Annotated in this window: 52 protein-coding genes (1 of these 52 cut by a window edge); 21 read left to right on the top strand and 31 right to left on the bottom strand. The window is 65.5% G+C overall.

From position 1 onward, the window contains the following. Positions 1 to 616, bottom strand: partial view of a DUF4197 domain-containing protein gene (locus tag VF716_RS01920; protein WP_017245808.1) — the 5' portion only. 56 nt of this gene lie to the left of the window's left edge; the window shows 616 of its 672 coding nt (coding positions 1-616); it begins with the start codon at positions 614 to 616; its stop codon lies off the left edge, out of view. 145 nt (positions 617 to 761) lie between these two features. Between VF716_RS01920 and VF716_RS01915 the strand changes: the two genes are divergently transcribed. Further along, complete coding sequence (locus tag VF716_RS01915; protein WP_020307120.1) at positions 762 to 1,223, top strand: N-acetyltransferase; 462 nt, start codon at positions 762 to 764, stop codon at positions 1,221 to 1,223. Here the strand turns inward: VF716_RS01915 and plsB are convergent. From plsB to VF716_RS01880, 7 genes are all read right to left on the bottom strand, one after another. After that, positions 1,184 to 3,682 carry a glycerol-3-phosphate 1-O-acyltransferase PlsB gene (plsB, locus tag VF716_RS01910; RefSeq protein WP_020307122.1) on the bottom strand — a complete coding sequence of 833 codons (2,499 nt, stop codon included), beginning with the start codon at positions 3,680 to 3,682 and terminating at the stop codon, positions 1,184 to 1,186. The two genes, VF716_RS01915 and plsB, sit on opposite strands and share 40 nt — an antisense overlap. A gap of 145 nt (positions 3,683 to 3,827) precedes the next feature. After that, positions 3,828 to 4,241: an ester cyclase gene (locus tag VF716_RS01905; protein WP_011913809.1), complete on the bottom strand. Its 414-nt coding sequence runs from the start codon at positions 4,239 to 4,241 to the stop codon at positions 3,828 to 3,830. Positions 4,242 to 4,313: 72 nt separating this feature from the next. Next, positions 4,314 to 4,682 carry a hypothetical protein gene (locus VF716_RS01900; RefSeq protein WP_045158789.1) on the bottom strand — a complete coding sequence of 123 codons (369 nt, stop codon included), beginning with the start codon at positions 4,680 to 4,682 and terminating at the stop codon, positions 4,314 to 4,316. Then, positions 4,648 to 5,352: a class I SAM-dependent methyltransferase gene (locus tag VF716_RS01895; RefSeq protein WP_440551482.1), complete on the bottom strand. Its 705-nt coding sequence runs from the start codon at positions 5,350 to 5,352 to the stop codon at positions 4,648 to 4,650. Before VF716_RS01895 ends, VF716_RS01900 begins: the two co-directional genes overlap by 35 nt. A 67-nt stretch (positions 5,353 to 5,419) precedes the next feature. Next, on the bottom strand, positions 5,420 to 6,190 hold the full coding sequence (blaOXA, locus tag VF716_RS01890; protein ID WP_419185007.1) for a class D beta-lactamase: 771 nt from the start codon (positions 6,188 to 6,190) through the stop codon (positions 5,420 to 5,422). Positions 6,191 to 6,244: 54 nt separating this feature from the next. Then, the gene (locus tag VF716_RS01885) at positions 6,245 to 6,814 is read right to left on the bottom strand and encodes a GNAT family N-acetyltransferase (protein WP_095460448.1); all 570 of its coding nucleotides are present in this window, start codon (positions 6,812 to 6,814) and stop codon (positions 6,245 to 6,247) included. A 76-nt stretch (positions 6,815 to 6,890) separates the two neighbouring features. Next, positions 6,891 to 7,316, bottom strand: coding sequence for a GNAT family N-acetyltransferase (locus tag VF716_RS01880; protein WP_125459821.1), 426 nt, complete (start codon positions 7,314 to 7,316; stop codon positions 6,891 to 6,893). Between the two features lie 303 nt (positions 7,317 to 7,619). Between VF716_RS01880 and VF716_RS01875 the strand changes: the two genes are divergently transcribed. The 4 genes from VF716_RS01875 to VF716_RS01860 all read left to right on the top strand — a co-directional run bounded on the left by VF716_RS01875 (position 7,620) and on the right by VF716_RS01860 (position 11,526). Continuing rightward, entirely contained in the window at positions 7,620 to 8,543 is a 924-nt protein-coding gene (locus tag VF716_RS01875; protein ID WP_013983312.1) for an ABC transporter ATP-binding protein, read from the top strand. Further along, a complete protein-coding gene (locus VF716_RS01870; RefSeq protein ID WP_013983311.1) occupies positions 8,540 to 9,271 on the top strand; it encodes an ABC transporter permease subunit in 732 nt (243 codons plus the stop codon). Before VF716_RS01875 ends, VF716_RS01870 begins: the two co-directional genes overlap by 4 nt. Before the next feature lie 9 nt (positions 9,272 to 9,280). Continuing rightward, a complete protein-coding gene (locus VF716_RS01865) occupies positions 9,281 to 11,116 on the top strand; it encodes a GldG family protein (protein ID WP_020307126.1) in 1,836 nt (611 codons plus the stop codon). 200 nt (positions 11,117 to 11,316) lie between these two features. After that, entirely contained in the window at positions 11,317 to 11,526 is a 210-nt protein-coding gene (locus VF716_RS01860; protein ID WP_014597146.1) for a cold-shock protein, read from the top strand. Between the two features lie 128 nt (positions 11,527 to 11,654). On the opposite strand, the gene VF716_RS01855 is transcribed toward VF716_RS01860, so the two are convergent. The 3 genes from VF716_RS01855 to dapE are packed head-to-tail and all read right to left on the bottom strand — an operon-like array spanning position 11,655 to position 14,034. Continuing rightward, a complete protein-coding gene (locus VF716_RS01855; protein ID WP_020307128.1) occupies positions 11,655 to 12,026 on the bottom strand; it encodes a hypothetical protein in 372 nt (123 codons plus the stop codon). A gap of 59 nt (positions 12,027 to 12,085) precedes the next feature. Then, positions 12,086 to 12,892, bottom strand: coding sequence for a putative RNA methyltransferase (locus tag VF716_RS01850; RefSeq protein WP_020307129.1), 807 nt, complete (start codon positions 12,890 to 12,892; stop codon positions 12,086 to 12,088). Beyond that, on the bottom strand, positions 12,886 to 14,034 hold the full coding sequence (gene dapE, locus VF716_RS01845; protein WP_020307130.1) for a succinyl-diaminopimelate desuccinylase: 1,149 nt from the start codon (positions 14,032 to 14,034) through the stop codon (positions 12,886 to 12,888). Before dapE ends, VF716_RS01850 begins: the two co-directional genes overlap by 7 nt. 128 nt (positions 14,035 to 14,162) lie before the next feature. On the opposite strand from dapE, the gene tcdA reads away from it, so the two are divergent. The 3 genes from tcdA (at position 14,163) to VF716_RS01830 (ending at position 17,661) form a co-directional block, all read left to right on the top strand. Then, a complete protein-coding gene (tcdA, locus tag VF716_RS01840; RefSeq protein ID WP_020307131.1) occupies positions 14,163 to 14,972 on the top strand; it encodes a tRNA cyclic N6-threonylcarbamoyladenosine(37) synthase TcdA in 810 nt (269 codons plus the stop codon). Positions 14,973 to 15,140: 168 nt separating this feature from the next. Next, entirely contained in the window at positions 15,141 to 16,445 is a 1,305-nt protein-coding gene (locus VF716_RS01835) for an OprO/OprP family phosphate-selective porin (protein ID WP_020307132.1), read from the top strand. 85 nt (positions 16,446 to 16,530) lie between these two features. Beyond that, on the top strand, positions 16,531 to 17,661 hold the full coding sequence (locus VF716_RS01830; protein WP_348834689.1) for a GNAT family N-acetyltransferase: 1,131 nt from the start codon (positions 16,531 to 16,533) through the stop codon (positions 17,659 to 17,661). 9 nt (positions 17,662 to 17,670) lie between these two features. Here the strand turns inward: VF716_RS01830 and VF716_RS01825 are convergent, their stop codons facing one another. The 3 genes from VF716_RS01825 to VF716_RS01815 all read right to left on the bottom strand — a co-directional run bounded on the left by VF716_RS01825 (position 17,671) and on the right by VF716_RS01815 (position 19,681). Beyond that, positions 17,671 to 18,093, bottom strand: coding sequence for a DUF6306 domain-containing protein (locus VF716_RS01825; RefSeq protein ID WP_014597140.1), 423 nt, complete (start codon positions 18,091 to 18,093; stop codon positions 17,671 to 17,673). Positions 18,094 to 18,190: 97 nt separating this feature from the next. Then, the gene (locus VF716_RS01820; protein WP_440551473.1) at positions 18,191 to 18,745 is read right to left on the bottom strand and encodes a peptidylprolyl isomerase; all 555 of its coding nucleotides are present in this window, start codon (positions 18,743 to 18,745) and stop codon (positions 18,191 to 18,193) included. Between the two features lie 27 nt (positions 18,746 to 18,772). Next, the gene (locus VF716_RS01815; protein ID WP_125459820.1) at positions 18,773 to 19,681 is read right to left on the bottom strand and encodes a LysR family transcriptional regulator; all 909 of its coding nucleotides are present in this window, start codon (positions 19,679 to 19,681) and stop codon (positions 18,773 to 18,775) included. Positions 19,682 to 19,742: 61 nt separating this feature from the next. Here VF716_RS01815 and VF716_RS01810 point away from each other — a divergent pair, with 61 nt between their 5' ends. After that, a complete protein-coding gene (locus VF716_RS01810; RefSeq protein ID WP_014597137.1) occupies positions 19,743 to 20,063 on the top strand; it encodes a hypothetical protein in 321 nt (106 codons plus the stop codon). Between the two features lie 30 nt (positions 20,064 to 20,093). Here VF716_RS01810 and VF716_RS01805 read toward each other — a convergent pair whose 3' ends face one another. Beyond that, positions 20,094 to 20,525: an anti-virulence regulator CigR family protein gene (locus tag VF716_RS01805; protein WP_125459819.1), complete on the bottom strand. Its 432-nt coding sequence runs from the start codon at positions 20,523 to 20,525 to the stop codon at positions 20,094 to 20,096. A 148-nt stretch (positions 20,526 to 20,673) separates the two neighbouring features. Here VF716_RS01805 and VF716_RS01800 point away from each other — a divergent pair, with 148 nt between their 5' ends. Then, positions 20,674 to 22,005, top strand: coding sequence for a DEAD/DEAH box helicase (locus VF716_RS01800; protein WP_125459818.1), 1,332 nt, complete (start codon positions 20,674 to 20,676; stop codon positions 22,003 to 22,005). A 16-nt stretch (positions 22,006 to 22,021) separates the two neighbouring features. On the opposite strand, the gene VF716_RS01795 is transcribed toward VF716_RS01800, so the two are convergent. Further along, on the bottom strand, positions 22,022 to 22,318 hold the full coding sequence (locus VF716_RS01795; protein WP_011913788.1) for a hypothetical protein: 297 nt from the start codon (positions 22,316 to 22,318) through the stop codon (positions 22,022 to 22,024). 142 nt (positions 22,319 to 22,460) lie between these two features. Here VF716_RS01795 and VF716_RS01790 point away from each other — a divergent pair, with 142 nt between their 5' ends. After that, entirely contained in the window at positions 22,461 to 22,841 is a 381-nt protein-coding gene (locus VF716_RS01790) for a hypothetical protein (protein ID WP_011913787.1), read from the top strand. Positions 22,842 to 22,846: 5 nt separating this feature from the next. On the opposite strand, the gene VF716_RS01785 is transcribed toward VF716_RS01790, so the two are convergent. Then, positions 22,847 to 23,701: a LysR substrate-binding domain-containing protein gene (locus VF716_RS01785; protein ID WP_108241980.1), complete on the bottom strand. Its 855-nt coding sequence runs from the start codon at positions 23,699 to 23,701 to the stop codon at positions 22,847 to 22,849. Positions 23,702 to 23,798: 97 nt separating this feature from the next. Between VF716_RS01785 and VF716_RS01780 the strand changes: the two genes are divergently transcribed. Continuing rightward, entirely contained in the window at positions 23,799 to 24,029 is a 231-nt protein-coding gene (locus VF716_RS01780; RefSeq protein WP_013983293.1) for a DUF1127 domain-containing protein, read from the top strand. Between the two features lie 8 nt (positions 24,030 to 24,037). Here VF716_RS01780 and VF716_RS01775 read toward each other — a convergent pair whose 3' ends face one another. From VF716_RS01775 to VF716_RS01755, 5 genes are all read right to left on the bottom strand, one after another. After that, the gene (locus tag VF716_RS01775; RefSeq protein ID WP_079329166.1) at positions 24,038 to 24,793 is read right to left on the bottom strand and encodes a sulfite exporter TauE/SafE family protein; all 756 of its coding nucleotides are present in this window, start codon (positions 24,791 to 24,793) and stop codon (positions 24,038 to 24,040) included. 168 nt (positions 24,794 to 24,961) lie between these two features. After that, complete coding sequence (locus tag VF716_RS01770; RefSeq protein WP_013983291.1) at positions 24,962 to 25,519, bottom strand: Tll0287-like domain-containing protein; 558 nt, start codon at positions 25,517 to 25,519, stop codon at positions 24,962 to 24,964. 103 nt (positions 25,520 to 25,622) lie between these two features. After that, on the bottom strand, positions 25,623 to 27,605 hold the full coding sequence (gene mnmC, locus VF716_RS01765) for a bifunctional tRNA (5-methylaminomethyl-2-thiouridine)(34)-methyltransferase MnmD/FAD-dependent 5-carboxymethylaminomethyl-2-thiouridine(34) oxidoreductase MnmC (protein ID WP_045157601.1): 1,983 nt from the start codon (positions 27,603 to 27,605) through the stop codon (positions 25,623 to 25,625). Positions 27,606 to 27,671: 66 nt separating this feature from the next. After that, a complete protein-coding gene (locus VF716_RS01760; protein ID WP_185750591.1) occupies positions 27,672 to 30,428 on the bottom strand; it encodes a response regulator in 2,757 nt (918 codons plus the stop codon). A gap of 96 nt (positions 30,429 to 30,524) precedes the next feature. Beyond that, positions 30,525 to 31,151, bottom strand: a complete 627-nt coding sequence (locus VF716_RS01755; protein ID WP_017246416.1) for a trimeric intracellular cation channel family protein — start codon at positions 31,149 to 31,151, stop codon at positions 30,525 to 30,527. Positions 31,152 to 31,288: 137 nt separating this feature from the next. Between VF716_RS01755 and VF716_RS01750 the strand changes: the two genes are divergently transcribed. From VF716_RS01750 to VF716_RS01720, 7 genes are all read left to right on the top strand, one after another. Beyond that, positions 31,289 to 32,182 (top strand): HTH-type transcriptional regulator ArgP, encoded by an 894-nt coding sequence (locus VF716_RS01750; RefSeq protein WP_011913779.1) that lies wholly within the window; start codon positions 31,289 to 31,291, stop codon positions 32,180 to 32,182. Positions 32,183 to 32,285: 103 nt separating this feature from the next. Next, positions 32,286 to 33,188, top strand: coding sequence for a cysteine synthase CysM (gene cysM / locus VF716_RS01745; protein ID WP_041755916.1), 903 nt, complete (start codon positions 32,286 to 32,288; stop codon positions 33,186 to 33,188). A 42-nt stretch (positions 33,189 to 33,230) separates the two neighbouring features. Continuing rightward, complete coding sequence (gene rlmD / locus VF716_RS01740; RefSeq protein WP_020307142.1) at positions 33,231 to 34,583, top strand: 23S rRNA (uracil(1939)-C(5))-methyltransferase RlmD; 1,353 nt, start codon at positions 33,231 to 33,233, stop codon at positions 34,581 to 34,583. A 105-nt stretch (positions 34,584 to 34,688) separates the two neighbouring features. After that, on the top strand, positions 34,689 to 36,932 hold the full coding sequence (relA, locus tag VF716_RS01735; RefSeq protein ID WP_011913776.1) for a GTP diphosphokinase: 2,244 nt from the start codon (positions 34,689 to 34,691) through the stop codon (positions 36,930 to 36,932). A gap of 167 nt (positions 36,933 to 37,099) precedes the next feature. Beyond that, positions 37,100 to 37,930, top strand: coding sequence for a nucleoside triphosphate pyrophosphohydrolase (mazG, locus tag VF716_RS01730; protein ID WP_125850108.1), 831 nt, complete (start codon positions 37,100 to 37,102; stop codon positions 37,928 to 37,930). A gap of 114 nt (positions 37,931 to 38,044) precedes the next feature. Continuing rightward, on the top strand, positions 38,045 to 38,584 hold the full coding sequence (locus VF716_RS01725) for a DUF2058 domain-containing protein (protein ID WP_011913774.1): 540 nt from the start codon (positions 38,045 to 38,047) through the stop codon (positions 38,582 to 38,584). A gap of 108 nt (positions 38,585 to 38,692) precedes the next feature. Beyond that, positions 38,693 to 38,854 carry a hypothetical protein gene (locus tag VF716_RS01720; RefSeq protein ID WP_162470521.1) on the top strand — a complete coding sequence of 54 codons (162 nt, stop codon included), beginning with the start codon at positions 38,693 to 38,695 and terminating at the stop codon, positions 38,852 to 38,854. 61 nt (positions 38,855 to 38,915) lie between these two features. Here the strand turns inward: VF716_RS01720 and VF716_RS01715 are convergent, their stop codons facing one another. Then, on the bottom strand, positions 38,916 to 40,250 hold the full coding sequence (locus VF716_RS01715; RefSeq protein ID WP_434757878.1) for an erythromycin esterase family protein: 1,335 nt from the start codon (positions 40,248 to 40,250) through the stop codon (positions 38,916 to 38,918). 201 nt (positions 40,251 to 40,451) lie between these two features. On the opposite strand from VF716_RS01715, the gene VF716_RS01710 reads away from it, so the two are divergent. Continuing rightward, entirely contained in the window at positions 40,452 to 40,685 is a 234-nt protein-coding gene (locus VF716_RS01710; RefSeq protein WP_011913772.1) for a hypothetical protein, read from the top strand. On the opposite strand, the gene pdeM is transcribed toward VF716_RS01710, so the two are convergent. From pdeM to mfd, 8 genes are all read right to left on the bottom strand, one after another. After that, entirely contained in the window at positions 40,663 to 41,352 is a 690-nt protein-coding gene (gene pdeM / locus VF716_RS01705; RefSeq protein WP_041755579.1) for a ligase-associated DNA damage response endonuclease PdeM, read from the bottom strand. The genes VF716_RS01710 and pdeM overlap by 23 nt on opposite strands. A 31-nt stretch (positions 41,353 to 41,383) precedes the next feature. Next, positions 41,384 to 44,005 (bottom strand): ligase-associated DNA damage response DEXH box helicase, encoded by a 2,622-nt coding sequence (locus tag VF716_RS01700; RefSeq protein WP_125850104.1) that lies wholly within the window; start codon positions 44,003 to 44,005, stop codon positions 41,384 to 41,386. Beyond that, a complete protein-coding gene (locus tag VF716_RS01695) occupies positions 44,002 to 45,708 on the bottom strand; it encodes an ATP-dependent DNA ligase (protein ID WP_017245705.1) in 1,707 nt (568 codons plus the stop codon). The genes VF716_RS01700 and VF716_RS01695 overlap by 4 nt, the downstream gene beginning before the upstream one ends. 55 nt (positions 45,709 to 45,763) lie before the next feature. Next, the gene (locus tag VF716_RS01690) at positions 45,764 to 46,780 is read right to left on the bottom strand and encodes a ligase-associated DNA damage response exonuclease (RefSeq protein ID WP_017245704.1); all 1,017 of its coding nucleotides are present in this window, start codon (positions 46,778 to 46,780) and stop codon (positions 45,764 to 45,766) included. A gap of 141 nt (positions 46,781 to 46,921) precedes the next feature. Beyond that, entirely contained in the window at positions 46,922 to 47,491 is a 570-nt protein-coding gene (locus VF716_RS01685) for a hypothetical protein (RefSeq protein WP_011913767.1), read from the bottom strand. Between the two features lie 133 nt (positions 47,492 to 47,624). Beyond that, a complete protein-coding gene (locus tag VF716_RS01680) occupies positions 47,625 to 49,946 on the bottom strand; it encodes a DEAD/DEAH box helicase (RefSeq protein ID WP_011913766.1) in 2,322 nt (773 codons plus the stop codon). Between the two features lie 59 nt (positions 49,947 to 50,005). Further along, a complete protein-coding gene (locus VF716_RS01675; protein WP_011913765.1) occupies positions 50,006 to 50,524 on the bottom strand; it encodes a peptidoglycan binding protein CsiV in 519 nt (172 codons plus the stop codon). After that, positions 50,525 to 53,971: a transcription-repair coupling factor gene (mfd, locus tag VF716_RS01670; protein WP_213918030.1), complete on the bottom strand. Its 3,447-nt coding sequence runs from the start codon at positions 53,969 to 53,971 to the stop codon at positions 50,525 to 50,527. It lies immediately after the preceding gene. Between the two features lie 159 nt (positions 53,972 to 54,130). On the opposite strand from mfd, the gene VF716_RS01665 reads away from it, so the two are divergent. Then, on the top strand, positions 54,131 to 55,582 hold the full coding sequence (locus tag VF716_RS01665) for a glyceraldehyde-3-phosphate dehydrogenase (RefSeq protein WP_440551454.1): 1,452 nt from the start codon (positions 54,131 to 54,133) through the stop codon (positions 55,580 to 55,582). Positions 55,583 to 55,843: the final 261 nt, after the last annotated feature.

Here is a 55,843-nt window from a genome sequence, read left to right as displayed (position 1 = left end):
TGCGAATGCTCGCTTCCTGCTCGGCGATCACCGTGAACAGGCCGTTCAGCGCCTGTTCGGTCACGTAGCTTTCGATATTGGCGTAGTTGCCGTTCAGGCCCGCCGGAACCTTGGCCGCCACCGCGTTGTACTGCTGCGCCAGGCCGACCTGGTCGGTGGCCTGCTTGACGATGGGCAGGAACCTGGCGCGGATCTGTTCGCGGCTGGACTTGTTCAGGTACTGGGTAGCCGAATCGTCACCGCCGGCGAGAATCGCCTTGGCGTCCTGGACGGTCATCTTGCGCACGGCATCGAGCAGCAATTGCTGAGCCTGCGGCACGGCCTTCTCGGCGGCCAGGTTCATGCTGTTTTCCAGCTGCTCGACCTGGGCCCCCATGCCGACCATCTTCAGCATCCGCGAGGCCTTGCCGATGTTGCCCGGCAGCTCGATGCGCACGTTCGGGTCGCTGCTGAAGCCGCCCGGGCGTCCGAGCTGCTGCACCGCGACCTTGGCGCCCTGACTGAGAGCATCCTTGAGGCCGGCGCTGGCATCGCGCTGGGTCAGGTCGGCGAGCGACAGGGCGAAGGCACTGGCGGAGAGGGCCAGGCCGGCGACGAGAGTGGTGATGCGATACATGGTGGTTACCTTGCTGGCAGATGGGGCGTGTCTGGCGTTAGAGCGCCGGTGGACACTGACGTTGATGCTAGTGTATTCCCGGCGGCGCGACATCCAGGCGACGATGCGCTACCGTCGTGCCCCCGCAGTTCTGGAGACGTTTCACATGATCCGCCCCTACCGCCCCGATGACCTGGAAACGCTGCTGAGCATCTGGCTCGAGGCATCCAGCCGGGCCCATGACTTCGTCGCGCGCAGTTTCTGGGAGGCGCGGCTGGATGACATGCGCAACCTCTATCTGCCCGCTGCGCAGACCTGGGTCTACGAGCGGGATGGCACGCTGGTCGGCTTCGTGTCGCTGCTCGATGACATCCTGGCGGCGATCTTCGTGGCACCAGCGGAGCAGGGCGCAGGCATCGGCTCGGCCCTGCTCGAGCACGCCAAGCGCCTGCGCGAGCAGCTGAGCCTGACCGTCTACGCCGCCAACAACGCCAGCATCGCCTTCTATCGTCGTCACGGTTTCCAGGTCGCAGGCGAGCAACTGGACGCACACACCGGCCACCCGGAACGCCTGATGACCTGGCAGCGTCAGGCGTCGGGCGGCGGCGTCGCCTCGCTGTCGTCGTGATGGCGCTCCAGTGCGACCTGCCGGATCGACAGCCGAATCTCCGCCGGCAGCACGCGCTTGGCGGCACCCTCGGCCAGCTCCTCGAGCTTTTCGTGGTAGCCCAGGCGGCCGTTGGCATCCGTGCTGACCACACCCTGTTCCTGCATGCTCTGAATGAAGTGGCGGAACAGCGTCTTGTCGAAGAACTCGGGCGCGTTGAGCCCGTGGAGTATCGACAGGCGTTGGGCCATGACCGTGCAGAGATTCTCCAGCTCCTCGGCGCTCAGGCTGTGCTGGCCGCTGTTGAGCAGCAGCGAGGTGGCCATGTAGAAGCGCTGCAGGGTCTGCATCACCACTCGCGCCAGCAGGGTGAGCAGGACGAACTGCCGCGAACTTGGCGCCGGGCGCACGTAGTGGTTGCCGTCCACCTTGAGCAGCCCGTGCTCGACGAAGGCCGCCAGCCACTGATCGACCACCGCTTCCAGCTCCTCGACCTCCCAGCGCATGAACAGCTCGGCACGCAGATAGGGGTACAGCGCCTCGGTGAAACGCTGGATCTGCTCGCGGCTGATGCGTGAGCTGCTCTGGAAGAAGCTCGCCAGCAGTGCGGGCAGGGCGAAGATATGCATCACGTTGTTGCGGTAGTAGGTCATCAGGACGGCGTTCTGCTCGTCCAGATAGAGGATGTTGCCCAGTGCGTCCTTCTGCTCGGCGAGCAGGTCGAGGCTCTTCACGTAGGCGATCAGTGCGTTGCCGTCTCCCTCCGGCAGCGTGGTGTGCGGCGAATAGGGCACTGCGCGCAACAGCGCCTGGTAGAGATCGAGGATGCGTGCCAGGGATTGCTGGTCCAGCGCCTGACGGCTGGTGGAGAGCATCGCCAGCGCCACCAGGTTGACCGGGTTGACGGCCGCCGCCTCGTTGAGGCGCTGGGCGATGCGCTCGGCCAGGTGGTTGGTGGCGTCGTTCAGCCACTGCGGGCGATAGTCCGGCGCATAGGCCTGCTGGCGCCAGCCGGGTTGCTCCTGCTCGAGGAATTCGTTGAGCTTGAGCGGCTCGCCGAAGTTTACCCAGACCTGCCCAAAGCGCTGCTTGAGGGCGCCGATGACCTTGAAGATGTCGAAGATCGACTCCTTCTTCTTCGCCGCGCCGCGCAATTCGCCGAGGTAGGTGCGGCCCTCCAGCACCCGCTCGTAGCCGATGTAGACCGGCACGAAGAGGATCGGCAGGCGCGACGAGCGCAGGTAGCTGCGCAGGGTCAGCGCCAGCATGCCGGTCTTGGGTTGCAGCATGCGGCCGGTGCGCGAACGCCCGCCTTCCACGAAGTACTCGACCGGGAAGCCGCGGGTGAACAGGTTGTGCAGGTATTCGTTGAACACCGAGGTGTACAGCGGGTTGCCCTTGAACGAGCGGCGCATGAAGAAGGCGCCGCCGCGGCGCAGCAGGCTGCCGATTACCGGCATGTTGAGGTTGATGCCGGCGGCGATGTGCGGCGGGGTCAGGCCGTTGCGAAACAGCAGGTAGGAGAGCAGCAGGTAATCGATGTGGCTACGGTGGCAGGGCACGTAGATCACTTCGTAGCCGCGGACGGCGTCCTGCAACGGCTCGATATGGTTGACGCGGATGCCGTCGTAGATCTTGTTCCAGAACCAGGACAGCACAACCTCGAGAAAGCGCACCGCCGTGTAGGCGTAGTCCGAGGCGATCTCGTTGCCATAGCGCAGCGCCTTGGCCTCGGCCCTCTCGATGGGGATCTTCTCGCGTTCGGCTACCTCGCGAATCGCCTGGCGGACCTGCGGTGCGTGCACCAGGCCCTTCACCAGATTGCGCCGGTGCGACAGGTCCGGCCCGATCACGGCGGTTTTCTGGTTGCGGAAGTGCACCCGCAGCATGCGATGGACCATGCGCAGTGTGCGCTCGTGCCCCTTGTTCTGGGCGATGAGTTCGTTGAGCTGGATCGGCGCGGAGAACTGCACGCGCGTCTTGCGCCCCAGCACCAGGATGCTGAGCAGCTTGCGCAGGCGCCCGGTGACCGCCCAGCTGTCGGCGAACAGCAGCTTCCAGGCGCTGGTCTCGCGATTCGGCGACTGCCCCCAGAACACGCTGACCGGAACGATCTGCGCGTTCTCTACCGCGTTGTGCTCCAGCGCGCCGACCAGCCGCACCAGCGCCGGTGGTGCGACCAGACGGGTACGCCGGCCGAACCAGCTGGGTGCCGGATTGAGGAAGAAGAAGGCGGCCGGCTCCACCAGTTCGCCCACCGCCACATCGGCCACCGGGCGTGGCAGTCCGGCCTTGCTGCACTCGGCATCGAGCACGGCGAGATCGCTCAGCGAGGGTTGCTGCAGTACATAGAACACCGGCTTGCTGCGATCCAGCTTGAGGGTGAAGGCGGACTGGTTGATGGTCTCCGAGCGCACCCAGGTGTACAGCACACGGCGCACCAGGGAGAAGATCAGACGGCGAACGGGGGAGCGGGTCATACGGCGGATTCGACTGTGGAAGGGGCGGAGCCCTCGAAGGCGGCAAGTGTGCCCCAAGCGAGGTGGCCGGGCAAAACCTGCGCTGCCCTGTCAGTGCCTGATCCACACCGGTGTATGGCTGCCGGCAGAACTCGAGCGAAATCGGTCAACGCCCGTGCGGTTGCCCTCGTGCCGACAGTTGAGCCTCGATGGCGGGCTTGTCGATCACCGAATGGACTTCGACGATCTTCCGGTCCCTGAATTCATAGAAGACGTTCTCGGCGAACGAGACCTTCCGCCCGTCGATGTCCAGGTCGAGAAAACGGCCCGCCGGCGAGCAGTTGAAGCGCAGCCGGCTCGCGACATGCGGTGGCTCGCTGACCAGCAGTTCGATCTCGAAATGCAGGTCGGGAATGGTGGCGTAATCATTTTCCAGCATCTGTCGATAGCCGGCCAGGCCGATACGGTTGCCGTTATGCCGGACCTGGTCATGCACGAAACGTCCGAGCTCGGGCCAGTCCCGGGCATTGAGGCAGGCGATATAGGCGCGGTAAATGCTGGCCAGTTCTGGCGGGGTCATTGAAAGCCTCCGTTGCGGGATTCCGGTGTCCCGTTCGACACGTGCTTTGCCCGGATGAGCCACTCCGGCGCGTCAACGGGCACGAAGGCGAGCGCCGGCACAGGCCCCGGCCGCAAACAGCAGCGACCAGAGCAGCAGAAACGCGAAGCCCACGGCGAGCAGCGGGCTGAGGGGCAGGAACAGGAGCAGGTACAGCACCTGGCCGACGACGACCCCCAGGTACAGTGCCCAGCGTGGTCGCGGCACGATGAAGCCGGCCAGCACGCCTGCTGTAAACAGCGCACCACTGTAGTACAGGCCGTCGCCGTCCCAGGGTTCGGCCTGACCACTGGCCCAGGGCGACAATGCCCAGATGAAAGCGCCGGCGATAGAGGCGATCAGCAGCGCCTGCACGACCGGCCGGGCGCTAGGGCGCATCGGCTCGCCGCGCGTACCACGCATGGATCAGCCCGGCCTGGTAAAACGGCACGGGGCAGGCAAAGCCGCCGGCCTCGATGATGGACGCGACCTGCTCCGGGGGCCGTATCGCCACGTCACGGTCATAGGCGGCACGCATCTGCTCAAGACCTGCCGCGGGAATGCCGGCGAGGGTCATCATGTTCAGCCAGGTTTCCAGCAGCGCCGCATACGCTGGCGTGGTGACTTCCGCTGCCAGGTCAGAGCTGGCCAATAGCGCTCCCGGGCCGAGTCGGGCGGCTATGTCACGAAAGAAGCCGATGCGTACGTCGCGCTCGAGAATGAACTGGGATACCAGCAGGGAGGTTGCCGCGTCGAAGGGGGCCTGCTCAGGCAGTGTCTCCAGGTAGCCCTCATGGAACTGGCAGCGCTGTTCGATTCCGGCTCGTGTTGCCTTGTCGCGAAGGACGTGCAGCATCGCGCCCGATGGCTCCACCGCGGTGAAGGTCCAACCGGGTCGGCACTGGGCCAGGTGCAGAATTTCCTCGCCGGTGCCGGCGCCGATGCACAGTACCCGCGCCTCGGCCGGCAGCGGTGCGAACACCGCCTCCAGAAGAAAATGCAGGGCGTTGCGAATGGGCGCGGTTCTGGCCCAGCGCTCGTCGTAGCTGGCGGCCTGTTGATCGAATACCGCTTTGATCTCGTCGCTGCGCATGGCGGCTCCGTTTGGTGTGGTGTGGAACGCGGCGTCGCCGGGTTGCTGCGGCGGACCATTGGAAGAATCACTGGGCCGGGAGTATGCCCTTCGCCCGCAGCGCATCCAGCGCGATCCGCTGGCGCAGGGGCAGATCGGTCGCATCGCGGGTGTCCAGATTCAGCGCGAACAGCCAGGTGTCGGCGCCGGCTTCAACATAGCCGATGTACCAGCCGATGCCAGGATTGTCGCGAGCCGCCCAACCGGTCTTGGCATACAGGCTATAAGCCGGCGTGCTGTCGACGCGCATGATGGTCCTGAGGGTGTCGTAGCTCCTCGCCCGGTACGGCAGGCTGCGCGCGACCACCTGGCGCAGCAGACCCACCTGTTGTTCGGCGCTGACGCGCAGCGAGCCATCGAGCCAGAACTCGGTGACGTTGACAGGTTCGTGCAGCTGCCCGTAATGCGCCTGGCGGATGTGGCGCAGATAGGCCGCCGCGCCAACTCGTCGGGCCAGCCTCTGGTAGCACCAGACGCAGCTGACCCTGAATGCGCTCTTCAAGGTCTGGTCGCGGTTCCAGTCCTCTATCTCGTAACGGGTGCCGTCCCAGGGGATGATCTCGTCCGCCCCGGCGATGGCGCCTTCCTCCAGTGCGATCAGAGTGTTCAGCACCTTGAACGTGGACGCTGCGGGAAAAGCCGTGCCGGCGCGTTCATCGTTGTGGACGAAGCGCTGGCCCGTGGCGACGGACTCGATGACCAGTGTCCCCTCGACCCCCGCGCGTTCGAACAGACGGGCAATTGCCCCGTCCTCCGCATGGGCGAAGCCGGGAGCAGCGAGCAGTAACAGGGAGAGCAACAGGACGGGCATGACCAGGACCAGGTTGTAGGTGGGAGCGTGTTCGGACGGGGCTCAGTCGCCTGCAATCCGCTGCGCCCGATAGTCCACCTGCGAAAGACGGTACAGGCAGTGTGCGCGAAGTGGATGACCGATGGGTATGCTCGGATGCTCGAAGCGGCTCGCCTCGCGCATGCCGATTCGTTGCATGACCGCGCGCGAACGCTGATTGCCGAGCGTGGTGAAAGAGACGATTTCCGCCAAATCCAGCCTGTCGAAGCCCACCTCGAGCGCACCGCGCGCGGCCTCCGTTGCCAAACCTCTGTGCCAGTGCTGGAAGGCCAGGCGCCAGCCGATCTCCACGCAGGGCGAAAAGGGCAGCTCGGCGATCGGTATATGCAGGCCGAGGAAGCCGATGAACTCGGCGGATCCCTTCAGCTCCACGGCCCAGAAGCCCCATCCTCGCTGCTCGATCAGCGCCTGGCAGCGATCAGCCAGCGCATCGCTCTCGTCGCGCTCGAGCGGGGCAGGGAAATACTCCATGACCCGCGGGTCTGCGTTCAGTTCGGCAAAGGGCGCCCGGTCGCTCGGGCGCCATTGCCGCATGAACAGGCGTTCGGTTTCGAACTCGATCGGGTTCGGCATTGCAGTGCTCTCGGATCAAAGGAGGAGGCTGTTGCTCGCAGCTCCGTTTGCAGCAAGGGCGGCGACTTGGCCGCGGCTAACCGGAATCACCTGAATAGCTGAGCGTTAGGCGCAGCATGTCCAGGTGGCGGATCCCGACCTCGATGATCGGCTCGGGGTAGTGGTCGACGAAGAAGTCTCGTTCTATTCGCGTTACGCGAAAGCCCTGGCGTTGATAGAACGCCAGTTGATAGCCGAACGACCCCGTGCCCACTTCGAGCCGGCCGGCGCCGAGCCTGCGGTAGTGCTCGATGATCCATTCCAGCAGTGCTGTGCCGTAGCCCGCTTTCTGCCGGGTGGGTCGTACCGCGATATTCATCAGCTCATGCGCGCCTTCGCCGATCGGCCGCACGACACCGATGCCGACGACCGTTCCGTCGAGCGATGCGGCGAAGCACGTCGAGTCCGCCAGATACGAGCGCACCTTGCTCGGCGAAGGATCGGCGAGCAGCAACAGCTCCATTGGCGCCAGTGAGGCAGGAATTTCTCCGAAGCGTAGGGACATGTGTCGGTAACCACCTTGAGAGGCGGCGTGATCAGGCAGATCGATCGCCGCTTTCCATGGATTCGAGAACGTACTTCAAGCGCTGTGCGGGGTCCATTGCATCGCTTGGAGGCTTGGCGGCAACGTCCGGCAAACGTTGCCGCCAAGCCGCGTGGTTGCATTCGTCCAGTAGCTGTTCTTATAGTTCCGCCGGCATTTTTGCAGGGCCTGGCTCGGGTCGCGCGGCGGCACGCCAGGCCTTGTGCGCACTGGTGAGAGCCCATGATCGAAATAAGCAACCTGACCAAGCGTTTTGCCCAGCACACCGCGGTCGACGACCTGTCGTTCCAGGTCCAGCGCGGAGAGGTGCTGGGGTTCCTCGGCCCCAATGGGGCCGGCAAGTCCACCACGATGAAGATGCTGACCGGCTTTCTCGCGCCGACATCCGGCACTGCCCGCATCCTCGGTCACGACATCCGCACCCAGACCCTCCAGGCCCAGCGGCTGATCGGCTATCTGCCCGAAGGCGCACCTTGCTATGGCGACATGACGGTGCGTGGCTTTCTCGAGTTCATCGCCGAAGTGCGTGGTTTTCGCGGTGCGGACAAGCGTCAGCGGGTCGATGCAGCTGTCGCCCAGGTGGAATTGCAGAAGGTGCTGGGGCAGAGCATCGAGACGCTGTCCAAGGGCTTCAAGCGGCGTGTCGGTCTGGCCCAGGCGATCCTGCACGACCCTGACGTGCTGATCCTCGACGAGCCCACCGACGGGCTCGATCCGAACCAGAAGCATCAGGTGCGCCAGCTGATCCAGGGGCTGGCGCAGGACAAGATCGTCATCATTTCCACCCATATTCTCGAAGAGGTGAGTGCGGTCTGCACCCGCGCGGTGGTGATCGCCAATGGCCGGCTGGTGGCCGATGGCACGCCGCTGGAGCTGGAAAGCCGCTCGAAGCATCACCAGGCGGTCACGCTGGTCAGTGATGCGCCGCTGGACGAAGTCGCCCTGGCGGCCTTGCCGGGTGTCGCCGGTGTCGAGCGAAACGAGCGCGAGCACAGCCTGACCGTACTGGCGCAGCCCGGGCACGTGATCTTCCCGCAGGTCAACGCGCTGATCGCCCAGCAGGGCTGGGCCGTCACCGAGCTGGACGTGGAGCGCGGCCGGCTGGATGAGGTGTTCCGTAACCTGACGCGAGGGGAAGCGCTATGAGCCAGTTGCCGGTCATCTTCAAGCGCGAGCTGGGCAGCTATTTCGCCACGCCGCTCGCCTATGTGTTCATCGTGATCTTCCTGGTGCTCTCCGGGGTATTCACCTTCTACCTGGGCGGTTTCTACGAGCGCGGCCAGGCGGACCTGACGCCCTTCTTCAGCTTTCATACCTGGCTCTACCTGTTCCTGGTACCCGCTATCGCCATGCGCTTGTGGGCTGAGGAGCGCAAGTCCGGTTCCATCGAGCTGCTGATGACGCTGCCGATCACCCGCTTCGAGGCGGTCGCCGGCAAGTTCCTCGCCGCCTGGGTTTTTGCCGGGATCGCGCTGCTGCTGACGTTCCCGATGGTCATCACAGTCAATTACCTGGGTGAGCCGGACAATGGCGTGATCGTCGCCGGCTATCTCGGCAGCTGGCTGCTGGCCGGCGCCTTCCTGGCCATCGGCTCGTGCATGTCGGCGCTGGCGAAAAACCAGGTGATCGCCTTCATCCTCTCGGTGGCGGTGTGCTTCCTGTTCATCGTCAGCGGTCTGCCGATGGTGCTCGACGCCCTCGCCTGGGCGCCGCAGTGGCTGATCGACGCGGTGGCTTCGCTGAGCTTCCTGATCCGTTTCGACTCCATCAGCAAGGGCGTGATCGACCTGCGTGACCTGCTGTATTTCGTCACGTTGATCGTCGCCTGGCTGGCGGCCACCGCCGTGGTCGTCGACCTGAAGAAAGCCGCCTGAGGAGTCACCATGAAACGAGTCATCTATTCCGGTGCCGGGCTGCTGCTGATCGCGCTGGCATTCCTGCTGTTCAACGGGCTGACCGGCACGCTGCTGACCAATGCCCGGCTGGACCTGACCGAGCAGAAGCTCTACACCATTTCCGAAGGTACCGAGCGCATCCTCGAGGGGCTGCAGTCACCCATCGAGCTGCATTTCTTCTATTCGGACGAGACCGCCAAGGACCTGGTCGCGCTGCGCAACTACGCGCGTCGGGTCGAGGAGATGCTGCGTGCCTATCAGCGCGCCTCTGGCGGCAAGCTCAAGCTGCACGTGATTGATCCGCAGCCGTTCTCCGAGGAAGAAGACCGCGCCGCCGAGTTCGGCCTGCAGGCGGTACCGCTCAACCAGGGCGGTGACAAGGTCTACTTCGGGCTGGCCGGCACCAATGCCGAGGGCAATACGCAGATCATCCCGTTCTTCCCGCTGGATCAGGAGGAGTTTCTCGAGTACGAGGTCAGCCGCCTGGTTCAGAGCCTGGCGACTGCCGAGCTGCCGGTGGTGGGTGTGCTTTCCGGCCTGCAGCTGACCGGGGGCTTCGACATGCGCACGCAGCAGGCGACGCCGCCGTGGATGGTGCTGGAGGAAGTCCGCCAGCTGTTCCATATCGAGAGCCTGCAGCGCGATGTCGATCTGATCCCCACCAATGTATCGGTGCTGCTGCTGATCCATCCGAAGGATCTGCCCGAGCAGACGCTGTTCGCCATCGACCAGTTCGTGCTGCGCGGTGGCAAGCTCCTGGTGTTCCTCGATCCGCATAGCGAGATCGATCCGGGCATGGGCATCGGCCCGGGCGAGTTCGGCGAGGAGCGTGTCTCTGACCTGGAACCGCTGTTCAAGGCCTGGGGCGTGCGCATGCTGCCGAAGAAGGCGCTGGCCGATGCCGCTTACGGCATGTCGGTGGGCATGGGCGCCGAGCGCCGGCCGGTTCGGCATGCCGGTTGGCTGAGCCTGCCGCGCGCCGCGCTGGACCAGGATGACGTGAGCATCGCCGCGCTGGAGAACATCACGCTTGGCAGTGCCGGCATTCTCGAGCCGCTGGAAGGGGCGACCACGCGTTTCACCCCGCTGATGCGCAGCTCCGAATACGCCATGCCGGTGGATGCCGAACGCTTCGCCACACTGGATAACCCGGAGACCCTGCTGCTCGGCTTCGAGCCCACCGGCGAGCGCTATACCCTGGCAGCGCGCATTCAGGGCCCGGCCAAGACGGCATTCCCCAATGGTATCGAAGGGCGCGAGAAGGGCATCCAGGAGAGCCAGAACATCAACGTCATCGCGGTGGCTGATACCGACATGCTGGCTGACCGCATGTGGGTGCAGGTGCAGGACTTTTTCGGTCAGCGCGTGCCCCAGCCCTGGGCCGACAACGGCGCCTTCGTGATCAATGCGCTGGACAACCTCTCCGGCACCGACGCGCTGATCAGCGTGCGCTCGCGCGGGCGCTTCACCCGGCCGTTCGTGGTGGTCGAAGCGCTGCAGCGTCAGGCCGAGAACCGCTTCCGCGAGAAGGAGGAGGTGCTGCAACAGCGCCTGGCCGATACCGAGCAGAAGCTGGCCGAGCTGCAGAGCCCGGACCCCGAACAGGCATTGGAGCTCTCCGGCGAGCAGGAGCAGGCGTTGCGCCAGTTCCTCCAGGAAAAGGTGCGCATCCGCAAAGAGCTGCGCGAGGTACGCTACCAGCTCAACGCCGATATCGAGGCGCTGGGACGTACGCTGAAGTTCGCCAATATCGCCCTGGTACCGCTGGTACTGACGCTGGGCGTGCTCGCGCTGTGGCTGTGGCGGCGCCGCCGTAGCGCCTGATGCTGGCCCTGCACGGCAGCCATGGCCGCCGTGCAGGGCAGACGACGCGAGGCGGAAAAGGGGCTGACAGCAGAAATCCTTGGCTTATACTCCGGCGACGGCTGCTTTCGAGTCGCATTCGCAAGCTGACGAATGCACGAGGGTCAGGCTGTGGAAACCCTCTTCCGAGGAATAACAAAAAGCGAGTTGGAGAAGTGGTAATGGCTGAGCGCGAAACCGGGACCGTCAAGTGGTTCAACGATGCAAAAGGCTATGGATTCATTCAGCGGGGTAATGGCGCCGACGTGTTCGTGCATTACCGCGCCATTCGTGGCGACGGCCATCGCTCGCTGGCCGAGGGGCAGCAGGTGGAATTCTCGGTGATCCAGGGCCAGAAAGGCCTGCAGGCCGAGGACGTCGCCGGCCTCTGACTCCGGTCGCAGAAGAACGAAGCCCGTCCTGATGACGGGCTTTGTTTTTTGAGCTGGCGACGCTCCGCTGCAGGCCACCAAGGGCCAATCTGCTGGTTCCTGGTGGGTGTTTCACGACCCAGGTGCAATCAACCCGTGCGCCAAACGATCTCTTCCTCGCCATCGCCACTGACGCGTATCCAGCGGTCGGCCTCTTCCTCGGCTTCCTCTTCCTGCCAGCCGCCCGGCGCGCAACGGATTTCCACACCCAGCGCCTGATGTGCCGCCCGGGCACAGGCCAGGTCATCGGCCCAGGGCGTGGCATCGCTTTCCAAGAGCAGGCAGTGCCATTTGCCGACCGCCTTGGGCAGCCAGGTCACTGGAATCCCGGCGGCGTTGCACTTGAAGGTCTGGCCTTTCTGCTGCCAGGCGGAGCAGGGGCCGATGGCCTCGGTCAGCCACTCGCCGACGGCTTCCTGGCTGGCATCCCTGAGGTAGATCTCGATATCGGGTTGACGCATGGGCGACTGCCTTCTGTGTTGTGCCTTGGCCTGCCTCGCATGCTATCGAGGCATTTGCCTTAGGAAATTCGTTCGATCCAGTCGTAGCGTATCGCAACCCGCACCGCCAGCGGCGTGTCGATGACGGCGGCGCGCCGCTCGGCGCTGGCGCGCCAGCCGTGCGGGGTCATCGCCAGGAGATCGGCGCGGGCCTGGGCGTTGTCCAGCTGCAGTTCATAGCTGAGGGTTTCGCTGTGGGTCAGGCGCATGCCGTCCGGAATGAGCGACAGGTGCTTCTCGTCGTCGTAGTCGCGTACCTCGTCGTAGAGCCGCGCGCGCAGCTCCCACAGGTGCTCGCGGGTCGGCCCCATGCGCAGCAGTCCGCCGCCGGGCGAGAGCAGGCGTCGCGCTTCCTGCCAGTCCAGCGGACTGAACACGCTGGCCAGCAGGTCGCAGCTGGCCTCGGCCAGCGGCACGCGGGCCATGCTCGCCACCAGCCACTCGAGTTGCGGCGCACGCTTGCAGGCGCGCTTGATCGCCTCGCGGGAGATGTCCAGTGCATAGCCCTCTGCATCAGGCAGCGCGGCGGCCAGTTGGGCGGTGTAGTAGCCCTCGCCACAGCCGATGTCCAGCCAGCGTTGCGGCGCGCGCTCGGCGGCCAGCTCGGCGAGGCGTCGGGCCAGCGGCGCATAGTGACCGCCATCGAGAAAGCGCCGGCGCGCCTCGACCATCGCCTGGTTGTCGCCCGGATCGCGGCTGTTCTTGTGCTGCACGGGGAGCAGGTTCAGGTAGCCCTGGCGCGCGCGGTCGAAACGGTGGTTGGTCGGGCAGGCCACGCCGTTTTCCACCGCGCTGAGCGGCGCCTGGCAGATCGGGCAGATCAGCATGCGAGCAGGTTCACCAGGGTCTGGTAGTAGATTTCGGTCAGCAGATCGAGGTCGCTGGCGAGGATGTGCTCGTCGACCTGATGAATCGTCGCATTGACCGGTCCCAGCTCGACCACCTGGGTACCCAGGGTGGCGATGAAGCGCCCGTCCGAGGTGCCGCCGCTGGTGGATGGTGTGGTCTCGCGGCCGGTGACGCTGCGGATCGCCTTGGCCACGCCGTCGAGCAGCGCGCCCGGCTCGGTGAGGAAGGGCAGGCCCGATAGCGCCCAGTCGACGCTCCAGTCCAGGCCGTGCTTGTCGAGGATCGCCGCGGTGCGTTGCTGCAAGCCTTCGACGGTCGACTCGGTGGAGAAGCGGAAGTTGAATACCGCTTCCAGCGTGCCGGGGATGACGTTGGTGGCGCCGGTGCCGGCGTTCAGGTTGGAGATCTGGAAGCTGGTCGGCGGGAAGAACGCATTGCCATCGTCCCAGTGTTCGGCGGCCAGTTCGGCCAGTGCCGGCGCGGCTAGATGAATCGGGTTGCGCGCCAGATGCGGATAGGCCACATGGCCCTGCTGGCCGCGCACGGTGAGCGTGCCGCCCAGCGAGCCGCGGCGGCCGTTCTTCACCACGTCGCCCACCAGGCTGGTGCTCGAGGGTTCGCCGACGATGCACCAGTCCAGGCGCTGGCCGCGCTCGCGCAGGCGCTCGACCACCGCCTTGGTGCCATGGTGCGCCGGGCCTTCTTCATCGCTGGTGATCAGGAAGGCGATCTGTCCCTTGTGGTCCGGATGGTCGGCGGTGAAGCGTTCCACTGCCACGACCATGGCGGCCAGGCTGCCTTTCATGTCTGCCGCGCCGCGGCCGTGGAGCATGCCCAGCTCGTCGATGCGCGCACTGAACGGCGGGTTCTGCCAAGCCTGCAGCGGGCCGGTGGGGACCACGTCGGTATGGCCGGCGAAGCACAGCACCGGGCCTTCGTTGCCGCGAATGGCCCAGAAGTTCTCCACGTCCTCGATGTGCATCGGCTCGATGGCGAAGCCGCAAGCCGCCAGGCGCTGGCTCATCAGCTGCTGGCAGCCTTCGTCCAGCGGCGTCACGGAGGGGCGGTTGATCAGCTCGCAGGCCAGTTCGAGGGTCGGGGAGAGGGCGGGGGCGGTCATCACAGCTCCGGTACGGCGGGGAAAGGGCGCCATATTAAAGCAAAGCCGGGGCTGCGGTGACGGCCGGATGCAGTGGTCGGCACGCGGCGAGGTCTTATAATCGCCAGGTTTTTCTCCGGGGAGTCGGCATGTCTATCGATGAACAGCGTTTCGGCGGCATTGCCCGTCTGTATGGCCGGCTCGGTCTGGAGCGGCTGGCGGCTGCCCATGTGGCGGTGGTCGGCATCGGCGGTGTAGGCTCCTGGGCGGCCGAGGCGCTGGCACGCAGCGGCGTCGGTGAGATCAGCCTGTTCGACCTGGACGATGTGTGCATCACCAATACCAACCGGCAGATCCATGCACTGGAGGGTGCGGTGGGCAAGCCGAAGGTGGACGAGATGGCCGCGCGCATCCGTTCCATCAACCCGGCGTGCCGGATTCATGCGGTGCCCGACTTCGTCACCCGCGAAACCATGGCCGAGTACATCACCGAAGACATCGACTGCGTCATCGACTGCATCGACAGCGTGCCGGCCAAGGCGGCGCTGATTGCCTGGTGCAAGCGCCGCAAGATCCAGATCATCGCGACCGGTGGCGCCGGTGGGCAGGTGGACCCGACACAGATTCAGGTCGCCGATCTGAACAAGACCTTCAACGATCCGCTGGCGGCCAAGGTGCGTTCGCTGCTGCGTCGCGAATACAACTTCTCGCGCACGCCGGGGCGCACCTACAGCGTGCCCTGCGTGTTCTCCACCGAACAGCTGCGCTACCCGAAGCCCGATGGCGGCGTGTGCCAGAGCAAGAGCTTCGTCGGCGAGGGCGTCAAGCTCGACTGCGCCGGTGGCTTCGGCGCGGTGACCATGGTCACCGCCACCTTCGGCATGGTCGCCGCCGCGAAGGCGGTCGACAAACTGGTCGCCGGAGCCCGGCGGCCTAGCGAGCGCAACGCCCGCAGCTGATGAAAACGTGCCGCAGCCGCTCTGCGATGCGGCTCCCCGGAAAGTTCCGCTGTCACAAAAGCTTTACATATCAGCCATTTGGCTGACATACGCCGTCGCCAAGATTGCCCCCAACACAAAGAGCCCATCTCGTGTGTTTCCGACGCTAAACATAAAGGGGAATTTTGGATGATCCGTAAGCACTTCGCCGGTTTCGCTGCCAGCGCCCTGGCTCTGGCCGTTTCCGCCCAGGCTTTCGCCGGTACCGTCACCACCGACGGCGCCGATCTCGTTATCAAGACCAAGGGCGGCCTGGAGGTCGGAACCACCGACAAGGAGTTCTCGTTCAAGATCAATGGCCGTCTGCAGGCCGATGCCGACAGCTTCGATGGTTTCTACACCCAGAACGGCGAGCGCGCAGACGAGACCTATTTCCGTCGTGCGCGTCTGGAGATTTCCGGTGTTGCCTTCACCGATTGGGGCTACACCTTCCACCGCAACTTTGGCAACGATTCCAGCGATTGGCAAGAGCTGGCCATCCACTACAACGGCTGGGAGCCGGTCCAGGTTTCGATTGGCCGTATCATTCCGACATTCGGCCTGGAGGAGGCGGTCAGCTCGAAGTGGATCACCGCCATCGAGCGCTCTGCGATCTATGACCTGGCGCCCTGGTTGAACAGCCACGAAGACGGCGAAGGCATCCGCGTGCGTACCACCGTCGGCATGTTCCACGGTGAAGCCGGTGCTTACCGTCAGGACGCCGACGCCGACGCCGACAACCCCGGTGCCGACATACTGGAAGATAAAGATGGCGCCAACAACACCAGCTTCGTGCTGCGTGGCGTGATCGCCCCGATCGTCGAGAAGGACCAGGTGCTGCACTTGGGCGCGAGCTTCGGTCAGCGTGACCTGGAAGAAGGTTACCTGGAACGCATTCGTCCGCGCCTGTCCGTGCGTGGCACCACCGAAGACAGTGCCAACGGCAACCGCGCCACCTTCGGCGGCACTCGCACCGACGGCACCGATCAGGCCTGGGGCCTGGAGGCGGCCTACATGATCGGCCCGTTCTCGGTGCAGGGCGAATACCTGACCCGTACCGTCGACGCCATGGAAGGTTTCGAAGACCTCGAAGCCACCGGCTACAACGTCCAGCTGGCGTACACCCTCACCGGTGAGTCGCGCTCCTACAAGCTCGATGGCGGCAAGTTCGACAAGATCAAGCCGGAGAACAAGCGGATCGGTGCCTGGGAAGTTTTCTACCGCTTCGACGACATCACCGTCGATGAAACCGGTGTTGCACCGAGCGGTTATGTCGGTGCCCTGGATAGCGCAGAAGCAGGTGCGAAGACTCACACCATCGGTCTCAACTGGTACGCCAACGAGTCGGTCAAGCTCTCGGCCAACTACCTGAAGACCAGTGTGGATGACGTGGTCAACGCCAACGGCGACGACGACGGCGATGCCATCAGCCTGCGTGCCCAGTACGTGTTCTAAACATCACTCTCATCCGTGATGCTCCATTTGAGCCCCGCCTTGGCGGGGCTTTTTTTCGTCTGCGCGACAGGCCAGACTGCGATCCATGCCTATCCAGACCCTGCACCGCCTCGCCGAACTCGATCCCACCGAATGGGACGCCCTGCTGGCCGATTCGCAACCCTTTCTGTGTCACGCGTTTCTCAGTGCGCTCGAGGACAGCGGCAGTGTCGGAGGGCGCAGTGGCTGGCAGCCTGCCCATCGCCTGCTGCGCGATCCGCAGGGTGGGCTGCGGGCCGCATTGCCGCTGTATCGCAAGAGCCATTCCTACGGTGAGTACGTGTTCGACTGGGCCTGGGCGGACGCCTGCCAGCGCGCCGGCATCCGCTACTACCCCAAGCTGCTGTGCGCCGTACCGTTCACTCCGGTCGCGGGCCAGCGCCTGCTCGGCGATGTCGAGGCGGCGGCAACGCTGTTCGATGGGCTCACCGAGCAACTGGACGCTCAGCAGATATCCGGCATCCATGTGAACTTCACCGAGTCGAAGGCCGATCGGCTGATGGCTGGCCGGGAGGGTTGGCTGGAGCGCATCGGTTGTCAGTTTCACTGGCACAACCGCGGCTATCGTGACTTTCAGGACTTTCTCGATGCGCTGACCTCACGCAAGCGCAAGCAGCTGCGCAAGGAACGCGAGCAGGTGGCGGGGCAGGGCATCGTCTTCGACTGGCGCGAAGGCCATCAGCTCAGCGAGGCGGAATGGGATTTCGTCTACGCGTGCTATGCCAACACCTATCAGGTGCGTGGGCAGGTGCCGTACCTTTCGCGCGCGTTTTTCAGCCTGCTGGCCGAGCGCATGCCGCAGGCGATTCGGGTGGTGTTGGCGCAGCAGAGTACTCGCCCGGTGGCGATGGCTTTCAGCCTGCGTGACGACAGAGGGCTATACGGCCGTTACTGGGGCTGCCTGGCGGAGTTTGACCGTCTGCACTTCGAGACCTGTTTTTACCAGGGCATCGACCAGGCCATCGCGGACGGCCTGCAGCGCTTCGATGCCGGCGCGCAGGGCGAGCACAAGCTGATTCGGGGCTTCGAGCCGGTGATTACGCGCTCCTGGCATTATCTGCAGCACCCCGGTTTGCGCGCCGCGGTGATGGATTTTCTGCAGCAGGAGCGCGTCGGTGTGCTGGCCTATGCCGAGGCGGCGCGGCAGGCGCTGCCGTACCGGCAGGCCGGCAGCTAGCCACTTGCGTCAGGCGTGGGATGCGGCGCTGTTTTCCTCGTGGATATCCAGCATGCGCTGCAATTCGCTGCGCAGCAGGGGGTCCTGGCAACCCGGCAGGTACTCGCGCAGCTTGCGGATCACCCATTGCTGCCCCTTGTCGACGAACGGCAGACGGTCGTCCAGCGACTCGATGGCCATCGCCTTGCCGTAGAAGGCGCCGGTGTCCTTGTTGGGCTCCACGCCCAGATGCTGCAGGCAGTTGAGCAACAGTTTGCAGCTCTCGATCTCGCCCTGGCGAATCTGCTCCAGTAGCTGCCGCTGTTCCGGGTCGGTGGCCTGTTGCAGCGATTCGCCGGCAACCTTGGCGCCCGCGCGTTCGGCGCTGAGCAGGTCCTGCAGCAGCTGGGCTTCGCCTTCCGGTGTGTTCAGCGGGCTTTGCGGGGTAGTCATATCGCGCTCTCCTGTCGGTTGAGGGTTTCGCACGATGGCGGCAGCGGGGTACGCGCCGCCGTAAATGCGAAGGGCCGGTGAACCGGCCCTTCGGGGATCAGAGCTTCTTCGCGGTGATAATCTTCACCGGAGTCAGTGGCACGTTCTGCATCATGGCGCGGTTGCCGGTAGGGACCTGGGCGATCTGGTCGACGACCTCCATGCCGCGCACCACCTTGCCGAACACCGCGTAGCCGAAATCGCGGCTGCCGTGGTCGAGGAAGTCGTTGTCGCGGTGGTTGATGAAGAACTGGCTGGTTGCCGAGTTGACGTTCTGCGTACGGGCCATGGCGACGGTGCCGCGAACGTTGTGCAGGCCGTTGTCGGCCTCGTTCTTGATCGGCGCCTTGGTGGGTTTCTGGTTCAGCCCTTCGCCGAAGCCGCCACCCTGGATCATGAAGCCTGGGATGACGCGGTGAAACACGGTGCCGTCGTAGAAATCGCTATCGACGTAGGCGATGAAGTTCTCGACGCTGATCGGTGCCTTTTCCGCCTCGAGTTCCAGTTCGATTTCACCCAGGCTGGTGGTCAGCAGCACGCGAGGGTTTTCGGCAGCGAGCAGGTTGCCGGCCAGCAGTACGGAACAGGCGGCGAGGGCGATGCGTTTCAACATGATGGTTTCCTGATGTTGGGGAAGCTGTCAGCCGGCCAGCGAGTTGGCCTGTCCGGCATCGTACGTCTTGATCAGCTCGATGAGAATCCGGGTAGCCGGCCCGAGCGGTTTGTCGTGGTTAGTGTAGAGATAGAACAGCGGCCGGCGAATACTGCCTTGGACCAGTGGCAGCGGCTTGAGTATGCCTTCAGCCAGCTCGCGCCCGATCAGATGCCGCGGCAGCCAGGCGAAGCCCAGACCGCTGCTGACGAAGGCCACCGACGTCGCCAGGCTGCCCACCGTCCAGCGCTGTTCGGCACCGAGCCAACCGGCATCACGGGGTTGGCGCAGGCCGGTATCGCGCACCACGATCTGCATCTGGCTCTGCAGGTCCTGCACGCTGAGCTTGCGTCCGAGCTGGTGAAGGGCATGGTTGGCGTGTGCCACGGCGACGAACTCCACGGTACTGAGCTCGCTGCCCAGATAGCCGGTGATGTCCAGGCCGCTGATGGCGAGGTCCGCGGTGCCGTCCTTGAGCACTTCCTCGACCCCGGAGAGCACTTCCTCGCGCAGGCGCACCCGGCAGCCGCGGCTCTTCGGCATGAATTCGGTGAGGGCCTGTATCAGCTTGGTGCTGGGGTAGGCGGCATCGACAACCAGGCGCACCTCGGCTTCCCAGCCTTGTTCCATGTGGTGCGCCAGTTCTTCCAGCTGACTGGCCTGTGTGACCAGCTGTCGCGACCGGCGCAGCAGCACTTCTCCTGCCTCGGTCAGCACTGCCTTGCGCCCGTCTATGCGCAATAGCGGCACGCCCAGTTGTTCCTGCATGCGTGCTACGGTGTAGCTGACCGAAGACTGCGACCGATGCAGCGCTTCGGCCGCCTGGGCGAAGCCGCCGTGATCAATGACCGCCTGCAGGGTGCGCCACTGATCGAGGGTCACACGGGGCACTTTCATTCCTTCGGTTCCTTTAACAAGGTCTGTTAGGCTGGCCACTCTGTAGAGGAGCCCAGTCAAAATGAAAACAATCGGTTACCTACTCTTTGCCCTGCTGCCTTTTGCGGCCAGCGCCGCCTCCTATCCCGTGGACATCGACCAGCAGCTCAACGGCGCCGAAGTCACCGTGACGCCGCAGGTCATCGACCGCGATCTCGCCGGCCTTCTGCTGCACAACTACGGGGAGATGGCGGCGGTTTGCACTGCCGTGTTCCGGAATGGTCCAGAAGCACCGCGTACCCGGCGCACGGAGCTGCAACCCGGTGAGCGCAAGGCGCTGACGTCGAAGTTCAAGCGCGACGTGATCCGGTTGCGCATCAAACTGACCTGCGAACCGAAGTAGCTCGGCCGCCACGGCGCCAGCCGTACGGGATCAATCCAGTACGTTCTCCAGGATTTCGTAAACGATGCCCGTGGCGATGGCCACCAGGATCACGTCACGCCCCAGCTGCTTCCATTCATAGCCTTCGTAGCGTGGCAGATGGCCGAGCAGGCGATTGTCCAGGTTCTTGGCGATGCCCGGCGGTAGTGGTTTGCCGCGCGCCAGGTTCTTCTGGATGCCAGGGGGCAGGGACGATGGCGGCATGAGCAGCTCGCGGTGGTTGCGCAGCGTGATGCGAACCGCGCCGATATCCACGGACGGCCGCTGGTGATGATATTGCTGCGCCGGCGCCTGCCCCTGGCCGCGCTGAGCCTTGTACTTACTGTTGCCGGGGTGATCGTTGTTCGGCTGCGCCGCCGTCACCGTGGAGAGTGCCAGTGAAAGCGCGCCGGCCAGCAGCGCGATCCGCTTCATCGAGTTCATGCGAACCTCCTGGGCATTAAGCCGCTTCGCTTTGTCAGCTTAGCCTGTGTTTGCCAGAGAAAACATGCCGGCTGTTACAGAACGCGCCTTTGCCGGGCAGACCGGGTAACCTATGCCATCGTTCTTTTCGACCTCCGAGGTAGCTCCCTTGTTTGACCAATTCGCCCTGCACGAACGCCTGCTCAAGGCCGTCGCCGAACTCAAATTCGTCGAGCCGACCCCGGTGCAGGTGGCGGCGATTCCGCCGGCGCTGGAAGGGCGCGATCTGCGTGTAACGGCCCAGACCGGCAGTGGCAAGACGGCTGCGTTCGTGCTGCCGATGCTCAACCGTCTGATCGGCGATGCCCAGCCGCGGGTCGACGTGCGCGCGCTGATCCTGTTGCCGACCCGCGAACTGGCCCAGCAGACCCTCAAGGAAGTCGAGCGCTTCTCGCAGTTCACATTCATCAAGTCCGGCCTGATTACCGGTGGTGAGGACTTCAAGGTCCAGGCCGCGATGCTGCGCAAGGTGCCGGACGTGCTGATCGGCACGCCGGGCCGGCTGATCGAGCATCTGAACGCGGGCAACCTGATCCTCAAGGATGTCGAGGTTCTGGTGATCGACGAGGCTGATCGCATGCTCGACATGGGTTTTGCCGAAGACATGCAGCGTCTGGTAGGCGAATGCGAAAAGCGTCAGCAGACGCTGCTGTTCTCTGCCACCAGTGGGGGCGCCGGGCTGCGCGAGATGGTCGCCAAGGTGCTGAATGATCCGCTGCACCTTCAGCTCAACCGCGTCAGCGAGCTGAACGAGGCGACCCGGCAGCAGATCATCACCGCCGACGATGTGGCACATAAGGAAAAGCTGGTGCACTGGCTGCTGGCCAACGAGAGCTACCAGAAGGCGGTCATCTTCACCAATACCCGCGCCCAGGCCGACCGCCTGTACGGGCACCTGGTGGCCAGCGACATCAAGGTCTTCGTGCTGCACGGGGAGAAGGACCAGAAGGAGCGCAAACTGGCCATCGAGCGGCTCAAGCAGGGCGGCGTGAAGGTGCTGGTGGCCACCGATGTGGCGGCCCGTGGCCTCGATATCGAAGGCATGGACCTGGTGATCAACTTCGACATGCCGCGTTCGGGTGACGAGTACGTGCACCGCATCGGCCGTACCGGGCGCGCCGGCGCCGAAGGGCTGGCGATCTCGCTGATCTGCCACAACGACTGGAACCTGATGTCCAGCATCGAGCGCTACCTCAAACAACGCTTCGAGAAACGGGTGATCAAGGGGCTGAAAGGCACTTATCAGGGTCCGAAGAACCTCAAGGCCTCAGGCAAGGCCGCTGGCAGCAAGAAGAAAAAGGTCGACAAGAAGAAAGGCGTGGAAAAGAAGTCCAAGCCTGCCGGCAAGCGCCCGAACGGTGCCAAGCGGGAGGCGCCATCACCCGTGGTCAGCCAGGACGGCATGGCGCCGCTCAAGCGCAAGAAGCCCGCAGCCGAGTGACCCTCGGCTGATTCACCTAGCGTTGCGTGTCGGCCGGCGGGATGTCGGCTTCGCGCTCCGCTTGCTCGATCTGCTGCAGACGTTTGTCATAAGCCTCGCACTCGTCGCCGAGCTGATCGGCGCTGCGCTTGGCGTCCATCTGACGGATTTCCTCGTTGATTTCCTTGGCCCGCTCCGGATTGCTCTCGGTCAGCTGGTTGACGCGCTTGGCCAGTTCGTCCGCCTTGGCGTTCACCTCGTCGGTTGTGCAGGCCGCGTGCACGGCCGGGCTGGCCAGCAAGGCTGCGGTCAGGGTCATCGTCAGCAATTTCATGGCTCGATCCTCCTCAAACGGTCTGAACGGTGGATCGCAGCGCAGCCGCTTTAGTTCAGCGGCGAACCGCCTGCCGCCGGGAAGGGTCGGAATGCTTAGACGCCTCGTTCGAGAGCGGATACCTGTCACGGGAGGAAAGGCCATGAGCTACAACTGGGATCTGATCCAGCGCCTGCTGCACGAAGTCCAGGCCAGCGCCAACGACACCTTCAAACCACGTCGCTACGCCGAAGAGCATGCCGCACAGCTGGAAAGCGAGGGCAAACCGATGCCGAATCTGGACAGCCTACGTGCCGAGGCCGCCGACTACGAAAGCCTGTTGTTCGAAGGCGGCTTCATCGTGGCGCGCCCGGAAGAGCAGGGCGGCAATGGCGAGAACTTCGTGCTGACCGAGCGCGGAGAGCGGCTGCTGGGGATGCTCGACGACCCGCAGACCGCAGGAGCCCGCCAACGGCTGGCCGACAAGGGCGAGGCCGCTCTGGTACCGGAGGTGTTCGACGAGCTGGCCGCTACGCGGCCCTGAGCCCGCTACAGACGGAAACCCTCGACGATGTACTCGGCGAGGGTCTCGCTGACCGGCGAACGCTGCTGCGGGTTGCGCAGCAGCACGATGCTCGTTTGCGGTAGCGCCGGCAGCCCATCCGCCTCGCCCAGAATGCGCAGGTCCGCCGGAATCAGGCTTTGCAGCTGGGCGGTGAGCGCCAGCCCGGCGCCGACGATGGCCATGATGGCCGCGAGGCTGGGGCTGCTATAGGCGATCCGGTAATCGATCTCGCGGGCGTCCAGCGCGTTGCACACCCAGGCGCGGCAGAAGCAGTCGGTATTGAAAGTGGCCAGCGGCAATGAACGCTGGTCGTCCAGGTTGAAGCCCGGAGCAGCCGCCCACACCACATATTCCTGACGCAGCAGCTGGCCGATCTCCGTACCCGGCTCACGAGTGATGATGCTCAGGTCCAGATCGCGGCGCTGCAGCAGCTGGCTCGATGGCTCGCAGTGCACCTCCACCTGGACCAGTGGGTAGGCCTGGGCGAAGCGGGCCAGGATGCCCGGCAGAAAGCGCATCACATAGTCGTCCGGCGTGCCGATCCGGACCGCGCCGACCATGTGCGGCTGACGCAGCGTGGTCATGACCTCGCCATGCAGCTTGAGAATGCGCCGGGCATAGCCCAGCAGGATCTGCCCCTCGGCAGTCAATCTGACCTGGCGGCCGCTGCGTTCGAACAGCGGTCGTTCGAGCACATCTTCTTCCAGGCGCTTCATCTGCATGCTGATCGCCGACTGGGTGCGGTTGACCGCAGCTGCGGCCCGCGTAAAGCCGCCGTGATCGGCAATGGCGACGAAGCTGCGCAGCAGTTCGGTATCGATGTTCGGGTAGCTCGCCATTCATCAATCCTCAAGATGCCAGGCATCAGTAACATTCGTTGGATTGATCGTAATCGCCGCGCGAGACTGGCGCCAATCCAAACAGGAGGGCGCTGTGATGAATATGCAGAAGATCGTTTCGCACAGGCTTCATCTACCCGAAGCCGCTCGGATTGCCGGACCTGCGTTGCTGAAGCAGGGCTGGTTGAAGCTGCGGCGCTGGCACGAGCTGGCACGGCAGCGGCGGCAGCTGGCCAGTCTGAGCGACGAGATGCTCAAGGACATCGGCCGCAGTCGTGCCGACATCGAGTGGGAGGCCAGCCGGCCGTTCTGGGATGAACCGCGCTAGGGCCGAACTCAATGGCCCAGCAGCAGCTTCTGTATCCCCAACGACAGGCTGACGAGCACCAACATCAGTGCGAACAGGCGCTGAAGGAGGCTGCTGTTGAGGTACTGCGCGAGGCGATTGCCGGACAGCACGCCGAACGCGCCACCCAGGGCCAGCCCTCCCAGCAATGCCAGCGGCGGCTCGGCATCGGTCAGGTAGAGCAGAAAGCCGCCGCCGCTGACGACAGCGATCACGGCCATGGATGTCGCCATCGCGCTGAGCAGCGACAACGAGGTGAACCAGAGCAGTGCCGGGACGATGAGGAAGCCGCCCCCGACACCCATCAGGCCCGACAACAGACCGACACCCAGGCCTATGCCGAGCAGTGCCGGGTAGCGGTCCTCGGCGCTCTCCTTGGCCGGCAGGCTGGCACCGCGCCACATCCGCCAGGCCGACCAGAGCACCAAGAGGCAAAAGCCGATGATCAGTGCGCGCTCGGGAATGAACTGGCCCAGCCATTGGCCGGCGGCATTGCCGGGCAGGCCGCAGAACGCCAGCAACACCACCGGGCGCCAGGCCACCTGGCCCAGCCGCGCCCGCGGAATGGCGCCGATGAGCGCAGACATCGCCACTGCGCCGAGGCTGACGCCGATGGCATCGCGCAGCGGCAGGTGCAGGCTTAGCAGCAGCGGCAGCGCGACCAGAGAGCCGCCGGCACCGGTCAGGCCGAGCAGCAGCCCGAGAATCAGGCCGATGCCCAGCGCTTCGAGCAGCAGTACATCCATCAGGCGCAAGCGGCCGAAAGGGAAGCAATGCGGAGGGTGGTATCTGGCTGCATGAATACTCCATCGTGAGCGCTCGTCTCCATCGTTGGTACGTCCGCTTTGATGAGCGTTCCCTACGAGGATGACGGGCCGTGGCGGTGCGCGACCGCCCGCGGAGTGTAAAGCCTATCAGGGCGCCAGGGCACGGCTCAGGGTGAATGCGCCACGCAGATCGCCTTCGCGGAAGCCGCGCGCCTGGTCCTGCGGGTAGTGCTTGTCGAGCAGCTGCAGCAGTTCCGGTTTGATGTTCTCGCCATGGCAACCCAGGCAGGCCTCGGCGGTACCGATTGCCTGCATGTAGCGATATTCGCCGGCAACTACTTCGCCATGGCTGAGCTGTTGAACAGGCTCACCGGCAGCGGCGCGCTGGGCGAACTGCTCCAGCACACGACGCTCCCAGGCATCCGGCGCGTTGTCCGGATTGCGCAGTTTGAGGGCGGTGCGGCCGACGGTCCAGGGCGCCTGGCTGTGCTGGGCGGCAATGCTCGGCGCCAGGGACTGACAGGCTTCGACCGCCTGCGCCGGGCCGCCATCGGCCATCGCCTGTTTGACGGTGCCGAGCAGCTGTTGCTGGAACGGGGCGATCAGGCCGACGGCCTCGACGCGCAGTTGCTCCGGATCGGCCGCAGGGGCCGCTTGGGTGCCGAGGGAAAACAAGCCGAGAGCGAGCAGAGACAGGGTTTTCATGGGACCTACGCCGGTTGCTTTGTATAGTGGGGGGAGTATCTTTCGGCGCGCGCCTCGATGCAAGCCGTCACCGGCAGGGTGACGGCTTGCGCTGTCTGCTCGTTCAGGTGCCGCGAATCAGCTTGCGTAGCAGGAAGCGGTTGGGATGGCAGGCTTCTGCCACTTCCCGTGGCAATGGTAGCGGCTCGTCATCCAGCCAGGCTGCAAGCAGCTCGCCGGAGAGCGGCGCGCTGATCATGCCGCGCGAGCCGTGGGCGGTGTTCACATAGAGGCCGTCCAGCCAGGGGCAGACGGCCTCCACGGACTGCCGCGCGTTCCTGGCCAGCGCCGCGTAGGTTTCGGCGAAGCGCTGCGGGTCGGCCAGCGGCCCGATCAGCGGCAGGTAGTCCGGGCTGGTGCACCGGAACGCGACGCGGCCCTGCAGGGCTTCGGTGCGCTGCGGATCGGCCTGCAGGCGTTGGTAGAGGTCAGTCGAGATCTGTTCGAGCATCTCCAGGTTCGCCTGGTGCTCGGCGACACTGGGGGCGTCGTCGGTCTGCTGGAAATTGAAGCTCGCGCCCAGGGTATGGGTGCCGTCTCGTGGCGGTGCAACGTAGCCCTTGGCGCACAGCACGGTGCGCAACTGGCCGCTGCGGGCCGTGGCGGGGAGGGCAGAAATCTGCCCGCGGATGCGTTTGAGCGGTAGCCAGGCGCTCTGCTCGAAGCGCGCCGCATCGGCTGCGCCAGCGAGCACCACGACCGGCGCCTCGGCCAGCACGCCCTCGCCGCCGAGCACCTGCCAGGCCTCGCCGTGGCGGCGCAGATCGAGGGCCTCCCGATGCCGCAGCAGCTCGATACCCGGTCGCTGCAGCAGCCAGCGGCACAGCGCGGGTGGATGGGCCCAGCCGGCATCGGGATAGAACAAGCCACCTTCGGTCAGGGCCACGCCGGCCAGTGCTTCGGCGGCGTCGCGTTCGAGCGGATGAACCAGTGAGGGCGGAAAAGCCTCCGCCAGCTCAGCCTGGCGTTGGCGTTCCTTGTCGTCGTAGATCAGCTGCAGCACACCACAGGCTTGCCAGTCCTGGCCCTGCTGCAGGTGGCCGAGCAGTCGGCGGGTATAGCTGAAGCCACCGACCACCAGCTTCGACAGCGCGGTGCCGTGAGCCGACAGCTTGAGGTAGAGCACCCCCTGCGGATTGCCGGAGCCCTCCTGCGCGGCGTCGGCATGGCGCTCCAGAACGCTGACCCGCCAGCCACGGGCGGCCAGCGCGGCAGCCGTGGCGCAACCGGCCAGGCCGGCGCCGATCACCACGGCACGGCGGTCGCGGACGGTACGGCGTGGCCGGGCGAACCAGGGCTTGTCTGCCACCTGCGCAGTGCTCGATTGCAGGCGGCCGCGCAGGATTTCGCGCTTGTGGCCGTATCCCGGCACACGCTGCATGTCGAAGCCAGCCTCGATCAGACCGCGACGCACGAAACCGGCGCTGGTAAAGGTGCCCAGAGTGGCGCCCGGTGCGGATAGCCGGGCCATTTCGCTGAACAGTGCCGGTTGCCACATCTGCGGATTCTTCGCCGGCGCGAAGCCGTCGAGAAACCATGCATCGATGCGTGCGTCCAGGCTGGGCAGACATTCCAGCACGTCGCCGATCAGCAGGGTCAGCACCACTCGCCCGCCAGCGAAGACCAGGCGCTGATAGCCCGGATTGAGCGCGACGTATTGTTCGAGCAGTTGGTCGGCCTGGGCCTGCAGCTCCGGCCACAGCGCCAGCGCGCGCTGCATGTCGGCGAAGGTTAGCGGGTGCTTTTCGACGCTTACGAAATGCAGCCGCGCCCGGGCACTGGCGCTGCGTTCGAACAGTTGCCAGGCGCAGAGGAAATTCAGCCCTGTGCCGAAGCCGGTTTCACCGATGACCAGACACTCGTCGGGCTGCATGGCGGCGAAGCGGCGGGGCAGATCGTTCTGCGCCAGGAATACGTGCTCGGTCTCGGCCAGCCCGCTGGCGCGGGAGAAATACACATCGCCATAGTGGCGGGACTGCGGCAGGCCGTTCTCGTCCCAGTCGAGCTCGGCGTGCTGGAAGGCGTCTTGGGCGGGGTGATCGTTCATCATGGTTCCTGATCGGTCAGGGGCGGCGCGAAAGGAGTAGGGCCGGGCAATGCCCGGCCCGGTCGGTCAGCCGTTGGCGTGGATTTCCTGCTCCAGCCGGCCGATGGCAGCGTCGAGTTCATCCAGCGCCGCCTCGCTGTCCGGATGGTTCTGCTTGAGCAACGTTTCGCTCTGCTGACAGGCGTTGCGCAGCTGCGGGACCCCGCAATAGCGCGTCGCGCCATGCAGGCGGTGCACGCGCTCGATCAGAGCCTGGCGGTCACCGGCCAGTCGCGCCTCGCGGATCGTGCGGCGATCGCCTTCCAGCGACTGCAGCAGCATGCCGAGCATGTCGTCTGCGAGGTCTGCCTTGCCCGCGGCCAGGCGCAGACCTTCCTCTTGATCGAGCACCTTGAGGCTCTGCTCCGCTGTTGGCGATGCCTCGGCGATGCGCTGCGGCTGACTGCGCAGGGCCAGGCCGGTCCACTTGAGCACGACCTGCGCCAGCTGGCGATCGCTGATGGGCTTGGTCAGGTAGTCGTCGAGGCCGCTCTGCAGCAGCGAGCGCTTCTCGTTGGCCAGGGCATGGGCGGTCAACGCGACGATCGGCAGCGGCGTGCTGCTGCTGGCCTGCTCCCATTGGCGAATGGCTTCGGTGGTCTGGCGACCGTCCATGCCCGGCATCTGCACGTCCATCAATACCAGATCGAAGCTGTGTTGCTTGACCGCCTCCAGCGCGGCAGGGCCGTTGTCCACCGCCACCACGTCGGCACCCATGTCGCCGAGCAGAGTCTTGACCAGCAGGAGGTTGGCCGGATTGTCGTCGACGCAGAGCACCTGGGCGGCGCGGCTGGGCGCGGCAGCGGCGGGCTCGGCGTAGGCCTGGTTGGGCCGCACCAGCTCCACCAGCACGCGCTGCAGCTTGCGTGTGCAGGCCGGCTTGCCCTGCAGCTGGGTGTAGCTGTGCGCTTCGGGCAGCGAATCGTGATAGCTGGCCTGTTCGGTAGTCGGGCAGAGCACCACGCATTTGCAGCCGAGCGCCTCGATCTCCGCCAGTCGGCGGCTGAGCGCCTGTGGCTCGATCTCGCGGTTGGTAACACCAAGCACGGCCAGATCGATCAGTTCACTGCTCTGGCGGCGTGCGCTGATGGTGCTCTGCATCTGGTCGAGCGTGTCGAAGGTCTGCACCTCGAGGCCTAGGCTGTGCAGCTGGTGCTGCAGGGCCTGACGAGCCAGTGGGTGCTGCTCCAGCAGGGCGATACGGCGTCCCTGGAGGGCGGGGTGGGGCAGGTCTTCGGCATCATCGCGGGCCTTGGGCAGGCTGAGGCTGATCCAGAATTCGGAGCCCTCGTCCGGGATGCTGTCGACACCGATCTCGCCACCCATCTGCTCGATCAGCCGCTTGGAGATGACCAGGCCGAGGCCGGTGCCGCCGGGCTGGCGCGACATGGAGTTGTCCGCCTGGCTGAAGGCCTGGAACAGCGCGCGCAGGTCCTGATCGGTCAGGCCGATGCCGGTGTCCTGCACGCTGATGCGCAGCTGGGCGCGCTCGCCATTGTCGTCCTCGACCATGGCGCGCACGGCGATGGTGCCTTCGTTGGTGAACTTGATGGCGTTGCTGATCAGGTTGGTCAGCACCTGCTTGAGGCGCAGCGGGTCGCCGACCAGCGACAGCGGCGTGTCGCGATAGACCAGGCTGACCAGCTCCAGCTGCTTGGTATGTGCCGCCGGTGCGAGGATGGTCAGGGTGTCCTCGATCAGGTCGCGCAGGTTGAACGGAATGGTATCCAGCACCAGCTTGCCGGCCTCGATCTTGGAGAAGTCGAGAATCTCGTTGATGATCCCGAGCAGGCTGTCGGCGGATTTCTCGATGGTGCCCAGGTAGTCCTGCTGACGCGGCGTCAGGTCGCTCTTCTGCAGCAGCTGGGTGAAGCCGAGGATGCCATTGAGTGGGGTGCGAATCTCGTGGCTCATGTTGGCCAGGAACTCGGACTTGATACGGCTGGCCTCCAGCGCCTCCTTGCGTGCCAGGTCCAGCTCGATGTTCTGGATCTCGATGGTTTCGAGATTCTGCTGCACGTCCTCGGTGGCCTGGTCGATGCTCTGCTGCAGTTCTTCGCGGGCGCTGAGCAGCGCCTCGGCCATGCGGTTGATGCCGGACGCCAGCTCATCCATTTCATGGCTGCCCAACGGCGGCAGGCGGGTTTCCAGATGGCCGTCCTTGAGTTGGGCGACCGCGGCCTTGACGCGCTGCAGCGGCAGGCTGATGGCGCGGCTCATGCGCAGCGCGAGCAGCGCAGTGATGATCAGCCCCGCGCCGACCAGGAACAGGCTGGTCAGCAGGCTGCGATAGCCGCGCAGCAGGGTGTTGTGGTGTGACAGTTCCAGCTCCAGCCAGCCGATGAGCTTTTCTTCCGGCCCGCGGGCTTCGTCGGCGAGATTGAGGTGACGGCTGAGCACCGGCATCAGGATGCGCGTATGGTCCATGCTGCTGACGCGGGTCAGCCCTTCCGGATCGCCCGGTGGTGGCGGGGTCAGCATGCGCGGCCCGGCATGCACCCGCTGTACGCGCTCGGGGTCGAGGATGGTCACTGCGCGAACGTCGGCCTGGTCCAGCACCTGGGTCAGGATGCGCTGCAGGCGTTTGTCGTAGCCCAGGTTCATCGCCGGGGCGGCCAGCGGCGCGAGCTGCTCGGCAATCAGTTGGCCACGCTCGTCGAGCTGGTGACGCATTTCCGACAATTGCATCCAGGTGAAGTAGGCGCCGAGCACCACTGCCAGCAGGGTGCTGGGCAGCAGCGTGAGCATCAGCACGCGGCCACGAATTCCTAGGTCTTTCAGCACATCCATTCACCGATCCGGGATTGCGAGCGCGCTAGTGTAGCGGCTCGGACGTGGCGAATCTGCTGGTGCGATCAAGCCCGGTCGCCGCACCTTCGATCATTCAAGGCCGCGGATGTCCTTGCCGTTGAAGTCCGGCAGCTTCCAGCTGAACGTCATCGCCAGCACGCGGAACAGGAAGCCACTGCCCAGCGCGGCGAGGGTGGCCAGGGTGGTGTTGATCTCCAGCCAGAGCATGCCGACATAGAACACCCCGGTGAACAGCGCCACGGTGGCATACAGCTCGCGTTGCAGCACCATCGGCACCTGGTTGCAGAGCACGTCGCGCATCAGGCCGCCGAAGATGCCGGTGATCACGCCGGCCAGTACTACGATGGACGGATGCGCCCCCATGCCCATGGCGATATCGCAGCCGATCACGGTGAATGCCACCAGGCCCAGACCGTCCACCAGCAGGAAGACCATGCGCAGGTGATGCAGGTGGCGCGCGATGAAGCCGGTGACGATCGCCGCGCCGATGGTGAAGGTGAGGTACTCCGGGTGTGCGATCCAGCCGACCGGGTAGTGGCCGAGCAGTACGTCGCGGGCCGTCCCGCCACCCAGTGCCGTCACCGTGCCGAGCAGGCAGATGCCGAACAGGTCCATGCCGCGGCGCATGCCCATGATGGCTCCGGACATGGCTTCAGCCGTGATGGCGATCAGGTAGATGGTGTGCAGCAGTTCCACGACGACTCTCCGAGGCTACGCTGCCCGCGGTTGGGGCGGGGCAGCTCGATGTGCGCGATTATGGGGCAAGCATGGCGTTATTTGACGTGGCTAAGTATTTTTAGGCCATACAAACATTTTCTTATCTGGCGGACGGCATGAATCTCGACCCAAAGCAGACCGAGGCGTTTCGCAGCGTCATCCGTACCGGCAGCTTCGAGCAGGCAGCGCAGCGTCTGCACCTGACCCCGCCGGCCATCTCGCAGCGGGTTCGCGCGCTGGAGAGCGCGCTCGGCAGCGCGCTGGTGGTGCGCAGCCGGCCATGTCGGCCCACCGAAACTGGGCAGCGTCTGCTGCAGTACCTCAAACGTGCCTCGTTGCTGGAAGCCGACCTGCTGGCCGATCTGGCCGAACGCAGCGATGCCCCGCTGGTGGTGGTCGCGGCGCTCAATGCCGACAGCCTGGGTACCTGGTTCTTCCCGGCCCTCGCCGAGGTGCTGATCCGCGAGCGGGTGCTGCTGGACCTGACGGTGGAGGACCAGGATCACACATACAGCCTGCTGGAGACCGGCCTGGCGATCGGCTGCATCAGCACCGAGCCCAAACCGATGCGCGGCTGCAGCGCCAGCCCGCTGGGCAGCATGCGCTACCGCCTGGTGGCCTCCAGCGAGTTTCGCCAGAAGCACTTCGCCAACGGGCTGACCCGCAACGCCGCGCGCAAGGCGCCGGTGGTGGCCTACACGCGCAAGGACACCCTGCAGTCGTCGTTCCTGCTGCGTCGCTTCGGCCTGCCCGAAGGTGCCTATCCCTGTCATTACGTACCGGGTGCCGAGCCCCACTTCAGCGCGATCCGCTACGGCCTGGGCTACGGCATGGTTCCCGAACTGTTGCTGCATGAGGCGCTACGCGCTGGCGAGGTGGTCGATCTGGCTGCCGACGAACCGCTGGAGATCGCGCTCTACTGGCATACCTGGAAGGTGCAATCGCCGCGAATGGAACACCTGTCACGGCAGATCATCGAGGCGGCGCCGAAGATCCTGGCGCGACCCTGAGCGGGTTCGTCTGTTGCGGGCGCGACGCCGCGTGGCCGATACGTCTGCCCGTCGTCGAGTGTTGCCGGTATCATGTCAACCTTCTCAGATGCTGTGCGACGCCATGACTACACACTATCCGACCATTGCCGACTGCATCGGCAACACCCCGCTGGTTCGCCTGCAGCGGATGCCGGGTAAGACCAGCAACACCATCCTGGTCAAGCTCGAGGGCAACAACCCGGCCGGCTCGGTCAAGGACCGCCCGGCACTGTCGATGATCAACCGCGCGGAGCTGCGCGGTGATATCCAGCCGGGCGATACGCTGATCGAGGCGACCTCCGGCAACACCGGTATCGCCCTCGCCATGGCGGCCGCGATCAAGGGCTATCGGATGATCCTGATCATGCCGGACAACTCCAGCGCCGAGCGCAAGGCGGCGATGACCGCCTATGGCGCCGAGCTGATCCTAGTGACAAAGGAGCAGGGCATGGAAGGCGCCCGCGACCTGGCGCTGCAGATGCAGGCCGAGGGACGCGGCAAGGTGCTCGATCAGTTCGCCAACGGCGACAACCCGGAAGCCCACTACAGCAGCACCGGCCCGGAGATCTGGCAGCAGACCGCTGGCGGTATCACCCATTTCGTCAGCTCGATGGGCACCACCGGCACCATCATGGGCGTGTCCCGCTACCTCAAGGAGCAGAACCCGGCGGTGCAGATCGTGGGCCTGCAGCCGATGGAAGGCGCGGCGATCCCCGGCATCCGCCGTTGGCCGCAGGAATACCTGCCGAAGATCTATCAGGCCGAGCGGGTCGATCGCGTCGTCGACATGTCCCAGGACGAGGCCGAGCAGACCATGCGCCGCCTGGCGCGCGAGGAAGGCATCTTCTGCGGTGTGTCCTCCGGCGGCGCGGTGGCCGCGGCTCTGCGTCTGTCGCAGGAGGTGGAGAACGCGGTGATCGTGGCGATCATCTGCGATCGCGGTGACCGCTATCTGTCGACCGGCGTTTATGACGCACCCAATTGAACGGCTTGCTGGCCGGCATTCCCATAACGCAGGGGGCCGCTGATGGCCAAACGTAGCGGCGCTCTGCGCTTTCAACCCAGCGGCGGCGAGCGCAAGCCCCAGGTGCCGGTTGGCAAGAAGCAACGGCTGAGCATCGAGCGGCTTGCCCATGACGGCCGTGGCATCGCCTTCGTCGAGGGGCGCACCTGGTTCGTCGAAGGCGCATTGCCTGGTGAAACCGTCGAAGCGCGCGTGTTGAACGCGCGCAGCCAGATCGTCGATGCCCGCTGTGAGCGGGTGTTCGAACCCAGTGCGGTGCGCCAGCACGAGCCATGCCCCTTCGCTCGCCGTTGTGGCGGCTGCACCCTGCAGCATGCCGCCATCGACGATCAGCTGGCACTCAAGCAACGCACCCTGGGCGAGCAGCTCGCTCGCCTGGCCGAGCTCGAGCCGGAACGCTGGGCCGAGCCGTTGACCGGTCCGGCTTTCGGCTATCGACGTCGAGCCCGGCTGGCGGTGCGCTGGCACACCAGGGACAAGCGCCTGGAGGTGGGCTTTCGTGCCACGGCCAGCCAGGACATCGTCGCCATCGACCAGTGCCCGGTTCTGGTACAGCCCTTGCAGACGCTGCTGCCGGGGTTGCTCGAGGCCTTGCACGGGCTGACAAAGCAGCAGGCCATCGGCCATGTGGAGCTGTTCAGTGGCACCGCCGAGGCCGTGTTGATCCGCCATACCGCGCCGCTGCCGGAGATCGACCTGGTGCGCCTGCGGGCCTTTGCCCGCGCCCATCAGGCACAGCTCTGGTTGCAGGGCGAGGGCGAGCCGCAAGCCGATGTGCCCGGGCAGGCGCTGGGCTACCGCCTTGAGGCCTGGGACCTGGAGCTGGCCTGGCGGCCGGGGGATTTCGTTCAGGTCAATGCACCGGTGAATGAGGCGATGGTCGCCCAGGCGCTGAGCTGGTTGGGCGCCAGCGCGGGGGAGCGGGTGCTGGACCTGTTCTGCGGGCTGGGCAATTTCAGCCTGCCGCTGGCGCGTCAGGGCGCGCAGGTGGTGGGGGTGGAAGGTGTCGAGGCGATGGTGGCGCGGGCGCAGGACAACGCGCAGCGCAACGGCCTCGAACAGGTGCACTTTTATCGGGCGGACTTGTCGAAGCCGCTTGCCGACGCACCCTGGGCGCGCAGCGGGTTCGATGCTGTGCTACTTGATCCGCCCCGTGACGGTGCGCTGGAGATCGTCCGGCAGATGACGCAGCTCCAGGCGCGCCGCGTGGTCTATGTTTCATGCAATCCGGCCACCCTGGCGCGCGATGCGCGCGAGTTGGCCAGCCAGGGCTTCCGCCTCAAGCGTGCCGGGCTGCTGGACATGTTCCCGCAGACGGCCCACGCCGAGGCCATGGCGTTGTTCGAGCGGGATTGACGCTCGGTGCAGTATTTTTTGACAGGCGACTGGCCTGTGGTTCAACCGACCGGCACGCAGAATGCCGGCGTTCATGGCGCAGATGCTGCGCAGAAGGGAAGGTAGATGGTACAGGTCAGAGCGGTTCAGCCGATCAATACGGACGGCAGCATCAACCTGGATGGCTGGCTCGATCATGTGTTGGGGATGGACCCGGCACTCGACCGTGCGGCGCTGAAGGAGGCCTGCGAGTTCGCCCGCGAAGCGGAACAGCAGGCCAATGCCGCGCAGAACCTCTGGAGCGAAGGCACCTCCAGCTATCAGATCGGCCTGGAGATCGCCGAGATCCTCGCTGACCTCAAACTGGATCAGGACAGCCTGGTCGCTGCGGTCATCTACCGCGGCGTGCGTGAGGGCAAGATTCAGCTGGCCGATGTGCACCAGCGCTTCGGGCCGGTGGTGGCCAAGCTCATCGAAGGTGTGCTGCGCATGGCGGCGATCAGCGCCAGCCTCAACCCGCGCGAATCGCTGGTGCTCGGGTCCCAGGCGCAGGTGGAAAACCTGCGCAAGATGCTGGTGGCCATGGTCGACGACGTCCGCGTCGCGCTGATCAAGCTGGCCGAGCGCACCTGCGCCATCCGCGCGGTGAAGCTGGCCGACGACGAGAAGCGCCAGCGTGTCGCCCGCGAGGTCTTCGACATCTACGCACCGCTGGCCCACCGCCTGGGCATCGGCCACATCAAGTGGGAGCTGGAGGATCTGTCCTTCCGCTACCTCGAGCCGGAACAGTACAAGCAGATCGCCCAGCTGCTGCACGAGCGTCGGCTCGATCGCGAGCAGTACATCACCAATGTCGTTCAGCAGCTCAAGGACGAACTGACCGCGGCCGGCATCCAGCCGGAAATCGACGGACGCGCCAAGCACATCTATTCCATCTGGCGAAAAATGCAGAAGAAGGGCCTGCAGTTCAGCCAGATCTACGACGTTCGCGCCGTTCGCGTGCTGGTTCCGGAAGTGCGTGACTGCTACACCGCGCTGGGTATCGTGCACACCCTGTGGCGGCACATTCCCAAGGAATTCGACGATTACATCGCCAACCCCAAGGAGAATGGCTATCGCTCGCTGCATACCGCGGTGATCGGCCCCGAGGGCAAGGTGCTGGAGGTGCAGATCCGCACCCACGCCATGCACGAGGAGGCCGAACTGGGGGTCTGCGCGCACTGGCGCTACAAGGGCACCGACGTCAATTCCGGTTCGGACCACTACGAGGAAAAGATCGCCTGGCTGCGTCAGGTACTCGAATGGCACGAAGAGCTGGGCGACATCGGCGGCCTGGCCGACCAGTTGCGCGTCGACATCGAGCCTGATCGCGTCTATGTGTTCACTCCGGATGGCCATGCCATCGACTTGCCCAAGGGCGCAACACCGCTGGATTTCGCCTACCGAGTACACACCGAGATCGGCCACAACTGCCGCGGGGCGAAGGTCAACGGCCGCATCGTGCCGCTCAACTACAGCCTGCAGACCGGTGAGCAGGTGGAGATCATCACCAGCAAGCACGGCTCGCCGAGCCGCGACTGGCTGAACCCCAACCTGGGTTACATCACCACGTCACGTTCGCGGGCAAAGATCGTTCACTGGTTCAAGCTGCAGGCGCGCGACCAGAACGTCGCCGCCGGCAAGGCGCTGCTGGAACGCGAGCTGAGCCGCCTGGACCTGCCGCCGGTGGATTTCGACAAGCTGGCCGAAAAGGCCAACCTGAAGAACGCCGAGGACATGTTCGCCGCCCTTGGTGCCGGCGACCTGCGCCTGGCGCATCTGGTCAACATGGCCCAGCAGCTGGTCGAGCCGGAGCGCGGTTACGATCAGCTAGAGCTGATCCCGCGGCGTTCCGCGCCACACAAGCCCGGCAAGCGTGGCGATGTGCAGATCCAGGGCGTCGGCAACCTGCTGACGCAGATGGCTGGCTGCTGCCAGCCGCTGCCGGGCGACCCGATCGTCGGCTACATCACTCAGGGCCGCGGTGTCAGCATCCACCGCCAAGACTGCCCGTCGGTGCTGCAGCTGGCCGGTCGCGAGCCGGAGCGGATCATCCAGGTCAGCTGGGGCCCGGTGCCGGAGAAGACCTATCCGGTCGAGATCATGATCCGCGCGTACGACCGTGCCGGTCTGCTGCGTGATATCTCGCAGATGCTGCTCAACGAACGCATCAACGTGCTGTCGATGAACACCCGTTCGAACAAGGAAGACAGCACCGCACAGATGACGCTGACCATCGAGATCCCGGGGTTGAATGCCCTGGGGCGTCTGCTCAGCCGTATTTCGCAGCTGCCGAATATCATCGAGGCCAAGCGTCAGCGCGCTTCCTGATCTTTCCGAACGGCTGCGCTCGATCCGGCGTAGTTGAAGGCCTACCGAAAAGTGCGCATTGGCAATAGCCAACTCCGCTTTTCGGCAGGCGTTCGCCTAGCCGGCTCTTCGCTCGCGACGCCCGGCGCTGAGCGACCGTCGATAGCCAAGTCTCCTTGAGGAATCCCATGTACCAACTCCCCGACCTGCTGCACCTGATGGCCCGGCTGCGCGATCCGCAGCACGGGTGCCCCTGGGATCTGCAACAGGACTACGCGAGTATCGTCCCGCACACGCTGGAGGAGGCCTACGAGGTGGCCGATGCCATCGAAAGTGGCGACTTCGAGCATCTCCCCGGCGAGCTGGGCGATCTGCTGTTCCAGGTCGTCTACTACAGCCAATTGGCCCGGGAGGAGGGGCGCTTCGACTTCGCCACGGTGGTCGATGCCATTACCCGCAAGCTGGTGCGCCGACACCCGCATGTCTTTCCGGATGGTGACCTGTACGGCTCGCCGGAACTTCCGCGGCTCGATGAGGCGGCGATCAAGCGGCGCTGGGAGGAGATCAAGGCCGAGGAGCGCGCCGAGAAAGCCGCCGCGCCCGAGCAGCTGTCTCTTCTCGATGACGTTCCCAGCGCATTGCCGGCGCTCAGTCGCGCGGCGAAGCTGCAGAAGCGCGCCGCCCAGGTGGGCTTCGACTGGCCCGAGGCGCTGCCGGTGGTGGACAAGGTGCGCGAAGAACTGGACGAAGTGCTGGAGGCGATGAGCGAAAACGATCCGCAGGCCATCGCCAAAGAACTGGGCGACCTGCTGTTCGTGGTGGTCAACCTGGCGCGCCATCTCAAGGTCGATCCGGAAAACGCCCTGCGTGCGGCCAACGGCAAGTTCGAGCGGCGCTTCCGCTTCATCGAACAGGCCTTGCGGGACGCGGGACGACCCATCGAGAATTGCGACCTCGAAGAGCTGGACGCCCTCTGGGGCGAAGCCAAGAAGGCCGAGCGGTCGCCGTCCTGCGGCTGAAGACGGCGCGCAGAGGTGGATGTCGTCTTGCGCATCCACCACAATGCCGCTCGGCGCCGCGAGGATTCGCAGCCACCGCGCCCATTTGAATTCACCCAAAAGACGAGCCGAAACATGAGTCTTTCCCTCCGTGACCAGCTGCTCAAAGCCGGGCTGGTCAACGAAAAGCAGGCCAAGCAGGCCGTCAAGCAGAAGCAGAAGCAGCAGCGCCTGGAGAAAAAGGGGCAGGTCGAGAAGGACGACTCCCAGCGCCAGGCCGCGTTGCAGGCCCAGGCCGAGAAGCTCGCCCGCGACCAGGAACTCAACCGTCAGCAGCAGGAGAAGGCGGAGCAGAAGGCCCGCGCCGCGCAGATCAAACAGCTGATCGAGACCAGCCGCCTGCCGAAGCTGACCACTGAGGACTACTACAATTTCGTCGACGACAAGAAGGTCAAGCGCCTTTCGGTCAACAAGCTGATGCGTGAAAAGCTGGCCAGTGGCTCGCTGGCGATCGTGCGGCACGGCGGCGGCTACGAGGTCATTCCGCGCGAAGCGGCGCTGAAGATCCAGGAGCGTGACCCGCAGCGCGTGGTGCAGCTCAACATCCGCACCGAAGAACCGGATGCCGACGATCCATACGCCGCCTATCAGGTTCCCGACGACCTGATGTGGTAAGCGCCGCGGGTGGGCGTGGCCTCCGACGGAAGGTGGGATAGAAACGCCTCGCCCGGCCCTCTACTACAGACCTGCCCGCTGCCGCGGGTGCATGCAGTGGAGGACATCATGCCCGCTCAATCGCTTCGTTATACCCCCAATGCTGACAGCCAGTACTGGCGCGCCGCCGGCGTGCCGGGCGATCCGGAGGAGCCGGGAGTGCCGACCCAGCCATCTGAGCCTGGTGAGCCCACCGTGCCGGATCAACCACCACCTGCGCCGGTGGCATAAGCCGGCTGTTAGTCTCTTCATGCATGACTGCGTCGCAGCGCTCCGGTGCCGCGACGCAGGCTTACTCCCCGAACGGGTAGGTATCCGGCACGACGCTCGCGTCGATGTCCTGCGGGCCGATGGGCGTCACCGCCTGCGTCTGCTCCAGCCAGATCAGCGCGTCGAACTGCTCGGCCAGGATGGCGCGAAAGTAATGACTCTGCCGCTCCGTCAGAGGCCGGTAGATGACGCCGATCGCACGCTCCAGTCGTGGATGGCTGAGCGCCTCGCGCAGCTTGCCCCGATCATCCCGCCAATCGGTCAGTGATGCCGGCACGCCGGCCCGCAGGAACAGCTGCTCCCAACTGTCGGGCCGCGACGGGATGACCTGCTTGCGCCGCATCGGCTCGTCCCAGTTGTCCGCCGCGGCGACCTCGCCGCGGTCGGTCGCCATGCCGATCAGCACCGCGTCGCGGCCGAAAGCCGTGCGGCAGAGTTCGCCGATATTGAATTCGCCCCCCCAGCCCATCGAGGTCCCCGCGGCATTGCCGATGTGCGAGTTGTGCGCCCAGACCACTGCCTTGGCATCCGCGCCGCGATGATCGAGCAGGGCACGCAGCGTATCGAACATGTGCCGGTCGCGCAGATTCCAGGACTCCGTCGAGCCGCGGTACATCGCCCGATAGTAGTGCTCCGCGGCAAGCACCACCCGCGCGTTGCGTTCGGCATTGAAGAAGCGCTCGCCGTCCTGGTCGATGTACGCCAGGCGCTGGGTGAGCAGAGCCTGCAGCTGTTCAATGACGGCGTTTTCGCAGGAAGGCTGGCCGAGCATGACGTTGCGGCCGTAGTCGGCCGGATCTTCCTGCCAGGGGCTCAGGCAACCATAGCGCCGCCGGGCAGCGGCGGCGGCCGCCGGATCGGTGCGATCCAGATAATCCAGCACTTCGCGCATTGAGCTGCCGAGGCTGTAGACGTCCAGGCCGCGAAACTCGACGCGTTGCTCGGCGGTCAGCGCGGCATTGTGCTCACGCAGCCAGTGCACGAAACCGTCGACCTCGCGATTGCGCCACATCCAGCTCGGGAAGCGCTTGAAGGCATTTTCGGCCCAGGCGACGGGCTCGCGCTGCCGACAATGACAGTCGATGCGCGCGGCATCGGGCCAGTCCGCCTCGACCGCGACGATGGAAAACCCGTGCTGTTCGATCAGCCGCCGGGTGATTGCGGCGCGGGCCCGATAGAACTCGGAAGTGCCGTGGCTGGCCTCACCGATCAGCACGACCCGCGCGTCGGCGTAGCGCTCGAAGGCGTCGGCGAAGCGCGGCTCGTCCAGGGCGGGCAGGGGCTCGGCATGCTGGCGCAGCAGGGCGACCAGCTGATCCTCGGATGGCTCGGATGAATGTGCACGGGAGGCGCTCATGGGTCGGACTCATTCTTCTCGTCGTACAAGGACACCACGGATGACTGGCCATCCGGAGGGTTGTTCCTCGTCCTGCGATTAAAGCTGCTAACTTTGAGGTGAGGGACCGAACTGCCGACGCCGGATGGGTCTAAAAACTTACAAAAACCAAAATGGGCGTTATTACGTTCACACGGGTTTCTTTAAGGCGAGGGGCATTCCATGACGACCTGGATCATTGCGTACAACAAAGACGGCAACACTTCGATGCTGAAGATCGACTCCGAACACCAGCCGGACATCGACGATGCGGTCGAACTGGTGACGCGCAAGGCGGAAGAGCTCTATCCGGATCAGGAAAGCGAGCACGAGCACGACCCCGATCTCGAGGACACTCCCGCCACACGCCTTGCCGAACGCTACGGCATCACCATCACCGGTATATCCCAGGCCTGACCGGCGCCGAGTGCGCCACCGGCCACACCTCTCCATCCCCCACCACATAGATTCGCCAGCTGTCTTCGGTTGCCACCGTCATCGTGCCGGTGAAGCTGCCGAAGGCTGGCAGCAGGCTGAGTCGTTCGCCGATGCAAAAGCAGGGCAGGCGCAGGCGCTGGCGCCCGCGACCCTGTAGTGGGAAGGCAGGGTGAACGTGGCCCGCCAGCACGTGGTGGCTGGGGTGCGGCTGCGGTTCGTGCTGCAGCGCGTACGGGCCGAGCAGCAGTGGCTCGTTCACTACGTCGATGCCGAGCTGGGCCGGCGGGTCTCCTGCACGGAGGTCGTGGTTGCCGCGCACCAGTGTGATGGCCAGCTGGGGATGGCGCGAGCGCCATTCGGCCAGGCGCGCAAGTGTGGCCGGCGCATGGGATTCGGGTGCGTGGAGGAAGTCGCCGAGAAAGATCAGCTGGCGGCAGCAGTATCGGGCCAGCAGGCCGTCCAGCTGGCGCAGGTTGGCATCGGTGGTGCCATGGGGCACAGGCTGGCCGAGGCGACGATAGGCTGCGGCCTTGCCGAAATGGATGTCGGCCACAAACAGGGTCTGCTGTGCGGGCCAGTAGATCGCCTTTTCCGCCAGCAGCCAGAGTGTGGCGCCGGCCAGTTCGATGGGCTGGTAGGCGTTCATGATCCGTCGGTTGGTCCTGTGGTTCGGTTCATCAGGCGGGTTTGGCCTTCCTCGTGCGCGGCGTGCCGTCCTTGCGTGCGCGGGGCTTGCGTGGTCGCGGAGCGTCGCGCTCGATGGTGATCGTCGATTGTGGCTCGGGCTGGTAGCCGCCGGGACCAGCAGCCTTGTCCAGCTCCGCCACCATGCGGCGGATGCGGTCGGCGAGCTTCTCCGAAGTCATGCTTTCGCGAAAGCGCTCGACCATCAGAGGAAAGGCCAGCGGGGTCGCGCGCCGCACCTGGTGGACGTCCAGACGGCGCTGTTGCAGGCGTTGCAACGTCTGCTGCAAGCGCTCGACTTCCAGCTCCTGGCGCAGCACCTCTTCCTCGGCCTGGGTCAGCAGCAGATTGCCTGGATCGTACTGGCGGAACACATCGAAGAACAGGCCACTGGAAGCCTGCAGCTGACGCGCGCTCTTCTGCGCACCCGGGTAGCCGGAGAACACCAGCCCGGCGATGCGCGCGATCTCGCGAAAACGGCGGCGCGCCAGCTCACTGGCATTGAGGCTGGCGAGCACGTCGTGCAGCAGGTCGTTTTCGCTGAAAAGCTCCGGCGTCAGCCAGTGCAGCCAGTCCACCTCGGTGGCCGAAAGCAGTTCGAAGCCATAGTCGTTGACCGCAATGGAGAAGGTCAGCGGTTGACGCTGGCCCATGCGCCAGGCCAGCAGACTGGCCAGACCCAGGTGCACATGGCGCCCGGCGAAGGGGTAGAGGAACAGGTGCCAGCCTTCGCGGGACTTCATCACCTCGGCCAGCAAGGTGGTCTTGGTGGGCAGCGCCGACCAGTCCATCTGGACGCGAAGCAGCGGTTCGACCAGGCGCATTTCGGGGGTGGTGAACTGCTCGCGCGAGGCAGCCCCGAGCTGCTCGACCACAGCATCGGCCAGCTCGCTGGATAGCGGCATGCGACCGCCGTTCCAGCGCGGCACGGCAGCCTTCTTGCCCGTCGCGCGGCTGACGTAGGCGGTCATGTTCTCGACCCGCACCAGCTCCAGCAGGCGGCCGCCGAAGAGGAAGTTGTCGCCGGGGCGCAGGCGCGCGATGAAACCTTCCTCGATGCTGCCCAGCGAACGCCCGCTGCCGCCCTTGGCCCAGAACTTCACCGTCAGGCTGGCGTCGCTGACGATGGTGCCGATACTCATGCGATGGCGCAGCGCCACGCGGCGACTGGGTACTTTCCAGAGGCCGGTTTCGTCCGGCTCGACCCGCTGATAGTCGGGGTAGGCGGTCAGCGAATGCCCGCCATGGCGGACGAAGGCCAGCGCCCATTGCCAGTGCTCGTCGGTCAGCTCCCGGTAGGACCAGGCCTGGCGCACCTCGGCATAAAGTTCATCCGGGCGGAAGCCGCCGCCCAGGGCCATGCTCACCAGGTGCTGCACCAGCACGTCGAGCGGGCGATGCGGTGCGCTGCGGGCCTCGATGCGACGCTCGGCGATGGCCACCTGGGCGGCGGCGGCTTCCACTACCTCTACGCTGTGGGTGGGCACCAGGGTGACCCGCGAGGTTCGCCCCGGCGCGTGTCCGGAGCGGCCGGCGCGCTGCATCAGCCGCGCCACGCCCTTGGGCGAGCCGATCTGCAACACCCGCTCGACCGGCAGGAAGTCCACGCCCAGATCCAGGCTGGAGGTGCAGACCACGGCCCTGAGCGCGCCCTGCTTGAGGCCCAGTTCGACCCAGTCGCGCACCTCGCGTGCCAGCGAGCCGTGGTGCAGGGCGATCAACCCGGCCCAGTCCGGCCGCGCATCCAGCAGCGCCTGATACCAGATTTCCGACTGCGAACGGGTATTGGTGAACACCAGGGTGGTCGCGGCGGAGTCGACCTCTTCAACCACCTGCGGCAGCATGCGCAGGCCGAGATGACCGGCCCAGGGGAAGCGCTCGATGCTCGGCGGCAGCAGGGTGTCGACGCGCAGGTCCTTGTCCACCTTGCCCTGCACCAGCCTGCCGCTGCCGGGGTGCAGCAGCACGTCCAGCGCGTGGGGCTGGTTGCCGAGGGTGGCGGAAAGGCCCCAGACGATCAGCTCCGGCATCCACTGGCGCAGGCGCGCCAGCGCCAGTTGCAGTTGCACGCCGCGCTTGTTGCCCAAGAGCTCGTGCCATTCGTCCACCACCAGCATGCGCAAACCGGCGAAGGCCTGGCGCGCATCGGCGCGGGTCAGCAGCAGGGTCAGGCTTTCCGGCGTGGTGACCAGCGCGCTGGGCAGACGCCGTCCTTGCCGCGCACGCTCGGCACCGCTGGTATCGCCGGTGCGCAGGCCGATGCTCCAGCCGATGCCGAGGTCGTCCAGCGGCGCCTGCAGGGCGCGGGCGGTGTCGGCGGCCAGGGCGCGCATCGGGGTGATCCAGAGCACCGTCAAAGGCGCGGGCTTGTCCGTCGCGGTGGGAGAGGGTGCCTTGGTCGCAAAGCGATTCAGGGCTCCGAGCCAGACGGCGTAGGTCTTGCCGGAGCCGGTGGTGGCGTGCAGCAGGCCCGATTCGCCATCGCCTATCGCTTGCCAGACCTCCTGCTGGAACGGGAAGGGTTGCCAGGCACGGCTGGCAAACCAGCCGGCAGCGAGGCTCTTGGGAGAGGGATGGGATGAGGGCCGAGCGGCTGCCGGGCGCCTTGGTTTCATCCCAGCAGTTCCTTCAGCGTCTCCAGCGTATCGGCTTCCTCCACCGGCTTGTCGAGGCGCCAGCGCAGCATGCGTGGGAAGCGCACGGCGATGCCGCTCTTGTGGCGGCTGCTGGCGGCAATGCCTTCGAAGCCGAGTTCGAACACCAGGGTCGGGGTGACGCTGCGCACCGGGCCGAACTTCTCCACGGTGGTCTTGCGCACGATGGCGTCCACCTTGCGCATTTCCTCGTCGGTGAGGCCGGAATAGGCCTTGGCGAAGGGCACGAGCTTGCGCTCAGGGTCGCCCGGCTCGCCGTCCCAGACGGCAAAGGTGTAGTCGGTGTAGAGGCTGGCGCGGCGGCCATGACCGCGCTGGGCATAGATCAGCACCGCATCGACGGAGTAGGGGTCGATCTTCCACTTCCACCAGACGCCGACGTCCTTGGTCCGGCCGACGCCGTACTGGGCCGCGCGCGCCTTGATCATCATGCCTTCCACGCCCAGCTGGCGGGAGGCTTCGCGCTGGCGGGCCAGGTCCTGCCAATCCGCTCCGCTCACCAGTGGTGAAAGCATCAGCTGCGGGCTCGGGCATTGGCCCACGACCGCCTCGAGCTGCTGGCGGCGTTCGCGGTGCTCGCGCTGCCGCCAGTCGTCGCCCTGCCATTCCAGCAGGTCGTAGGCGAGCACGGCGACCGGGGCATCCTGCAGGACCTTGGCGGTCAGGTTCTTGCGGCCGATGCGCTGCTGCAGCAGGGCGAAGGGCTGCACGCCGAAGCCATCGGCGCTGGGCTCGCCGGTGCTGGCGGCGTCGAACAGCTCGCCGGCCAGGGTCTCCGGGGCATGCTTCCAGACCAGGATCTCGCCATCGATCACCGTGCCGTCGGGCAGGCAGCGGGCCAGTTCGCACAGCTCGGGAAAACGCTCGCTGACCAGCTCCTCACCGCGCGACCAGACCCAGATCTGCCCGTCGCGCTTGACCAGCTGGGCGCGGATGCCATCCCACTTCCATTCGATGAACCAGTTGTCCGGCGCGCCAAGCAGCGTGTCGAACGTGTCCACCGGGGCCTGCAGCGCATGAGCGAGAAAGAACGGGTAGGGCTGGCCACCGCGCTGGGCATGCTCATGCTCGGATTCTTCGGCGATCAGCGCGCGATAGCCCTCGGCGCTGGGTCGGTGGGACAGGTCGGTGTAGCCGACCAGGCGCTGCGCGACACGCTTGGGGTCGAGGTCGGCCAGCGAGGCCAGCGCGCGGGTGACCAGCAGCTTCGACACGCCGACGCGAAAGGCGCCGGTGATCAGCTTGATGCAGACCATCAGGCTGAGCCGGTCCAGCTGTACCCAGAGCGCCGGCAAGCGTTCGGCCAGCTCCTCCGGCGGCAGGCCGCGCAGCGGTAGCAGTCGGTCCTGCATCCACACGGCCAGCCCGTCCTCGGAGCTGTGTTCGGCCTCGGGCATCAGCAGCGAGATGGTCTCGGCCATGTCGCCGACCGCCTGGTAGCTTTCCTCGAACAGCCATTCGGGCAGGCCCGCCGCCTGCATGGCGGTTTCGCGCAGGACGCGGGTCGGGACCACTTGACGCGGGCGGCCGCCGGCCAGGAAGTAGACCGCCCAGGCAGCGTCGGCCGGATCGGCATCGCGAAAATAGTCGCGCATCGCGGCCAGTTTGGCATTGCTCGACGTGGTGGCGTCCAGGCGACTGTAGAGCGTGGCGAAGGCTTTCATGCGGCGCCTCCGCTTCGGCGGTCGCCGCGCCACGGGAAAGCGGCGTGGCCTTCGATCATGCGGTGCCCTCCGTCGCGGTATCGTCCTCTTCGCCGTATTCGGTGGCGAAGGCCTGGGCATCGAGGCCGCGCATTTCGCGCAGGTAGCGCACCAGCACCGCAACGGAGCCGTGGGTGACCATCACCCGTTCGGCGCCGGTCTGCTCGATGGCCCAGAGCAGACCTGGCCAGTCGGCATGGTCGGAAAGCACGAAGCCGCGGTCGACGCCGCGCCGACGGCGGGTGCCGCGCAGCATCATCCAGCCGCTGGCGAAGGCGTCGGCATAGTCACCGAAGCGGCGCATCCAGGTGCTGCCGCCAGCCGAGGGCGGGGCGAGGATGATGGCCTGCTTCAGGCGCGGATCACCCTTCTTCAGGTCACCGGCATACACCGTCGGCGGCAGGTGGATGCCGCCCTCGCGATAGACCTTGTTCAGCGGCTCTACCGCGCCATGCACGACGATGGTGCCGATGCTTTCATCCAGGCCGTGCAGGATGCGCTGCGCCTTGCCGAAGGCATAGCAGAACAGCACGCTGGCGCGCCCGGCCGCGGCGTTGGCGCGCCACCAATCGTTGATCTCGCGGAAGACCTCGGTTTGCGCCGGCCACTTGTAGATCGGCAGGCCGAAGGTCGATTCGGTGATGAAGGTATGGCAGCGCACCGGCTCGAACGGCGCACAGGTGCCGTCCGGCTCGACCTTGTAGTCGCCCGAAGCGACCCAGACTTCGCCCTTGTATTCCAGGCGCACCTGGGCCGAGCCGAGTACATGACCAGCGGGATGAAAGCTGAGCTTTACGCCGTGATGCTCGATGGATTCGCCATAGGCCAGTGTCTGCAGCGGCATATCCGCGGCGATGCGCGAACGCAGGATGCCTTCGCTGTCGCTGGAAGCCAGGTAATGGCCCATCCCCCAGCGTGCGTGGTCGCCATGGGCGTGGGTTATGACGGCGCGATCGACCGGCCGCCAGGGGTCGATATAGAAATCACCGGGCGGGCAATACAGCCCTTCGGGGCGGGCAACGACAAGATCCATGAGTACAGGCGCTTTGCGGGCTTGTAGGTTTGGAGCATGGCGCAGCGCTGCGAGTTCGCCCGATCAGCGCGAGGTGGGCCGAAGCCCACCCTACCGGTCGCTGTAAATGGCCGGGCGGCTGTTTCTTGCGGTGGGCTGCGATCAGTCCGCCAGCTTGAGGTGCGATATGTCCGGCTTGGGCCCGTCGACGGCGCGCGGCATCTCGCCCATGTCGCTGCCCACCGGAGCCAGGCTGAATTGCGAGAGGTCCACGCGCGGGGCCTCGGGTTCGGGACGGGCGTCCTGCAGGTCGACGCCAACCGGTGCGATACCGAAGTCCGGCGCCTCGACGTCGCTGAAGGCGGCCATGTATTCATCCCGCGGCGTCACCTTCAGTGCGCCAGGTGTCTCGCCGGGCCGAGCCGTTGCAGGTGCGGTGCTCGCAGGGGTAGCGACAGGCGTGGCGGGTGGTGGCGGCGCCAGCTCGATTTCCTCGACATCCACCGGCATCGGTTTGACCTCGACCTGGGCACCGGCGCGCTCCATGGCCTGGCGGTATTTTTCCACCGCAGCGAAGTCCAGGTTCTGCTTGATCACGATGCGGCGCCCGGAGAACAGCAGCGCGATGCGCTGGGCATCGGCCTGGAACAGCCTGGTCAGGTTGGCTTCGACCTGTTCGAGCTTCGCGCCGGGGAGCAGCTGGCCGGAAAAGGCAATCTCGTAGAGGCTCATGGGTTGCTCCTTGTAGCGCTGGCGGGTGGGGACGGCCATGCCGTCGTCTGGTGAGAAGTTAAACGAGGTGGCGATGATCTGGCAAAGCGCGAAATGCTGCGCTTGTCGGCGTCACAACTTCGCCAGGCATGGCTCAAGGCAGCGGCGCGAAGAGCGCTTCGATGTCCTGCTCGGCCAGCTGCCAGCCGCCTTCACCGCTGCCCTCCAGCACGCCGGCGGCCAGCTCGGCCTTGCGCGCCTGCAGCTCGCGGATACGCTCCTCGACGGTGCCGCGGGTGATCAGACGATAGACGAACACCGGCTTGTCCTGCCCGATGCGATAGGCGCGGTCGGTAGCCTGGTTCTCGGCAGCGGGGTTCCACCAGGGGTCGTAATGGATCACCGTGTCGGCGGCCGTCAGGTTCAGTCCGGTGCCGCCGGCCTTCAGGCTGATGAGAAACAGCGGCACTTCGCCGGCCTGGAAGCGTTCGACCGGCGTGCGTCGATCGTCGGTCTCGCCGGTCAGCTTGACGTAGGTGATGCCGCGCTTGAGCAGCGCCTGTTCGATCAGCGCCAGCATCGAGGTGAACTGGGAAAACAGCAGCACGCGGCGTCCTTCGCTCATCAGCTCGTCGAGCATGTCCAGCAGGCTGTCCAGCTTGCCCGAGCTGCTGCCGCGAGACGTCGCAACGGCATCGCCCTTGAGCAGGCGCAGATCGCAGCAGACCTGACGCAGCTTGAGCAGCGCCTCGAGGATGACCATCTGGCTGCGTGCCAGGCCCTTGCGCTCGATTTCTTCGCGGACCTTGCGGTCCATGGCCAGGCGTAGCGTCTCGTAGCGTTCGCGCTGGGCGGGCGACAGCTCGACCCAGTGGACGAACTCGTTCTTGGCCGGCAGCTCGGTGGCCACCTGTTCCTTGGTGCGGCGCAGCAGGAACGGCCGCAGGCGCGCGCGCAGATGTGCCAGACGGGCCTCGTCGCCATGCTTCTCGATGGGGTTGCGGTAATCCTGGGTGAAGCGCCGCGCATCGCCGAGCCAGCCGGGCATGAGGAAGTGGAACAGCGACCATAGCTCGCCCAGGTGGTTTTCCAATGGCGTACCGGTCAGGCACAGCCGTTGCCGGGTCTGCAGCTCGCGCACCGCCTGGGCGGCCTTGCTGGAGGGGTTCTTGATGTGCTGCGCCTCGTCGAGGATCAGCAGATGCAGCGGTTGCTCGCGCAGCACGGCGATGTCGCGTGTCAGCAAGGCGTAGCTGGTCAGTAGCAGGTCGTGATCGGCGATCCCGGCGAAGTGCTTCTGCCGACCACTGCCGGTGAGCGTCAGCACGCGCAGGCGCGGGGCGAAACGGCTGGCTTCGTCCTGCCAGTTGGGGATCAGGCTGGTGGGCATCACCACCAGCGCGGGGCGGTCCAGGCGTCCGGCCTGCTTTTCGGCGAGGATGTGTGCCAGGCTCTGCAGTGTCTTGCCGAGGCCCATGTCATCACCGAGGATGCCGCCGGCGCCCAGTTCGCGCAGGGTCTGCATCCAGGCCAGGCCCTGCAGCTGGTAGGGCCGCAGGGTGGCGTTCAGCGAGGCGGGTGGCTGGCCGGGCTGGGCGCCAGGGCTGTGCAGGCGTCGAGCGAATGCACGCAGCTGCTCGCCCCCGCGCCAGTGCGGCGCCAGGCCTTCCAGGCCGGCCAGGCGCGCGCCGTCGGCCTTGCTCAGACGCAGCGCGGGGCCATCCATCGGCTCGCGCATATAGAGTTCGCCAAGCGTCGCCAGGATCGGCTTGATGCGGGAGAAGGGCAGAGCCACCTGCAGCGGTTGCCCGTCGCGTCGCTCCAGCTGCACGCGCAGCTGCTCGTCATCGCCCCGCTGGGCCAGTGCTCGCGGCGTGAGCAGCTGAGGGCTCTGGCGGATCAGGCGTAGGAGCACGGGCAGTATGCCGATGCGCTGGCCGTCGACGACGACACCGAGGTCGAGGTCGAACCAGTCGTCCGCCGCGGACTCGTCGATCTCGGCGTACCAGGCGTCGATGGCGGTCAGGTCGTAGGCGAAGCCCGGGTGAATGTCGATCTGCCAGCCCTGGCGACGCAGCTCCGGCAGCTGCTGCTGGACGAACCTGATCCAGGCTTCTTCGCCGGGCAGCTGGAACATCTCCGCCGACTCCTTCGGCAAGGCCAGGCTCTGGCGCAACGCGGGACGGAAGCCCAGCTGCTCCAGCTGCTTGCGCAATGCCTGCTCGGCCTGCGGCTGGCGGGCGATGAGCTGGAGCTCGTCGTCCGCCGGATGGCGAATGCGCTCGCCGTCGCGCTTGCCATGCACGCGCGCTGAGCCATAGAGAAACGCCAGGCCCGCCCGGTGCTGGTATTCGCTGACCATGCGCCGGTTGCCGGGTTGGTAGTTGGTCGCCAGATGGCTGCCCAGGCTGAGCAGCGGCACCGGTGCGAGATCGTCGATCCGCCGCTCCGGGCGCGAAGGCAGTGCTGGGGCCACGGTTCAGGCCCCCGCTGCTGGGATGCGATGCCGCCGCCGGGGCCGCAAAGGCGACAGGCTCATAGCCGTCTGAGCTCGATCAGCAGCCCGAGGCTGTCGTGATCGATGTAGGTCAGCCGGCCGGGTACCAGGCGGACCCGCTGCGTCAGGCGTTCGCTGGCGAGCAGCTGGCCGTACTCGCCGAAGCGGTTGACCCAGAACGTCATGTCCGTCTGCATGTAGCGGCCCGGTCGCAGCTTGAGCGTGCCCTGGATCGGATAGTGTTCGAAGTGGCGCTGGCCCTGGTGAATGGCGATGGCCGGGCCGTCGTCGCTGACCGGCTGCTGCCAGGCGCGGTGCAGCAGCACCTGATAACCCTGCTCCGGGGTCAGCCGGGCGGCGATGTGCTCCAGCGCCGGCTGCCGCTCGGCGCGGCGCTCCAGCGGCAGGGCTTGCCGCGCCCAGTCGTAAGGCGCGTGCCGGCTGGCCTCCAGCGGCGTGGCGTGGCGGAACAGGATCAGCTCCACGCGATACAGCGCCTCGGCGTGCACCTGCGGCGACAGCCACAATAACAACAGGGCCAGATAGCGACGCGGCATCTAGGAACCTTGCTCGTTGGGCGCCAGCCGCTCAAGCAGCGCTTCCAGGGTGTTGAAGCGCTCCTCGGGACGCTCCATGGGCACCTGGAATTTGAACAGCGTGGCGCCTTCGAACTTGTAGCGGTTCGGCTGGCTCTGGATCAGCTTGATCAGCACCATCGGGTCAACCGAAGTGTCGGCCGAGAACTCGATGCGTCCGCCCTGCGGGCCGGCGTCGATCTTGGTGATGCCCAGCTTTTCGGCCTGCAGCTTGAGCAGGGTCAGGCGCACCAGGTTCTTGGTCGGTTCGGGCAACAGGCCGAAGCGGTCGATCATCTCAACCTGCAGTTCCTTCAAACCGTCCTCGTCGGCGGCGTTGGCGATGCGCTTGTAGAGAATCAGGCGCGCATGCACGTCCGGCAGATAGTCCTCGGGGATCAATGCCGGCAGGCGCAGGTTGATCTCCGGGCCGCCACCGAGCGGCTGCTCCAGGTTTGGCTGTTCGCCCTTGCGGATGGCCTTGACCGCGCGCTCGAGCATTTCCATGTACAGGGTGAAGCCGACGGCCTGGATCTGCCCGCTCTGGCCTTCGCCGAGCAGCTCGCCGGCACCGCGGATTTCCAGGTCGTGGGTGGCCAGGACAAAGCCGGCACCGAGGTCCTGGGCGTTGGCGATGGCTTCCAGACGCTTCTGCGCATCATCGGTCATGGCCTTGCGCGGTGGGGTGAGCAGATAGGCATAGGCCTGGTGATGGCTACGGCCGACGCGGCCGCGCAGCTGGTGCAGCTGGGCCAGGCCGAACTTGTCGGCGCGCTCGATGATGATGGTGTTGGCGCTGGGCACGTCGATGCCGGTTTCGATGATGGTCGAGGCCACCAGCACGTTGAAGCGCTTGTGGTAGAAATCGCTCATCACCTGCTCGAGGTCGCGTTCGCGCATCTGTCCGTGGCCGATGGCGATGCGTGCCTCGGGTACCAGTGCCTGCAGGTCGGCGGCGCACTTCTCGATGGTCTTGACGTCGTTGTGCAGGTAATAGACCTGGCCGCCACGCAGCAGCTCGCGCAGCAGCGCTTCCTTGATGGTCGGGTTGTTGGCCTCCATGACGAAGGTGCGCACCGACAGCCGGCGCGCCGGTGGCGTGGCGATGATCGACAGGTCGCGCATGCCGGCGATGGACATGTTCAACGTGCGCGGAATCGGCGTGGCGGTCAGGGTGAGGATGTCCACCTCGCTGCGCAGCGCCTTGAGCTGCTCCTTCTGGCGCACACCGAAGCGGTGTTCCTCGTCGATGATGACCAGGCCCAGGTTGCTGAACTTGACGTCGTCCTGCAGCAGCTTGTGGGTGCCGATGAGGATGTCGATCTTGCCGTCGGCCAACTCGGTAATGGCGTTCTGCACTTCCTTGGCGGACTTGAAACGGCTCATCACCTCGACCCGCACCGGCCAGTCGGCGAAGCGGTCGCGGAAGCTGTTGTAGTGCTGCTGGGCGAGCAGGGTGGTGGGCACCAGTACCGCCACCTGCTTGCCGCCGTGCACGGCAATAAAGGCGGCGCGCATGGCGACTTCGGTCTTGCCGAAGCCGACATCGCCACACACGAGGCGGTCCATCGGCTTGGCCGACAACAGGTCCTCGCGCACCGCGTCGATGGCGGCCTGCTGGTCCGGCGTCTCCTCGAAGGGGAAGCCGGCGGCGAAGGTTTCGTAGTCGACCTGCGGGTCCTTGAAGGCATAGCCCTGGCGCGCGGCGCGGCGGGCGTAGATGTCGAGCAGTTCTGCAGCCACGTCGCGCACCTGCTCGGCGGCCTTGCGCTTGGCTTTCTGCCAGGTTTCCGAGCCGAGCTTGTGCAGTGGCGCCAGGGCGTCGTCGCTGCCGGTATAGCGGGCGATCAGATGCAGGCTGGCGACCGGCACGTAGAGTTTGGCCTCGTCAGCGTACTGCAGCAGGAGGAATTCCTGCGCCTGGCCTTCGATTTCGAGGGTGACCAGCCCCTGATAGCGGCCGACTCCATGATCGATATGCACCACCGGCGCGCCTTCGCGCAGCTCGGTGAGGTTCTTGATGACGTTGTCGCCGCCGTCGCGACTCTTCTCGCGACGCCGGCGTTGCATGACGCGCTGGCCGAACAGCGGGCTTTCCGCGACCAGGGCGACTTCGTCCAGCAGCAAGCCTTCGTCGAGCGGGGCGATGGCGATCGCCAGGCGCTCCTCGCTGGCGAGGAACCCGCCCCAGCCTTCGACTTCCTGCGGGCGCAGCTTCAGGCGCGCCAGCAGCTCCAGCAGCACTTCGCGGCGCCCCGCGGACTCGGCGGTGAACAGCACGCGCCCCGGAAAGCCGTCGAGGAACTGGCGCAGCTTGCCCAGGGGCTCGCTGGCCTTGGATTCGATCGCCAGTTCCGGCAGGGGCTGCGCAGGGAAGCGCTCGCGGCCGATGCCGGGTTCCACGTCCTGCTGGCTGGCAACCACGCGCGGCCACAGCTTGAGCCGGGCGAAGCAGTCTTCCACCGGCATGAACAGCTCGGCCGGCGGCAGGAGCGGGCGCTCGGGGTCGACGCGGCGCTCCTCGTAGCGATTGCGCACGTCATTCCAGAACTGCTCGGCGGCCTGCTCGATGCCGGGCAGGGAAAACACCTGGCTGTCTTCGGGCAGATAGTCGAAGAGGGTTGCCGTCTCCTCATAGAAAAGCGGCAGGTAGTATTCGATACCGGCGGGCGTGATGCCGGTGGACAGGTCCTGGTAGATCGGGCAGCGGCGGAAGTCGACGTCGAAACGCTCGCGGAAACGTGCGCGGAAGCCGGTGACCGCTTCCTTTTTCAGCGGAAATTCCCGGGCTGGCAGCAGACGGATCGACTCCACCTTGTCGATGGAGCGCTGATTCTCCGGATCGAAAGTGCGCAGGGTTTCGATCTCGTCATCGAACAGGTCGATACGGTAGGGCAGGGCGCTGCCCATGGGGAACAGATCGATCAACGCGCCACGCACGGCGAACTCGCCATGTTCGTAGACCGTGTCCACGCAGCGATAGCCGGCCGCTTCCAGACGCAGGCGCATCTGCTCGACATCCAGCTTCTGCCCAACATCCAGCACCAGGCTCGAACCGAGCAGAAAGCGCTTGGGCGCCAGCCTGTGTAGGGCGGTGGTGATCGGCACTACCAGCACGCCATGGCTCAGTTCAGGCAGCTGGTAGAGCGTGGCGATACGCTGGGAAACGATGTCCTGGTGCGGCGAGAACAGGTCGTAGGGCAGCGTTTCCCAATCCGGAAAATGCAGAACCGGCAGATCCGGAGCGAAGAAGGCGAGTTCTTCCTGCAGGCGCTCGGCGCTCTGGCTGTCGGCGGTGAGGAGGAGCGTGAAGCGTTTGGCGTTGCTGGCTGCTTCGGCAATCGCCAGGCTCAGCGCGGCTCCTGGAAGATTGCCCCAATGTTGCTTGCCGCTGGCGGCAGGCAGAGGGGGAAGGCGCAAGACGGACACGAGTGGGCGTGGCTCCGATGGAAAAAATAGGCCGCCGGGATTGTAACTATCGAGGCGCTTGGCTGTCAGTGTTTCGTCCGCTGCAGATTGCCGGCGCTAGGGTGCGCCGTCATAATGTAGCCCTTTTTCTCAGCCCCTACATGTTGGAAGGAACTGCCCGTGACTCAGAAGCCCGACCAGTGTCTTGGTGAATGGATTGACCGCGAAGCCCTCGCCGAAGCGATGATTCCGCTGATTGGTCAGCTGTATCGCAACAACAACGTGGTGACTTCGATCTACGGCCGTGGCCTGATCAACCGTTCGGTGATCGCCATCCTCAAGGCGCACCGTTTCGCCCGTCACCGCATCGCCGACGAGACCGAGCTGTCGGTGCACGACACCTTCCAGATCCTCAAGACCATGAGCGAGATGAACCTCGGCGCCGCCTCGGTCGATCTCGGCAAGCTGGTCGCCAAGTACAAGGACGCCGGCAACGGCCGCAGCCTCGAGCAGTTCGTGCGCGAAGAGCTGGCCGAGGTCGCCGACAAGCGTCACGCTGCTACCGGGCACAAGGGTACTGACGTCGTGCTGTACGGTTTCGGCCGCATCGGTCGCCTGCTGGCGCGCATCCTGATCGAGAAGACCGGTGGTGGCGACGGTCTGCGCCTGCGCGCCATCGTCGTGCGCAAGGGTTCCGACAACGATCTGGTCAAGCGCGCCAGCCTGCTGCGTCGCGACTCGGTGCATGGTCCCTTCGATGGCACCATCACCGTCGATGAGGCGAACAACACCATCACCGCCAATGGCAACCTGATCCAGGTGATCTACTCCAACGATCCGGCCTCGGTGGACTACACCCAGTACGGCATCGAGAACGCCCTGCTGGTGGACAACACCGGCAAGTGGCGTGACGCCGAAGGTCTGGGGCAGCACCTCAAGTGTCCGGGCGTCGCTCGTGTGGTGCTGACTGCACCGGGCAAGGGCGAGCTGAAGAACATCGTGCATGGCATCAACCATGGCGACATCACTGCCGATGACAAGATCATCTCCGCGGCGTCCTGCACCACCAATGCCATCGTGCCGGTGCTCAAGGCGGTGAACGATCAGTACGGCATCGTCAACGGCCACGTCGAAACCGTGCATTCCTATACCAACGACCAGAACCTGATCGACAACTTCCACAAGGGCAGCCGCCGTGGCCGTAGCGCTGCGCTGAACATGGTCATCACCGAGACCGGCGCCGCCACTGCAGCTGCCAAGGCGCTGCCGGTGCTCAAGGGCAAGCTGACCGGCAACGCCATCCGCGTGCCGACGCCGAACGTGTCCATGGCCATCCTCAACCTGAACCTGGAGAAGGCCACCAGCCGCGACGAGATCAACGAGTACCTGCGCCAGATGGCCATGCACTCTGACCTGCAGAAGCAGATCGATTTCGTCAACTCGCAGGAAGTTGTATCCACTGATTTCGTTGGTTCTCGCCATGCTGGCGTAGTGGACGCCGAGGCGACCATCTGCAATGACAACCGCGTCGTGCTGTACGTCTGGTACGACAACGAGTTCGGTTACAGCTGCCAGGTGGTGCGTGTGATGGAAGACATGGCAGGGGTCAACCCGCCGGCCTTCCCGCGCTAAGCGTCGCGGTGGCAAGCAGAAACGGGAGCCCTGGCTCCCGTTTCGCGTTTCTGGCGCACCGGTTCGAGCGTAAATCCTGCGAGGTTGAGCGGTCGGTGATCAGGGGCCGGGTGCGGTCGGGATAATTTTGGTTCTCTTGTCTCGAGTCAAAAATCCGCAATACCTGGGTGGTCAGTCAAGGCATACGACCTCTATAATCGGGCGGATTTTTTACCTGGGTCCGCGACATGGTGTCGCGCCAATAACGTATTGGTGCGCGCA

It is taken from the genome of Stutzerimonas sp. Brlt_14 (genome assembly GCF_051948915.1).
Classification (GTDB): Bacteria; Pseudomonadota; Gammaproteobacteria; order Pseudomonadales; family Pseudomonadaceae; genus Stutzerimonas; species Stutzerimonas stutzeri.
Note: the sequence above shows the minus strand (reverse complement) of the source record. Positions and strands in the feature narration are given on the sequence as shown.

What these genes read in the sequence shown, in the direction of transcription:
- VF716_RS01915 (WP_020307120.1), top strand. Translation starts at nt 762, where the DNA reads ATGATCCGCCCCTACCGCCCCGATGACCTGGAAACGCTGCTGAGCATC.
- plsB (WP_020307122.1), bottom strand. Translation starts at nt 3,682, where the DNA reads ATGACCCGCTCCCCCGTTCGCCGTCTGATCTTCTCCCTGGTGCGCCGT.
- VF716_RS01905 (WP_011913809.1), bottom strand. Translation starts at nt 4,241, where the DNA reads ATGACCCCGCCAGAACTGGCCAGCATTTACCGCGCCTATATCGCCTGC.
- VF716_RS01900 (WP_045158789.1), bottom strand. Translation starts at nt 4,682, where the DNA reads ATGCGTGGTACGCGCGGCGAGCCGATGCGCCCTAGCGCCCGGCCGGTC.
- VF716_RS01895 (WP_440551482.1), bottom strand. Translation starts at nt 5,352, where the DNA reads ATGCGCAGCGACGAGATCAAAGCGGTATTCGATCAACAGGCCGCCAGC.
- VF716_RS01885 (WP_095460448.1), bottom strand. Translation starts at nt 6,814, where the DNA reads ATGCCGAACCCGATCGAGTTCGAAACCGAACGCCTGTTCATGCGGCAA.
- VF716_RS01880 (WP_125459821.1), bottom strand. Translation starts at nt 7,316, where the DNA reads ATGGAGCTGTTGCTGCTCGCCGATCCTTCGCCGAGCAAGGTGCGCTCG.
- VF716_RS01875 (WP_013983312.1), top strand. Translation starts at nt 7,620, where the DNA reads ATGATCGAAATAAGCAACCTGACCAAGCGTTTTGCCCAGCACACCGCG.
- VF716_RS01870 (WP_013983311.1), top strand. Translation starts at nt 8,540, where the DNA reads ATGAGCCAGTTGCCGGTCATCTTCAAGCGCGAGCTGGGCAGCTATTTC.
- VF716_RS01865 (WP_020307126.1), top strand. Translation starts at nt 9,281, where the DNA reads ATGAAACGAGTCATCTATTCCGGTGCCGGGCTGCTGCTGATCGCGCTG.
- VF716_RS01860 (WP_014597146.1), top strand. Translation starts at nt 11,317, where the DNA reads ATGGCTGAGCGCGAAACCGGGACCGTCAAGTGGTTCAACGATGCAAAA.
- VF716_RS01855 (WP_020307128.1), bottom strand. Translation starts at nt 12,026, where the DNA reads ATGCGTCAACCCGATATCGAGATCTACCTCAGGGATGCCAGCCAGGAA.
- VF716_RS01850 (WP_020307129.1), bottom strand. Translation starts at nt 12,892, where the DNA reads ATGCTGATCTGCCCGATCTGCCAGGCGCCGCTCAGCGCGGTGGAAAAC.
- dapE (WP_020307130.1), bottom strand. Translation starts at nt 14,034, where the DNA reads ATGACCGCCCCCGCCCTCTCCCCGACCCTCGAACTGGCCTGCGAGCTG.
- tcdA (WP_020307131.1), top strand. Translation starts at nt 14,163, where the DNA reads ATGTCTATCGATGAACAGCGTTTCGGCGGCATTGCCCGTCTGTATGGC.
- VF716_RS01835 (WP_020307132.1), top strand. Translation starts at nt 15,141, where the DNA reads ATGATCCGTAAGCACTTCGCCGGTTTCGCTGCCAGCGCCCTGGCTCTG.
- VF716_RS01830 (WP_348834689.1), top strand. Translation starts at nt 16,531, where the DNA reads ATGCCTATCCAGACCCTGCACCGCCTCGCCGAACTCGATCCCACCGAA.
- VF716_RS01825 (WP_014597140.1), bottom strand. Translation starts at nt 18,093, where the DNA reads ATGACTACCCCGCAAAGCCCGCTGAACACACCGGAAGGCGAAGCCCAG.
- VF716_RS01820 (WP_440551473.1), bottom strand. Translation starts at nt 18,745, where the DNA reads ATGTTGAAACGCATCGCCCTCGCCGCCTGTTCCGTACTGCTGGCCGGC.
- VF716_RS01815 (WP_125459820.1), bottom strand. Translation starts at nt 19,681, where the DNA reads ATGAAAGTGCCCCGTGTGACCCTCGATCAGTGGCGCACCCTGCAGGCG.
- VF716_RS01810 (WP_014597137.1), top strand. Translation starts at nt 19,743, where the DNA reads ATGAAAACAATCGGTTACCTACTCTTTGCCCTGCTGCCTTTTGCGGCC.
- VF716_RS01805 (WP_125459819.1), bottom strand. Translation starts at nt 20,525, where the DNA reads ATGAACTCGATGAAGCGGATCGCGCTGCTGGCCGGCGCGCTTTCACTG.
- VF716_RS01795 (WP_011913788.1), bottom strand. Translation starts at nt 22,318, where the DNA reads ATGAAATTGCTGACGATGACCCTGACCGCAGCCTTGCTGGCCAGCCCG.
- VF716_RS01790 (WP_011913787.1), top strand. Translation starts at nt 22,461, where the DNA reads ATGAGCTACAACTGGGATCTGATCCAGCGCCTGCTGCACGAAGTCCAG.
- VF716_RS01785 (WP_108241980.1), bottom strand. Translation starts at nt 23,701, where the DNA reads ATGGCGAGCTACCCGAACATCGATACCGAACTGCTGCGCAGCTTCGTC.
- VF716_RS01780 (WP_013983293.1), top strand. Translation starts at nt 23,799, where the DNA reads ATGAATATGCAGAAGATCGTTTCGCACAGGCTTCATCTACCCGAAGCC.
- VF716_RS01775 (WP_079329166.1), bottom strand. Translation starts at nt 24,793, where the DNA reads ATGGATGTACTGCTGCTCGAAGCGCTGGGCATCGGCCTGATTCTCGGG.
- VF716_RS01770 (WP_013983291.1), bottom strand. Translation starts at nt 25,519, where the DNA reads ATGAAAACCCTGTCTCTGCTCGCTCTCGGCTTGTTTTCCCTCGGCACC.
- mnmC (WP_045157601.1), bottom strand. Translation starts at nt 27,605, where the DNA reads ATGAACGATCACCCCGCCCAAGACGCCTTCCAGCACGCCGAGCTCGAC.
- VF716_RS01750 (WP_011913779.1), top strand. Translation starts at nt 31,289, where the DNA reads ATGAATCTCGACCCAAAGCAGACCGAGGCGTTTCGCAGCGTCATCCGT.
- cysM (WP_041755916.1), top strand. Translation starts at nt 32,286, where the DNA reads ATGACTACACACTATCCGACCATTGCCGACTGCATCGGCAACACCCCG.
- rlmD (WP_020307142.1), top strand. Translation starts at nt 33,231, where the DNA reads ATGGCCAAACGTAGCGGCGCTCTGCGCTTTCAACCCAGCGGCGGCGAG.
- relA (WP_011913776.1), top strand. Translation starts at nt 34,689, where the DNA reads ATGGTACAGGTCAGAGCGGTTCAGCCGATCAATACGGACGGCAGCATC.
- mazG (WP_125850108.1), top strand. Translation starts at nt 37,100, where the DNA reads ATGTACCAACTCCCCGACCTGCTGCACCTGATGGCCCGGCTGCGCGAT.
- VF716_RS01725 (WP_011913774.1), top strand. Translation starts at nt 38,045, where the DNA reads ATGAGTCTTTCCCTCCGTGACCAGCTGCTCAAAGCCGGGCTGGTCAAC.
- VF716_RS01720 (WP_162470521.1), top strand. Translation starts at nt 38,693, where the DNA reads ATGCCCGCTCAATCGCTTCGTTATACCCCCAATGCTGACAGCCAGTAC.
- VF716_RS01715 (WP_434757878.1), bottom strand. Translation starts at nt 40,250, where the DNA reads ATGAGCGCCTCCCGTGCACATTCATCCGAGCCATCCGAGGATCAGCTG.
- VF716_RS01710 (WP_011913772.1), top strand. Translation starts at nt 40,452, where the DNA reads ATGACGACCTGGATCATTGCGTACAACAAAGACGGCAACACTTCGATG.
- pdeM (WP_041755579.1), bottom strand. Translation starts at nt 41,352, where the DNA reads ATGAACGCCTACCAGCCCATCGAACTGGCCGGCGCCACACTCTGGCTG.
- VF716_RS01700 (WP_125850104.1), bottom strand. Translation starts at nt 44,005, where the DNA reads ATGAAACCAAGGCGCCCGGCAGCCGCTCGGCCCTCATCCCATCCCTCT.
- VF716_RS01695 (WP_017245705.1), bottom strand. Translation starts at nt 45,708, where the DNA reads ATGAAAGCCTTCGCCACGCTCTACAGTCGCCTGGACGCCACCACGTCG.
- VF716_RS01690 (WP_017245704.1), bottom strand. Translation starts at nt 46,780, where the DNA reads ATGGATCTTGTCGTTGCCCGCCCCGAAGGGCTGTATTGCCCGCCCGGT.
- VF716_RS01685 (WP_011913767.1), bottom strand. Translation starts at nt 47,491, where the DNA reads ATGAGCCTCTACGAGATTGCCTTTTCCGGCCAGCTGCTCCCCGGCGCG.
- VF716_RS01675 (WP_011913765.1), bottom strand. Translation starts at nt 50,524, where the DNA reads ATGCCGCGTCGCTATCTGGCCCTGTTGTTATTGTGGCTGTCGCCGCAG.